Origin of the sequence: Nocardia sp. NPDC058658 (assembly GCF_042716665.1) — a bacterium.
In the GTDB taxonomy this organism is placed as follows: Bacteria; Actinomycetota; Actinomycetes; order Mycobacteriales; family Mycobacteriaceae; genus Nocardia.
This window is the reverse complement of record NZ_JBHXRR010000026.1, coordinates 56259-97196: the sequence shown is the minus strand read 5'-3', so window position 1 is coordinate 97196 and position 40938 is coordinate 56259. Positions and strand designations below refer to the sequence as shown.

35 protein-coding genes and 1 pseudogene (1 of these 36 cut by a window edge) are annotated in these 40938 nt (G+C 67.8%); 15 read left to right on the top strand and 21 right to left on the bottom strand.

Annotation, left to right across the window (positions count from 1 at the left end; all coding sequences use genetic code 11):
• Positions 1–127: 127 nt before the first annotated feature.
• Positions 128–493, bottom strand: coding sequence for a hypothetical protein (locus ACFWUP_RS27230; RefSeq protein ID WP_379238814.1), 366 nt, complete (start codon positions 491–493; stop codon positions 128–130).
• A gap of 76 nt (positions 494–569) precedes the next feature.
• Here ACFWUP_RS27230 and ACFWUP_RS27225 point away from each other — a divergent pair, with 76 nt between their 5' ends.
• Positions 570–1535 (top strand): quinone oxidoreductase family protein, encoded by a 966-nt coding sequence (locus ACFWUP_RS27225; protein WP_379238813.1) that lies wholly within the window; start codon positions 570–572, stop codon positions 1533–1535.
• Positions 1536–1691: 156 nt separating this feature from the next.
• Here ACFWUP_RS27225 and ACFWUP_RS27220 read toward each other — a convergent pair whose 3' ends face one another.
• Positions 1692–2684: a heme o synthase gene (locus tag ACFWUP_RS27220; RefSeq protein WP_379238812.1), complete on the bottom strand. Its 993-nt coding sequence runs from the start codon at positions 2682–2684 to the stop codon at positions 1692–1694.
• A gap of 443 nt (positions 2685–3127) precedes the next feature.
• On the opposite strand from ACFWUP_RS27220, the gene tkt reads away from it, so the two are divergent.
• Genes tkt through pgl form a run of 5 tightly spaced genes read left to right on the top strand, consistent with a single transcriptional unit; the run spans position 3128 to position 9660 of the window.
• Complete coding sequence (gene tkt / locus ACFWUP_RS27215) at positions 3128–5269, top strand: transketolase (protein ID WP_379238811.1); 2142 nt, start codon at positions 3128–3130, stop codon at positions 5267–5269.
• Positions 5270–5273: 4 nt separating this feature from the next.
• On the top strand, positions 5274–6407 hold the full coding sequence (gene tal, locus ACFWUP_RS27210; RefSeq protein WP_379238810.1) for a transaldolase: 1134 nt from the start codon (positions 5274–5276) through the stop codon (positions 6405–6407).
• 4 nt (positions 6408–6411) lie between these two features.
• Entirely contained in the window at positions 6412–7980 is a 1569-nt protein-coding gene (gene zwf / locus ACFWUP_RS27205; RefSeq protein ID WP_379238809.1) for a glucose-6-phosphate dehydrogenase, read from the top strand.
• Positions 7977–8885, top strand: coding sequence for a glucose-6-phosphate dehydrogenase assembly protein OpcA (gene opcA, locus ACFWUP_RS27200; protein ID WP_379238821.1), 909 nt, complete (start codon positions 7977–7979; stop codon positions 8883–8885). Before zwf ends, opcA begins: the two co-directional genes overlap by 4 nt.
• Positions 8878–9660, top strand: coding sequence for a 6-phosphogluconolactonase (gene pgl / locus ACFWUP_RS27195; RefSeq protein ID WP_379238808.1), 783 nt, complete (start codon positions 8878–8880; stop codon positions 9658–9660). Before opcA ends, pgl begins: the two co-directional genes overlap by 8 nt.
• Before the next feature lie 48 nt (positions 9661–9708).
• On the opposite strand, the gene ACFWUP_RS27190 is transcribed toward pgl, so the two are convergent.
• From ACFWUP_RS27190 to ACFWUP_RS27180, 3 genes are read right to left on the bottom strand one after another with little or no spacing between them, the layout of a single operon-like run.
• Complete coding sequence (locus ACFWUP_RS27190) at positions 9709–11418, bottom strand: ABC transporter ATP-binding protein (protein ID WP_379238807.1); 1710 nt, start codon at positions 11416–11418, stop codon at positions 9709–9711.
• Positions 11415–13181, bottom strand: coding sequence for an ABC transporter ATP-binding protein (locus ACFWUP_RS27185; protein WP_379238806.1), 1767 nt, complete (start codon positions 13179–13181; stop codon positions 11415–11417). The genes ACFWUP_RS27190 and ACFWUP_RS27185 overlap by 4 nt, the downstream gene beginning before the upstream one ends.
• Positions 13178–14143 carry an alpha/beta hydrolase fold domain-containing protein gene (locus ACFWUP_RS27180; RefSeq protein ID WP_379238805.1) on the bottom strand — a complete coding sequence of 322 codons (966 nt, stop codon included), beginning with the start codon at positions 14141–14143 and terminating at the stop codon, positions 13178–13180. Before ACFWUP_RS27180 ends, ACFWUP_RS27185 begins: the two co-directional genes overlap by 4 nt.
• Positions 14144–14491: 348 nt before the next feature.
• On the opposite strand from ACFWUP_RS27180, the gene ACFWUP_RS27175 reads away from it, so the two are divergent.
• Complete coding sequence (locus tag ACFWUP_RS27175) at positions 14492–15577, top strand: hypothetical protein (RefSeq protein ID WP_379238804.1); 1086 nt, start codon at positions 14492–14494, stop codon at positions 15575–15577.
• 89 nt (positions 15578–15666) lie between these two features.
• Here the strand turns inward: ACFWUP_RS27175 and ACFWUP_RS27170 are convergent, their stop codons facing one another.
• Entirely contained in the window at positions 15667–16623 is a 957-nt protein-coding gene (locus ACFWUP_RS27170; protein WP_379238803.1) for a hypothetical protein, read from the bottom strand.
• Positions 16624–17097: 474 nt separating this feature from the next.
• On the opposite strand from ACFWUP_RS27170, the gene ACFWUP_RS27165 reads away from it, so the two are divergent.
• Complete coding sequence (locus tag ACFWUP_RS27165) at positions 17098–19293, top strand: dehydrogenase E1 component subunit alpha/beta (RefSeq protein ID WP_379238820.1); 2196 nt, start codon at positions 17098–17100, stop codon at positions 19291–19293.
• A gap of 35 nt (positions 19294–19328) precedes the next feature.
• Here ACFWUP_RS27165 and secG read toward each other — a convergent pair whose 3' ends face one another.
• Complete coding sequence (gene secG, locus ACFWUP_RS27160) at positions 19329–19562, bottom strand: preprotein translocase subunit SecG (protein ID WP_101468684.1); 234 nt, start codon at positions 19560–19562, stop codon at positions 19329–19331.
• A gap of 296 nt (positions 19563–19858) precedes the next feature.
• Here secG and ACFWUP_RS27155 point away from each other — a divergent pair.
• Positions 19859–20605: pseudogene (locus ACFWUP_RS27155) on the top strand (RNA-guided endonuclease InsQ/TnpB family protein); the annotation flags it as partial.
• A gap of 277 nt (positions 20606–20882) precedes the next feature.
• On the opposite strand, the gene ACFWUP_RS27150 reads toward ACFWUP_RS27155, so the two are convergent.
• Positions 20883–22478: an MFS transporter gene (locus tag ACFWUP_RS27150; RefSeq protein WP_379238802.1), complete on the bottom strand. Its 1596-nt coding sequence runs from the start codon at positions 22476–22478 to the stop codon at positions 20883–20885.
• 231 nt (positions 22479–22709) lie between these two features.
• Here ACFWUP_RS27150 and ACFWUP_RS27145 point away from each other — a divergent pair, with 231 nt between their 5' ends.
• On the top strand, positions 22710–23237 hold the full coding sequence (locus tag ACFWUP_RS27145; protein ID WP_379238801.1) for a hypothetical protein: 528 nt from the start codon (positions 22710–22712) through the stop codon (positions 23235–23237).
• A 65-nt stretch (positions 23238–23302) separates the two neighbouring features.
• A complete protein-coding gene (locus tag ACFWUP_RS27140) occupies positions 23303–24085 on the top strand; it encodes an META domain-containing protein (protein WP_379238800.1) in 783 nt (260 codons plus the stop codon).
• 63 nt (positions 24086–24148) lie between these two features.
• Here the strand turns inward: ACFWUP_RS27140 and tpiA are convergent, their stop codons facing one another.
• From tpiA to uvrC, 7 genes are all read right to left on the bottom strand, one after another.
• Positions 24149–24937 (bottom strand): triose-phosphate isomerase, encoded by a 789-nt coding sequence (gene tpiA, locus ACFWUP_RS27135; protein WP_379238799.1) that lies wholly within the window; start codon positions 24935–24937, stop codon positions 24149–24151.
• A gap of 3 nt (positions 24938–24940) precedes the next feature.
• Positions 24941–26155: a phosphoglycerate kinase gene (locus ACFWUP_RS27130; protein WP_379238798.1), complete on the bottom strand. Its 1215-nt coding sequence runs from the start codon at positions 26153–26155 to the stop codon at positions 24941–24943.
• A 5-nt stretch (positions 26156–26160) separates the two neighbouring features.
• Positions 26161–27177: a type I glyceraldehyde-3-phosphate dehydrogenase gene (gene gap, locus ACFWUP_RS27125; RefSeq protein ID WP_379238797.1), complete on the bottom strand. Its 1017-nt coding sequence runs from the start codon at positions 27175–27177 to the stop codon at positions 26161–26163.
• A gap of 205 nt (positions 27178–27382) precedes the next feature.
• Positions 27383–28366 carry a DNA-binding protein WhiA gene (gene whiA, locus ACFWUP_RS27120; RefSeq protein WP_056810477.1) on the bottom strand — a complete coding sequence of 328 codons (984 nt, stop codon included), beginning with the start codon at positions 28364–28366 and terminating at the stop codon, positions 27383–27385.
• The gene (gene yvcK, locus ACFWUP_RS27115; protein ID WP_379238796.1) at positions 28357–29421 is read right to left on the bottom strand and encodes a uridine diphosphate-N-acetylglucosamine-binding protein YvcK; all 1065 of its coding nucleotides are present in this window, start codon (positions 29419–29421) and stop codon (positions 28357–28359) included. Before yvcK ends, whiA begins: the two co-directional genes overlap by 10 nt.
• The gene (gene rapZ / locus ACFWUP_RS27110; protein WP_379238795.1) at positions 29418–30374 is read right to left on the bottom strand and encodes an RNase adapter RapZ; all 957 of its coding nucleotides are present in this window, start codon (positions 30372–30374) and stop codon (positions 29418–29420) included. The genes yvcK and rapZ overlap by 4 nt, the downstream gene beginning before the upstream one ends.
• Positions 30375–30493: 119 nt before the next feature.
• Complete coding sequence (uvrC, locus tag ACFWUP_RS27105; RefSeq protein WP_379238794.1) at positions 30494–32479, bottom strand: excinuclease ABC subunit UvrC; 1986 nt, start codon at positions 32477–32479, stop codon at positions 30494–30496.
• A 166-nt stretch (positions 32480–32645) separates the two neighbouring features.
• Between uvrC and ACFWUP_RS27100 the strand changes: the two genes are divergently transcribed.
• Positions 32646–33299 carry a hypothetical protein gene (locus ACFWUP_RS27100; protein WP_379238793.1) on the top strand — a complete coding sequence of 218 codons (654 nt, stop codon included), beginning with the start codon at positions 32646–32648 and terminating at the stop codon, positions 33297–33299.
• Between the two features lie 86 nt (positions 33300–33385).
• Complete coding sequence (locus ACFWUP_RS27095) at positions 33386–33793, top strand: hypothetical protein (RefSeq protein WP_379238792.1); 408 nt, start codon at positions 33386–33388, stop codon at positions 33791–33793.
• Between the two features lie 60 nt (positions 33794–33853).
• On the opposite strand, the gene ACFWUP_RS27090 is transcribed toward ACFWUP_RS27095, so the two are convergent.
• Positions 33854–34546 (bottom strand): HAD family hydrolase, encoded by a 693-nt coding sequence (locus ACFWUP_RS27090; RefSeq protein WP_379238791.1) that lies wholly within the window; start codon positions 34544–34546, stop codon positions 33854–33856.
• 159 nt (positions 34547–34705) lie between these two features.
• On the opposite strand from ACFWUP_RS27090, the gene ggt reads away from it, so the two are divergent.
• A complete protein-coding gene (gene ggt / locus ACFWUP_RS27085) occupies positions 34706–36658 on the top strand; it encodes a gamma-glutamyltransferase (protein WP_379238790.1) in 1953 nt (650 codons plus the stop codon).
• Between the two features lie 169 nt (positions 36659–36827).
• Here the strand turns inward: ggt and ACFWUP_RS27080 are convergent, their stop codons facing one another.
• The 5 genes from ACFWUP_RS27080 to ACFWUP_RS27060 all read right to left on the bottom strand — a co-directional run bounded on the left by ACFWUP_RS27080 (position 36828) and on the right by ACFWUP_RS27060 (position 40135).
• Positions 36828–37310 (bottom strand): PH domain-containing protein, encoded by a 483-nt coding sequence (locus ACFWUP_RS27080; RefSeq protein WP_379238789.1) that lies wholly within the window; start codon positions 37308–37310, stop codon positions 36828–36830.
• A 2-nt stretch (positions 37311–37312) separates the two neighbouring features.
• On the bottom strand, positions 37313–37789 hold the full coding sequence (gene ribH, locus ACFWUP_RS27075; protein ID WP_379238788.1) for a 6,7-dimethyl-8-ribityllumazine synthase: 477 nt from the start codon (positions 37787–37789) through the stop codon (positions 37313–37315).
• Positions 37790–37832: 43 nt separating this feature from the next.
• Positions 37833–39077 carry a bifunctional 3,4-dihydroxy-2-butanone-4-phosphate synthase/GTP cyclohydrolase II gene (locus tag ACFWUP_RS27070; protein WP_379238787.1) on the bottom strand — a complete coding sequence of 415 codons (1245 nt, stop codon included), beginning with the start codon at positions 39075–39077 and terminating at the stop codon, positions 37833–37835.
• A gap of 207 nt (positions 39078–39284) precedes the next feature.
• The gene (locus tag ACFWUP_RS27065) at positions 39285–39908 is read right to left on the bottom strand and encodes a riboflavin synthase (RefSeq protein WP_379238786.1); all 624 of its coding nucleotides are present in this window, start codon (positions 39906–39908) and stop codon (positions 39285–39287) included.
• Between the two features lie 77 nt (positions 39909–39985).
• A complete protein-coding gene (locus ACFWUP_RS27060; RefSeq protein WP_379238785.1) occupies positions 39986–40135 on the bottom strand; it encodes a hypothetical protein in 150 nt (49 codons plus the stop codon).
• Between the two features lie 342 nt (positions 40136–40477).
• Between ACFWUP_RS27060 and ACFWUP_RS27055 the strand changes: the two genes are divergently transcribed.
• A protein-coding gene (locus ACFWUP_RS27055) for a hypothetical protein (RefSeq protein ID WP_379238784.1) crosses the window boundary here: on the top strand, positions 40478–40938 show its 5' portion. The gene runs 10 nt beyond the window's last position; the window shows 461 of its 471 coding nt (coding positions 1–461); its start codon is at positions 40478–40480; its stop codon lies beyond the right edge, outside the window.

Genomic DNA, 40938 nt, shown 5'->3' with positions numbered 1-40938 from the left:
GCAAGACGCTCGGCTGGGATACCCCAGCCGAGCGTCTGCGTGATCTACTTACCGTCTAACACCAGTGGTGTTGCGACGACCCCTTGAAACCGCCAGCGCGATTCGCGGGCTTTACTCGTCAGCGCCGTTAGGCCCCTGCGAACAACTTCCAGTTACGCGCCTTCGGGAACTTGGTCTGATGCGCGACCCAAGCCGCCATCTTGTCCCAGTGCTTCGCGGTCGGGGTGACGATCGAGCCCAGCTCACGGCTCCACTCGTCGGTCTCGGCAAGCCCGTCGACCCGCTCGACGATGGCCTTCGCGGTCGCCATATCGCCGACCACCCGGTCGCCGAGGATGCCGTCGGCACCGACCAGGGTGATGCGCACACCCTGCTTGCCGATGTACTGCAGCACGGCCGTGCCCGAACCACCGTGCCGGGCGACGAATTTCACGATGGACTTCTCGACCTCGGCCGGCACCTTCACGGCCTCGGGGGCGGCGGTTGTACTCATGCGCCGTAGTTTACCGGCCGGTAGTTTCCAGTCCAGCCCCGAGTGGTCCGGAACACGGGGTGTAGAACAGAGACTCATGCGCGCGATTCAGGTTTCCGAGCACGGCGGTCCCGAGGTTCTGCAGTACGTGGAGGTGGCCGACCCGTCGGCCGGCCCCGGTCAACTGCTGGTCGAGACCCAGGGTGTGGGCGTCAACTACATCGATATCTATTTCCGCACCGGCCTCTATCCGCAGGCGACGCCCTATATCCCCGGCTCCGAGGGCACGGGCATCGTGGTGGCGATCGGCTCCGATGTCACCGAGTTCGCGATCGGCGACCGTGTCGCGTGGGCATCGGCGCCCGGCAGTTACGCCGAATTGGTTGCAGTGGACGAAGCCGTCGCGGTGAAGGTGCCCGGCGACGTCGACCCGACGGTCGCGGCCGCCGCGCTCCTGCAGGGCATGACCGCCCACTATCTGACCGAATCGGTGTTCTCCCCCGAGCCCGGCGATCCGGTCCTCATCCACGCGGGCGCGGGCGGCGTGGGCCTACTGCTCACCCAGATGGCCGTCGCGAAGGGCGCCAGGGTGATCACCACGGTCTCCACCGATGCCAAGGAGAAACTCTCCCGCGAAGCAGGCGCCACCGACGTCCTGCACTACGGTGACGACCTCGCCGCCCGAGTCCGCGAACTCACCGACGGCATCGGCGTCGCCGCGGTCTACGACGGCGTCGGCGCCAGCACCTTCGAAGCCAGCCTCGCCTCTCTGCGCGTCCGCGGCACCCTCGCACTCTTCGGCGCGGCCAGCGGAGCCGTCCCGCCCTTCGACCCCCAGCGTCTCAACCCCGCCGGTTCGCTGTGGCTCACCCGTCCGTCCTTGGGCGCCTACACCCGCGACCGCACCGAATTCCTCTGGCGCGCAACCGATGTCTTCGACTGGATCGCCGCAGGCACCCTGAACTTCCGCATCGGCGCCACCTACCCGCTGGCCGACGCCGCCGAGGCTCAGCGCGACCTGGGCGCCCGCAAGACCACCGGCTCGATCGTCCTGCTGCCGTAATCCACGCCGAGAAACCGCGCTCACCGTTCACCAGTCGTCGAATCCGTCGGATTTCCGACCGTTCGCGCGATCAGTGAACGATGAGCGCCGTTCCAGCGACCGGTCCAGAAATGACGATGGCCGGGCATCGCCGCCCGGCCACCATCACGAGAGTCTTTACAGCCCGACGAGGCTGCCGATCGTGTCCCAGCCGAGGACCGAGTCCACAGCCAGACCGCAGAACACCACGGCGAGGTAGTTGTTCGACTGCAGGAACAGCTTCAGCGGCTTCACCGACTCGCCGCGGCGCACCCCGGCGTAGAGCTGGTGGGCCATCAGCAGGAACCAGGCACCGGCCACCAGGGCGACGGCGGCGTAGATGACGCCGGTCGCGGGGACGAGGGCCATGGTCGCGAGCACCGTCAGCCAGGTGTAGATGACGATCTGCTTGGTGACGACCTGTTCGGTGGCGACCACCGGCAGCATCGGCACACCGGCCGCGCGGTAGTCCTCCTTGTAGCGCATGGCCAGCGCCCAGGTGTGCGGCGGCGTCCAGAAGAAGATCACCGCGAACAGCACCAGTGCGGGCCAGCCGACCGTGCCGGTCACCGCGGACCAGCCCACGAGGGCGGGCATGCACCCGGCCGCGCCGCCCCACACCACGTTCTGCGAGGTCCGGCGCTTGAGGCCCTTGGTGTAGACGAAGACGTAGAACAGGATCGTGGCGACCACGAGCGCGCCGCTGAGCAGGTTGGCCTGCCACCACAGCCAGGCGAAGGAGATCGCACCGAGGACGACACCGAAGATGAGAGCGTGCCTGGTGGGCACCGCGTCGCGAGCGAGCGGGCGGCGCGCGGTCCGCTTCATCACCTTGTCGATATCGGCGTCGGCCACACAGTTGAGGGTGTTGGCGCTCGCCGCGCCCATCCAGCCACCGAACAGGGTGACCAGGATCAACCGGATGTCCACATTGCCACGGTCGGCCAGGAGCATCGTCGGAATGGTCGCGACGAGCAACAGCTCGATGACGCGAGGCTTGGTGAGCGCGATGTAGGCAAGGGGCTTGCGGACGATTCGCGCGCCGAGACTGTCGCCCGCGAGGCGGTCGGCCAGCGCCGTCGACGAACTTCCGTGCGCACCGCTACTACCCGGCTCGTGACCGATCCGCACTGTTTCTCCTCGCACGCTGTGCTTCGCTTCGCATCCGGTAATGGAACGAGCAGCGCGCGGCTGCGGCGCGGCCACTACTACAGAGGATGGTAGACCCACTCACCTGCCGCTCCGCGCCAGACCCCCGCCACCGTGGGCGCGGTCACTACACCTCGCGACCGCCCCCTCGGACCGCACGAGGTGGTGAACCCGCATCGACGCGCAGGTGAACGGCACCGCGACCCCGCCCGCGTGCGTCGCGCCGATGCTTGACAGCGCACACCGCCGGATCCCCCCGATCCGAACTAGACTCACTGCCAGGGTTCGCGCCGATCCGGTCCAGCAGCACCACTAGGGTATTCATGAACATCGGTACGCATCCCGGCCGCGTGCGACCTGTTGAACATCATCGCCGCTGCCAAGCTATCGCCGTCGACGAAACCTAGGTCAGGAGAACCACGGTCGTGCCAGTCACCAGCGACATTCACGCCCTCACTCAGCGGAACTATCCCAGCGACTGGACGGACCTCGACACGAAGGCCGTCGACACGGCCCGCGTGCTGGCCGCCGACGCGGTCCAGAAGGCGGGCAACGGGCACCCCGGTACCGCGATGAGCCTCGCACCGGTCGCCTACACCCTGTTCCAGCGCACGATGCGCCAGAACCCGGCCGATCCGTGGTGGACCGGGCGCGACCGCTTCGTCCTCTCGTGTGGGCACTCCAGCCTCACCCTCTACATCCAGCTCTACTTCGCCGGTTTCGGCCTGGAGCTGTCGGATCTGGAATCGCTGCGCCAGTGGGGTTCGGCGTGCCCGGGCCACCCGGAGTACCGCCACACCGCGGGCGTCGAGATGACCACCGGCCCACTGGGTCAGGGTCTGGCGTCGGCGGTCGGCATGGCGATGGCGGCGCGGCGTGAGCGTGGTCTCTACGACCCGGCCGCGGCCGAGGGCGAGAGCCTGTTCGACCACTTCATCTACACCATCGCCTCCGACGGCGACCTCGAGGAAGGCGTCACCTCGGAAGCCTCGTCGATCGCGGGCACCCAGCAGCTGGGCAACCTCGTGGTGATCTACGACGACAACGAGATCTCCATCGAAGACGACACCAAGATCGCCTTCAACGAGAACGTCGGCGCGCGCTACGAGGCCTACGGCTGGCACGTGCAGACGGTCGAGGGCGGCGAGGACATCGTCGCGATCGAGGCGGCACTGGCCGCGGCGAAGGACGTCAAGGACAAGCCGTCACTGATCATCCTGCGCACCATCATCGGCTACCCCGCGCCGACCAAGATGAACACCGGTGCCGCGCACGGTGCCGCGCTCGGTGCCGACGAAGTGGCCGGGATCAAGAAGGCCCTCGGCTTCGACCCGGACGCTTCCTTCGAGGTGGCGCCGGAGGTCATCGAGCACACCCGCAAGGCGCTGGTCCGTGGCCTCGAGGAGCAGGCCAAGTGGGATATCCAGTTCGCCGAATGGGCGCTGAAGAACCCGGACAACCACGCCCTCTACAAGCGTCTGCAGGCGCGTCAGCTGCCCGAGGGCTGGGAGAAGTCGCTGCCCGAGTTCGAGCCGAGCGCGTCGGGTATGGCTACTCGCAAGGCGTCGGGTTCGGTGCTCTCGGCGCTGGCCGATGTGCTGCCCGAACTGTGGGGCGGCTCGGCCGACCTGGCCGAGTCCAACAACACCACGATGCCCGGCCAGCCGAGCTTCGGTCCGACCGACATCTCCACCAGCCACTGGAAGGCCGAGCCCTTCGGTCGCACGCTGCACTTCGGTGTGCGTGAGCACGCGATGGGCTCGATCCTCAACGGCATTGCCCTGCACGGCCCGACCCGGCCCTACGGCGGCACCTTCCTGGTCTTCAGCGACTACATGCGCCCGCCGGTGCGGCTGGCCGCGATGATGCGCACCACCGTCACCTACGTGTGGACCCACGACTCCATCGGTCTGGGCGAGGACGGCCCGACCCACCAGCCGATCGAGCACCTGGCGTCGCTGCGCGCGATCCCGGGCCTCAATGTGATCCGCCCGGCCGACGCCAACGAGACCTCGTACGTGTGGCGTTCGCTGCTCGAGCGGGGTTCCGACGAGCACCACTCGCACTACCCGGTGTTCGAGCCCGCCAAGACCGACGGCCCGTCGGCGCTGGCGCTGACCCGCCAGAACGTGCCCACGCTGGAAGGCACCAGCTACGAAGGCGCCTCGAAGGGCGGGTATGTGCTGGCCGAGGCCTCGAACGGCACCCCGCAGGTCGTGCTGATGGCCACCGGTTCCGAGGTCCACCTCGCGATCGAGGCCTGCACTACCCTGGAGTCGCAGGGTGTCGCGACCCGCGTGGTCTCGATGCCGTGTGTGGAGTGGTTCGACGCCCAGGACAAGTCCTACCGCGACGAGGTGCTGCCCCCGTCGGTGCGTGCCCGGGTGTCGGTGGAGGCCGGTATCGCGATGTCGTGGCACCGCTTCCTCGGTGACGCCGGTGAGCACGTCGGTATCGACCACTTCGGTGCGTCGGCGCCGTACCAGAAGCTGTACAACGAGTTCGGGATCACCGCCGATGCCGTCGTCGCCGCCGCACAGCGTTCGCTCGACAATGTGAAGGGGTAAAACCATGGCACAGAACGAGAATCTCGCCGCGCTCTCGGCCGCGGGCGTCTCGGTGTGGCTCGACGATCTCTCGCGTGACCGCATCCAGTCCGGCAATCTCGCCGACCTGGTCGCGACCCGCAGCGTCGTCGGTGTCACCACCAACCCGAGCATCTTTCAGGCCGCGCTGAGCGTGGGCCATGCCTACGAGTCGCAGCTGAAAGACCTTGCGTCCCAAGGGGCCGACGCCGACGCGGCGATCCGCACCATGACCACCGACGACGTGCGCGCCGCCTGCGACGTGCTCGCGCCGGTGTTCGAGGCGACCGGCGGCGTGGACGGGCGGGTGTCGATCGAGGTCGACCCGCGCTTCGCCTTCGACGCCGACAAGACCGTCGCCCAGGCGATCGAGCTGTGGAAGATCGTCGACCGCAAGAACCTGTTCATCAAGATCCCGGCCACCGAGGCGGGTCTGCCCGCGATCACCTCGGTGATCGCCGAGGGCATCAGCGTGAACGTGACGCTGATCTTCTCGGTGCCGCGCTACCGCGCGGTGATGGGCGCCTACCTCGACGGTCTGCGCAACGCCAAGATCGGCGGCCACGACCTGGCCAAGATCCACTCGGTCGCCTCGTTCTTCGTCTCCCGCGTTGACACCGAGATCGACAAGCGCCTCGAGGCGATCGGCACGCCCGAAGCCCTCGCCCTGCGCGGCAAGGCCGGTGTGGCGAACGCGCGTCTGGCCTACGCCGAGTACCAGGACGTGTTCGACGGTGGCGCGCACACCTCCACCTACAACCACCTGGCCGCACAGGGCGGCAACCGGCAGCGACCGCTGTGGGCGTCGACCGGAGTGAAGAACCCGGATTACCCCGACACCCTCTACGTCACCGAGCTCGTCGGCCCGAACACGGTCAACACCCTGCCGGAGAAGACGCTGCAGGCGTTCGCCGATCACGGTGAGGTGCTGGGCGACACGCTCAGCGGCCGTGGCGCCGAGGGTGCCGCGGTGTTCGCCGAGCTGTCAGCGGTCGGTATCGATCTCGACGATGTGTTCGCGCTGCTCGAGCGCGAAGGCGTCGACAAGTTCGAGAGCGCGTGGGGTGAGCTGATCGAGGCCACCACCGGCGCACTCGGCATCGCGGCGGAGGGCAACTGACACGATGGCCGGCACAGCATCGACGGACCAGGCGGGGCTGTGGCACAACCCGCTGCGCGACGAACGCGACAAACGGGTTCCCTTCATCGCGGGCCCGTGCTCCATGGTGATCTTCGGTGTCACCGGAGATCTTTCCCGCAAGAAGCTGATGCCGGCCATCTATGACCTGGCGAATCAGGGGCTGCTGCCCCCTGGTTTCGCCCTGGTCGGCTTCGCCCGGCGCAACTACGCCGACGAGGATTTCGCCTCGGTGGTACTCGAGGCCGTGAAGAAGCACGCGCGCACTCCCTTCCGCCAGGAGGTCTGGGATCACCTGGCCGAGGGGCTGCGGTTCGTGCAGGGCAGTTTCGACGACGACAAGGCCTTCGCCACCCTCGCCGAGACCCTGAAACACCTCGACGAAACCCGCGGTACCGGCGGCAATTACGCCTTCTACCTGTCGATTCCGCCGAACATGTTCCCCGTGGTGCTCGATCAGCTGAGCGAGCACAACCTGGCCAAGGCCGCACCGGAACCCGACGGGTATACCCCGTGGCGGCGCGTGGTGATCGAGAAGCCCTTCGGCCACGACCTGACCAGCGCCAAGGAACTCAACGCGCTGGTCAACCGGGTGTTCCCCGAGGAGCAGGTCTTCCGTATCGACCACTACCTGGGCAAGGAAACGGTCCAGAACATTCTGGCGTTGCGTTTCGCCAACGAGTTGTTCGAGCCGATCTGGAACGCCAACTATGTCGACAGCGTGCAGATCACCATGGCCGAGGACATCGGATTGGGCGGTCGCGCAGGCTATTACGACGGAATCGGCGCCGCCCGTGACGTCATCCAGAACCACCTGCTGCAGTTGCTCGCGCTGACCGCGATGGAGGAACCCACCTCCTTCGAGCCGATGCAGCTCACCACCGAGAAGATCAAGGCCCTATCGGCCACGAAACTCGTTGCGCCACTGGATGAAACCACTGCGCGCGGCCAGTACACCGAGGGCTGGCAGGGCAGCGAGCACGTGGTCGGCCTGCTCCAGGAGGAAGGCTTCGATCCGCAGTCGCGGACCGAGACCTACGCCGCCCTGACCCTGCACGTGGAGAACCGGCGCTGGGCGGGTGTGCCGTTCTACCTGCGCACCGGAAAACGCTTGGGCCGCAGGGTGACCGAGATCGCGGTGGTGTTCAAACGCGCACCACACCTGCCCTTCGATCAGACCATGACCGAGGAGCTCGGCCAGAACGCCCTGGTCATCCGGGTGCAGCCCGACGAGGGCATCACCTTGCGCTTCGGTTCCAAGGTCCCCGGCTCGGGCATGGAAGTGCGCGACGTGAACATGGACTTCAGTTACGGCGAAGCCTTCACCGAGTCGTCCCCCGAGGCCTACGAACGCCTCATCCTCGACGTGCTGCTGGGCGTGCCGTCGCTGTTCCCGGTCAACGCGGAGGTCGAATTGTCCTGGCGCATCCTCGATCCCGTGCTCGCGCACTGGGCCGCGGGCGGCAAACCCGAACCCTACGAGGCCGGGACGTGGGGCCCCACCTCGGCCGATGAGATGCTCGCGCGCAGCGGGCGGGAATGGCGGCGTCCGTGATCGTCGACATGCCCGACACCACCACCGTCGACGTCGGTAAGCGGATGGTGCAGTTGCGCGAGACCAACGGCGTGATCACCCAGGGCCGCGTGCTCACCCTGGTGGTGTGCACCCTCGACTCCTCCGAAGCCGAGGACGCGATCGATGCCGCCAACGACGCCAGCCGCGAACACCCTTGCCGGGTCATCGTTCTGGCCCGCGGTGATCGCGACGCCGAGACCCGCCTCGACGCCCAGATCCGGGTCGGCGGCGACGCCGGTGCCGCCGAGGTGATCGTGCTGCGCCTACAGGGTGCGCTGGTGAACCACGAGAGCAGCGTCGTGACCCCGTTCCTGCTGCCCGACACCCCGGTGGTGGCGTGGTGGCCGCGTGGCGCGCCTGAGTTCCCGTCGATGGACTCGGTGGGCAAGCTCGCCAAGCGCCGCATCACCGACGCCACCTACGCCCCCGACCCGCAGGCCGCGATCAAGAAACGCCGCTACTCCTACGCCACGGGTGACACCGATCTGGCGTGGAGCCGCATCACCTACTGGCGGGCCCTGCTGGCCGCCGCCCTGGACGAGCCGCCGTTCGAACCGGTCACGTCGGTGACCGTGTCGGGTCTGGCCAGCGAGCCCGCGCTGGATACCCTGGCCGGGTGGCTGGCTTCGCGTCTGCACTGCCCGGTGATCCGCAAGACCGGGGAGTTGAAGGTCGAAATCCAGCGCGCCACTGATTCGATCGCCATCGAACGCCCGCAACTAGGAAGGACGGCCACGCTGACCCGCACCGGCGAACCCGACCAGCGCATCGCGCTGGCGCGCCGGGAAACTCGCGACTGCCTCGCCGAGGAACTGCGCCGGCTCGACGCCGACGAGATCTACGCCGAAGCGCTCGCCGGAATCGAGAAGGTGACTTATGAGTGATCTCGACAGCCATGACGACCTCGGTGCCGAATTCCCCGCCAACACGATCGAGATCCACGACGACGCCGAGCTCCTCGCCGACGCGGCCGCCGAACGGTTCGTCGACGTGATCGTCGCCGCCCAGGCCGAACGCGGCAACGCCTCGGTCTCGCTCACCGGCGGCAGCGACGGCATCCGCCTGCTCGAACGCGTCCGCCAGTCCCCCGGCGACATCGACTGGTCCACCCTCTACGTCTACTGGGGCGATGAGCGTTTCGTCCCCGCCGACGACAAGGACCGCAACGAACTCCAAGCCCGCGAGGCACTACTGGACTTCGTCCCCCTCGACCCGGCCCACGTCTTCCCGATCGCCCCCTCCGACGGCCCCTACGGTTCCCCCGAGGAAGCCGCCGCCGCCTACGCCCAGATCGTGCACACCGAACTCGACGAACGCGGCGAATTCGACCTCACCGTCCTCGGCATGGGCCCCGAAGGCCACATCGACTCCCTCTTCCCGCACTCCCCCGCCGTGCAGGAAACCACGGAACTCTGTGTCGCCGTACACAATTGCCCCAAACCCCCACCGACCCGGGTCACCATGACCCTGCCCGCGGTCCACCGCTCCCGCCACGTGATGCTCGTGGTCAGCGGCGAAGGCAAAGCCGCCGCCGTAGCCGCCGCCGTCAACGGCGCCTCCCCCGACGACGTCCCCTCGGCCGGCGCGGTCGGCATCGAGTCGACCACCTGGGTCATCGACGAGGCGGCCGCAACAGGCCTGCTGCTCGACGACGAATAGCCACATCCGGCGGAGCCGGGCCCCACGATCGGGCCCGGCTTCGTCGTGTCAGGTGGCCGGAGTCAGGGAGCGTGCCCAGAAGTCGGCGTAGCGGCCTTCGCGGAGGAGGAGTTCTTCGTGGGTGCCGTCTTCGGCGAGGTGGGCGTTGTCGAGGAAGATGATGCGGTCGGCGCGGCGGACGGTGCGTAGGCGGTGGGCGACCATGACTACGGTTCGGCCGGACATCAGGCGTTCGATGCCGGCGTGGACGGCGGCTTCGTTGAGTGGGTCGAGGGCCGAGGTCACCTCGTCGAGTAGGACGATCGGGGCGTTTTTCAGGAGGGCTCTGGCGATCGAAACACGTTGGCGCTCACCGCCGGACAGTGCGGTGCCGCCTTCGCCGACGTTCGTTGTCCAGCCACCGGGGAGGCGATCGATCACCTCGTCGAGGCGGGCCGCGGTGGCGGCTGCCCGGACCTCGTCGTCGGTGGCGTCGGGGCGGCCGAGGCGGATGTTGTCCTCGATGGTGCCGTCGAAGAGGTAGACGTCCTGGAAGACGATGGCGAACTGGGCCATCAGGGTGTCGGTGCTGATGTCGCGCACATCGACGCCGCCGATTCGCACGGTGCCCGCGTCGACGTCGTAGAAGCGGGCGAGCAGTTGCAGGAGTGTGGTTTTGCCGGCTCCGGAGGGGCCGACCACGGCGAGCCGTTGTCCTTGGGGAATCGTCAGCGAGACCTCGTCCAGCACTGTGCGTGTGCCGTGCCGGAAGGTGACGGCGTCGAAGGCGAGATCGTGGGCGTTGGGGTGGATCGGAGTACTGGGTTCGGGCAAGGTTTCGGTGCGCAGGAGCGCTTCCAGGCGCTCCAGATCCGAACGGGCGCTGCGGAGTTGTCCGCCGATGTCGGACAGCGACAGCAGCGGGTCGGCGCAGCGGGCGGCGAGGATCAGGATCGCCAAAAGCTCTGCCGCCCCGATGTTTCCGCCGAGGGCGAGGTAGGCGCCGAGGGCCAGCAGTGCGGTGAACACCGCTTGGACCGCGAGCGAGAGGCCGAGGATCGCGGGGAGCGCCGTGCAGGCCCGGCGGCGGGACTCGCGGGCGACTTCCTGCAGCGAATCGTCGAGCAGGTCGAATCGTTGCGCGGTGCGCCCTCCGGCCCGCAGCACCGGCTGGGCCTGCAGGAATTCGATCGCCCGTTGCGCGGCGTCGTGGTCGCGTGCGTGGCGCTGCGCGTCACCGACCGCAATCGCCCGCCCCGACCAGACCTGGATCGCGGCCACGATCGGCACCGCGGCGGCCGCGGCCAACCCCAACTGCCAGTTGAACGCGAGCATCACGACGATGATCGTCAGCGGTGTGACGGCGGCGGAGATCAGCGGCGCCATCAGATGGGCGAGCACGCTCAACGCCTGCAGCACACCACGACTGGCGAGCACCGACACCTCCCCCACCCGTCCGGCGGTGTACCAGCCGATGGGCAGTCGGGCGAGGTGATCGCCGAGCCGGTAGTACACGCCGCGCAGCAGGGTGGTGCCGACGCGGAATCCGGACAGGTCGCTGCGGTAGCGCAGGACCGCGTAGCAGGCGACGGCGACGGTCAGCGCGATCAGCCAGGGTCGGGCGGCGGCGGGAGCGTCGCCGAACAGCGCCCGCAGCACGGGGACCAGGAGCGCGTAGGACAGCCCCTCGGCGACCGCGGTCACCGTCATCAGCGCGACCGTGCGCCGGACCGGTTTCGCGTACTCGGGTCCGAGCACGCGCAACAGCATGCGAATCATCGTGGGTCTCCCTGTAGTTCCGCGGTCACCGATCGGTGCGAGTGCCAGAAGTCGGCGAACTTTCCTTGTCGGGCAAGCAGTTCCGTGGGTGTGCCCTGTTCGACGATCGTGCCGTTGTCGAGCATGACGACGGTGTCGGCGTCGGCGATCGTTTCCGCGCGATGCGCGATCACCAGGATGGTGCGGTCGCCACCGAGAGCAGCCAGCGCTTGTCTCACCGCCTGTTCGGTGTGCGGGTCGGCGAAGGCGGTCGCTTCGTCCAAGACCAGCACGGGCGCGTCGGCGAGCAGGGCCCGCGCCAGCGAAATCCGTTGCGCCTCACCGCCGGACAGCGTCGCGTCGTCGCCGATCACGGTGTCGTAGCCGCGGGGCAACTCGAGGATGCGGTCATGGATATTCGCCAGGCGGGCGGCGCGAATCACGTTGTCGCGGTGGGTGTCCGGCACAGCGAGGGCGATATTGTCGGCCACCGACGCGCGCAGCAGTCGCACATCCTGGAAGACGAACGACACGGTCCGGTAGAGGTCGCGGCTGCCGAGTTCGCGCAGGTCGATGCCGCCGAGGGTCACCGCGCCGTGGGTTGGATCGAAGAACCGCGGCAGCAATTGGACCAGGGTGGATTTGCCGCTGCCCGACGGTCCGACGAGCGCTGTGACGGTGCCGGGCTCGAGCACCAGGTCGATGCCGCGCAGTACCTCGTGCTCGGCGTCGTAGGCGAACCGGACGCCGCGCAACTCCACCCGGTGCCCCTGCGGTGTTCTCGGCCGAGTCGGCTCGGGCAGCGGCGCCTCGTCGAGGACATCGCGGATCCGGCCCGCCGCGCGACCGGCGGCCTGCAGGTCGTCGAAGCCGTGCCCGAGGGCCGCCACGGGAGCGGTGAGTCCGATACCGAGCAGCAGGAACGGCAGCAGATCGGCCGGCGCCATCCCACCGTTGGTGATCAGCACCGCGCCGCCGATCAGCACGACCAGCAGCACGAACGGTGGCGACAGCGCCACCTGCATGCCCGCCGCCGGTCCCGCCAGCCCACGCACCATCCGCAAGAAGATGTCCGCGAAATCGTCGGTGGCCGTGCGGAATCGGCGATGGGATCGCTCGGACCCACCGAAGGCCTTCACCACCGCGATGCCTTGCACGAACTCGACGACCGAGCTCGCGATGCCACCCATGGCCGTGTCGAAGTCCTGCTGTTCGCGCAGCCGGGTGGGCGTCATCATCAACGGGACGAGCGCGATGGCCAGCACCACCGGGATCAGGGTGATGAGGGTGAGCCGCCAGTCGACGGTGAACAGGTAGACCAGCGAGACAAGTGGCACCACGAACGCGGACACGAGTTCGCCGGGCGCGTGGGCGATGAACGGATGCACGGCGCTCACGTCGTCGCCCACGATCTTGGCCAGTTCGCCGGTGCGACGGCGGGCGAACCAGCCGATGGGCACCCGCCCCAGCTGGTCGGCCAACTGCCGCCGGAACGACAGCTGGACTCGATCATCGAGGAGGTGCCCGATCGCCGAAGCTGCTGCGGTGCACAGCAATCGGATGAGCAGACCCACTGCGCCGACCAGCACGGTCAGCCACACGTGCGCCCGATCGATCTCGCCGGGCGTCAACACGGTGCGACCCAGTTCGACCACAGCCAGCAAGGGCGCCAGCCCCGCGACGGCGCCGATCACCTGCAGGATCACCACCGCGCTGAAGTTACCCAGATACGGTCGCAGCAAGTGCGTGAGACTCGTTGCCCGAGTGGGTTGTTCGGTGGTCATCGCCGCACATCCGAAGGTGCCGACAGCCGGTTTCGCAGATGGTCGAGGATCTCCGCGCGGGCCGGACCGGCAGCCGGGATCAGGCCCGACATGCTCAGAAAGCCGTGTGTCGCTTCGGGATAGCGAGTCAGCGTCACAGTGACACCTGCTTGCCGCAAGCGGTCGGCGTAGGCGGGTGATTGATCTTCCAGTGGATCCAGTCCCGCCGACTGGATGAGCGTGGGCGCGGACCCTGCGAGGTCTTCGCGGAACATGGGTGAAATCGCTCGCGCGTCGAAGCCTGCGGGCAGCGCGATGCGTTGCACCGCACGGCAATTAGCGGGCGTCGCGGTGGGGCTGTCGGCGTTGTCGGTGAACGACGGGTAGGCGAATACGCCGTCGGTCCAGTCGAGTTGGGGGTTGATCAGTACCTGCGTTCGCAGGTCAGGAGTGTCGAAGGCGGTCAGCACCGCGAGTGTGGCGCCCGCGCTGCTGCCGAGCAGCGCGAGTCGAGAGCCGTCCGCACCCCACTGTCCTGCCTGCGCGACGAGGGCCGGGACCGCATCGCGGGCGTCCTCGACAGCCGCGGGAATCGGATGTTCCGGCGCGAGCCGATAGTCGACCGAGGCGACCACCGCCGGGCACTCGGCGGACAGGTGGCTCAGCAGCCAATCGTCCTGCTCGGGCACTCCGCTGATGAATCCGCCGCCGTGAAACGCGACGATCAACGGCAACCCGGGCCCCGCGTGCACGGGCCGATGAACGCGGACATTCAGTGTGCGACCGGGAAGTTCGAGCGTGTGCGTGGTGCTGCGCGCACCCCGATGGGGTTTGCCGGTGATGAAGGCGCCGAGCGCGGAGCGACGCAACCGCTCCTGCGGCGCACGCGCCTGAACAACCTGATCCGGGGTGATCGAATCCCAGTCCGGCCCACCTTTGAGTGCGGCCAACACCCGCATCCGAACGGGAACTCTGCCTCGCATGACTGCCTCCTGGCGCTCGCTCACCGCCTGCTTCTCGGCGGCGTAGAACTACCCTGACAGCGGCGACCACCCCTGCGCTTTCGGAAATATGCGGTCGCGTCTAAACATATTTCGGTCAGTTCATGATCAATCGCACAGCACGTCGTCGTTTTCCCTGTCCGGCCCTCTCGGCCGGTCCTGGACCGGGGTCCAGCGGGTAAAATGTCGGGCGATCGGTGTGGCGGGGGACGCGAGTTTGCCAACCGGGACATCACGGGTTGCCGACCTGTGGTGCTGTCGTGCCCCGTGCGCCGAATGTGCGCTCGAGCCGGGTGCGAGGCGCCGGCATGGGAAGGGAAAGGGTGATGGGTGGGTTCCACAGGACCATGGGAGGACGAGAGTTCCGGGTCACCATTCGGTCCGCCGCTGGACGCACTCGGGCCTGATCCGGCCGCCGTGGCGGGTCTGCACGAGCAGGCGCCGACTTCGTGGCGACCGGCCGATCCGGAGCCGATGATCCCGGCGCCGCCTCCTCAGTTCCGGGCGCCCGCGGGGAACGAGCCGATGCGCACCATCGGCGCCGATGGGCTGCCGGACTGGTCGGCGCCCGCACGGCCGGTTCAGCAGGATCCTGCACCCCCGATGCAGCATCAGCCCGCTGTTCAGCGCCAGCCCCCGATGCAGCGTGATCCGCTACCGCCCGTTCAGCAGGAACCGGCACCGAACGGTCGGGAGGACCGCCTTCGCGAACCGCCGCCGTCGTGGGACGACGACCCGATGGCGGCGATCTTCAAGCCGGGCAAGGCATCTGGCCGACAGCAGTCCACTTGGGACGAAGACGACCTGTTCGACGATCTCTACAGCGAAAGCACGCCCGCCGAGCCGTCGTCGAAAGCGGGCCGCAAGATCGGCGTCATCCTGCTGGGTTCGGTGGCCACCATCGCGGTCGGCGTGGCGGCGGCGATGACCTATGTCGTCCTGACCGGGCAGGACAGCGGGCCCGAGGAGACGGTGGTCGTCGCCGCCACCAGCCCGCCGACGACCACGACGAAAAGGACGGCAGGGCCGCTGGCCTGCGCCGATGAAGTGCGCGGCAACCTGACCATCGGCCGAGGTCCCGGCGACACCAACTCCGGCCCCGGCGTGATCCTCGGCTTCGAGCACGCCTTCTACACCGACCGGAGCGGCGAAAAGGCACGGTCGTTCGTGGCGCCCGAAGCCGACACCGTGGGCACGGCCCCGATCATCCAGGACGGGATCGACAAGTACATCCCGCTGGGCACGACCTACTGCGCTCAGATCACCCAGATCGGCCCGGACAGTTACGAACTCGACCTGACCGAACGGCGGCCCGGCGGCATGCCTGCCGATGACCTGCTCTACACCCAGCTCATCACCACCACGGTCCGCGACGGGCGAACGATGATCGCGTCGATTGCCGAACGGGGACAGTGATATTCGGCTCGTAGCCACTGAATGACGTTGCCCTCCAGCCGAATCAGGCTGGAGGGCAACATTTTTGGTTCGTGGTGTGCGGTGCGGCGTTACAGCACGCTTCCTGCCGCGGCACCAGCCACACCGCCGACAACGGCGGCCGGAACTCCGCACACGACAGCGCCGACCGCGGACCCGGCGGCAACCGCTGCGGCGAATCCAGCGGCGCCCGCAGCCGGCGCAACAGGGAGGGCCGCCGCCGCGGCGGCACCACCGGCAGCGAACGCAGCACCGGAGGCAACGGTCAACACGCCCCCGGCAACACCACAGACGACGGCCGCGGGCACACCTGCCACTGCCGCACCCGCCAACGCACCGGCGGCGATCTTGTCCGACCGACTCGGATCGATGCCGACCGACTTGCCACCCGTCGAGATGGCGGCCTCGGCGTTCGCGGCTGCCGAGTTCACGCCGTCGAGAAGGTCTTCCGGCACCTCGTCGGGCACCGGGGAGGTGAAATCACCAAGTCGCAACGTCCGGTCCGGCGGCGCGATGGGCGCGACCGGCTCCACGGCTTGCGGTGCGTGCAGCGCGCCGAGGTTCACCGGTGGCGCACCCTCGTTGCTCGGCACGGTCCGATGCCCCGGCGGGACAGCGTAATCCCCGAACGGACCCGGCTTGGCCTCGCGCGGCACCGTGACACCCGGCTGACGCGGCGTCGTGCGAGGCCCGAACGCAGCGTTCGGATCGTCGCCCGGCGCGGTGACACCTGGCTGCACGGTGGTGGTGCGCCCCGGCCCGACCACCGGTGTGGCGCCACCTCGATCACCGGGCGGCGGCGGGGTCGCGGTTCCCGGCTCCGGTTGCGGAGTAGCCGGAGCCGGTGTTGCCGTAGTGGGTTTCGGTGCCTGCGTATCACTCGGCGCCAGGCTCGTCGACGTCGAACTCGCGACATCGGTGCCGGTGTCGGTGCAAGCCACGGCGAACATCACGGGAAGGACCCCCAATGCCGGTGCCGCACGCCTCGCGATCACGCCTGCTTTAACTCTTCGGTGCTTGCCGGCCATCTAGAACTCCCCGCTTCTGATCATGTCGACATCCGGCACCCTCACGGTGCCGAACGCGCCACTGTAAACATGACCACTGCGACGCCGTCAAAATCTGGGTGCCGGTTGACAATCCGCGAGCGATGCCTCTGTCCGATTCCACAACCCCCTCCCACCAGCGAAATCACCCCACCCCCGCCAGGGCAACTGTGTCGTCACTCACCCCAGCGCCGAGCATTCAGCACATTGCCCTGTTGGTGACCTGGATGAGGGAACCGGCGTTCCAGCCACACGCGCTGCTGATACTCGGGGTCTGACATGGCTTCGAGTGCGGACAAACCATGGCGCGCATCTGCGGGTATTGCACCGTGTTCATGGACGTTCACAGTAGCTTTCTTGGCAGGCCGATGGTTCGGACGTCGGCTCTCCGTCGGACGAGGAGTGGTCGCGGTGGCACTGGGTTCTGTGGATCTGGACGGGGCGTTTCGGGGCGCGATGGACGGGCTCCGGGTGTCCGGTCGGGTTGATCCGCTCGATGCGATCGATGGCGCGTTCGGGCTCGAGGTGTTCGAATCTCAGGTTGCCAGTCGGCATCTCGATCTCGCCGCGCGGAGGCTCGGTGCGGCCCGGCAGGGGTTCTACAGCATCGGGTCGTCGGGGCACGAGGGTAATGCGGCGGTGGCGGCGGCGTTGCGGGTGGATGATCCGGCGTTGTTGCACTATCGGTCGGCGGCGTTCTTCGTGCAGCGGTGCAAGCAGGTTCCGGGGCTGGATCCGATTCGGGATGTGCTGTTGGGGGTGGTCGCGGCGGTCGCTGATCCGATATCCGGTGGGCGGCACAAAGTGATCGGGAGTGCGGCGGCGTCGATCATTCCGCAGACGTCGACTATCGCTTCGCATCTGCCGCGGGCGGTGGGGTTGGCGTTCGCGTTGGATCGGGCTGCGAAGCAAGGGGTTTCGTGTCCTTGGCCTGCGGATGCGGTGGTGGTGTGCAGTTTCGGAGACGCGTCGGCCAATCATTCGACGGCGGTCGGGGCGGTCAATGCTGCGGTGCACGCGTCCCATCAGGGGGTGCCGATGCCGCTGGTGTTCGTCTGTGAGGACAACGGGCTCGGCATCAGTGTGCCCACCGCGCCGGACTGGATCGAACGCGCCTACGGACCGCGGCCCGGACTCACCTATATCGCCGCCGATGGCTGCGATCTGCCCGATGTACTCGGCGCCGCCGAAGACGCGGTGCATCTGGCCCGGACCTGGAAGGTGCCGGTTTTCCTGCACCTGCGGACGGTCCGGTTGGGTGGACATGCCGGGTCCGATGTCGAGTCGGCCTATCGGGGCCCGGCCGACATCGCCGCCGATCTGGCCCGCGACCCGCTGCTCGGCACCGCCCGCTACCTGATTTCAGCGGGGGTCGCCGATGCTGCCGAGCTCCTCGATCGCTACGAACGCATCGGTGCACGCGTTCGCGAGACCGCCGATGAGGTGGTGCGAGAAGCCCGGCTCGACTCCGCGTCCGCCGTGATCGCGCCGCTCGCACCCACGCATCCGGATGCTGTCCGCGACGACGTGGTCCGGACTGCGCAGCGCGCCCACACCTACACCGGCACCCGGGAAACTCACGAATCATCATCCACCGCAACAGGATTGAGTTTCGATGACGGCTCCCCCGATCCGTCGAACACACTTCCCCGGATGACGCTGGCGCAAGCGATCAACCACACCCTCGGCGAACTCCTCGCCCGAGATCGCGACGTGCTGATCTTCGGTGAGGACGTCGGCCGTAAGGGCGGCGTGTACGGCGTCACCAAAGGCCTCAGAAAACGCTTCGGTGCCCGCCGCGTCTTCGACACCCTGCTCGACGAACAGTCCATCCTCGGCACCGCCCTTGGCACCGGATTGGCCGGCTTCATCCCGATCCCCGAGGTCCAGTACCTCGCCTACGTCCACAACGCGGCCGACCAGATCCGCGGCGAAGCAGCGACTCTGCAGTTCTTCTCGAACGGTCGATACCGCAACCCGATGGTCATCAGGATCGCCGGCCTCGCCTACCAAAAGGGCTTCGGCGGCCACTTCCACAACGACAATTCCCTTGCGGCACTGCGCGATATCCCCGGTGTCGTGGTGGCGGTGCCCGCCCGCGCCGACGACGCCGCCGCCATGCTTCGGACGTGTGTTTCAGCGGCGAGGGTCGACGGTCGCGTGTGCCTTTTCGTCGAACCGATCGCGCTCTACCACACCAGAGATCTCCACCCCGGTGACGAATCATGGCTGGCTGCACCGACTTCCGACCACGTTCCGATCGGCAGTGCCCGCGTCTATGGCGAGGGCGAGGATCTCACCATCGTCACCTTCGGCAACGGCGTACCGATGAGCTTGCGCACCGCGGATCGGCTGGCCGCGCGAGGAATTCACGCGCGTGTCCTCGACCTGCGCTGGCTGAACCCGCTACCGGTCGACGACCTCGCCCACCACGCCGCAGCCACCGGTCGAGTTCTCGTCGCCGATGAGACCCGGAGCAGCGGCGGAGTTTCCGAATCCGTCTACGCGGCCCTGATCGACGGCGGCTACCGCGGCACACTCGCCCGCGTCACCAGCGAAGACAGTTTCATCCCCCTCGGCCCCGCCGCGGATGCCGTGCTGCTGAGCGAGTCAGCGATCGAGACCGCCGCACGACGCCTGATGCTGAGCTAGCGCCTACGTGCGGCACCCACAGGAGTGGGGTGAGATCAGGCGAACTTGATCTCGAGGCCGATGCCGAGGATCGCGATGAACCAGACGATGCCGACGAAGATGGTGATGCGGTCGAGGTTCTTCTCGACGACGGTGGAGCCGGACAGGCTCGACTGCACGCCGCCACCGAAGAGGCTGGACAGGCCGCCACCCTTGGCGCGGTGCAACAGCACCAGCAGCACCAACAGCAAGCTGGTGATCACAAGGAGGATATCGAGGAACAGCGACATGAGGTTCATCCTAGGTGGTGGAGGATCGACTGGTCTAATGGGGCACCGACGGGACGGCGTTCGGTATCGATCCCGCCCCAACGGCTCACCTGTCGACCACCCGGAGACTGCAGAGGACGGGAGCTCTCGAACTATTGCTGTCGGTGGCCTGTGTCACACTCGTCGATGATGAGCCGCCACACGCAAAACCTGCCCCGAACACCAGGTGCCATGGACCAGATTCGACCTGATCAACACGTTCAACACCTGGAAGAAAACCGAAGCCGCAGGACGAATCTTCGCCGTCGACACCGACGGTGGCGCCGAGGTGCAGGTCACCGGATTGGCCTGGCGAACCCAGGTATGCCAGCAGGTTTTCGAGGAAGCCGCCGTCGACTGCGGTCGAGCGCTTGCCGCGTTCTCGGACTCACGGACCGGTAAACGTGCGGGCAGGCGCGTCGGGTTTCCCCGATTCAAGAAGAAGGACAAAACGGTTCCGTCGTTCCGGGTCCGCAACAAGAGCGCGAAAACCGGGCGGGCGGGGATCCGGGTCGGTGACACCGAGATTGTGCGGTCGGTGGCGTTGCCCGGGATCGGTCGCGGTCGCCGCGACCAGCGACGGAACCGAGGTCGCCCGCGTCGATACCGCACCGCGACCGTTGATCACCGGTTTGGATCGGCAACGTCGTCTGGCGAAGTCGGTGTCACGCAAACAGAAGGGCTCACACAACCGTCAGCGGGTGGCCGCCAAGTTGGGCCGTCATCATCACCGAGTCGCCAATATTCGCCGTCATTTCGCTCATCAGGTCGCTAACCAGCTGGTCAAAACCCACGACCGGCTCGTTATCGAAGATCTGAACGTGACCGGAATGCTCGGTAACCGCCGTTTGGCTCGTGCGATCGGTGATGCCGGATGGGCCGACTTCGCTCGCCTGTTGGCCTACAAACAGGGTTGGCGTGGTGGCATGGTCACTGTCGCGGATCGCTGGTATCCGTCGAGTAAACGCTGCTCGGCCTGCGGGACAATCAACGCCGACTTGTCGTTGGCGGATCGAGTGTTCGTCTGTGGGTGCGGGTTTCGTGCTGACCGTGACCACAACGCGGCGATCAATCTCGCGCAGTGGCCGACGACGCAGCAGGACTTCTCGCGATCCCCGGACCCCCGAGCAGGAGGCCGGGTTACCAAAGTCCGCCGACGGGAAGGCGCTGACCGACACCTTACGGGTGCCGGTGAAACCGTCCCGGTTGACGCGGGAACCGAGGTCCACGCCACACTGGTGGCGTGGACCGACGACGCCCGAGAAGGGTGGTGTGTGAAACCAGACGGCTTTCAGACACGCTTTAACCAGGTTCTACGGCGACCAGGTGTGAGACGGTGTCGGGGCCTGCTGAGTACTGGGCGACGGTCTGTTCTATCTCGCGGTCGCGGGCGGTCAGGCGCACCTGGTGCTGGTGCATGTGCTCGGCCCAGGACCGCACGACGAAGGCTTCGACGAACCGGTCGACAGTACCGACGTCGCGGTAGAGCCGCCATTCCATCGCGCCCGTGCGCTGCCGCGAGCGCCCGACCAGCGCCATCGACTCGGTGAAGGCGGCGACGTCGGCGGGCGGCACGTCGTAGCCGCGCATCACCAGGACGGGGCCGTCGGCGGGTTCGGGCTCGACGACGAGTTGGGGTTCGGGCCAGTAGGCCGCCGGGGAGAGATCGATCTCCTCGACGTTGTGCCGGATCGGCCACCACAGGGTGCTCACGGCGCAGCCTGCCAGCAGCGACGCCGCGATCAGCAGCGCCGTCACCGCACCGTAGGCGCCGGCGACCAGGCCCCAGAGCAGGGAACCGATCGCCTGACCGCCCATGAACACCAGCATGTACACCGACAGCCCGCGGGCGCGCACCCAGGCGGGCAGCAGCAACTGCATGGTCGAGTTCAGTGTCGACATCGCCAGCAACCACGCGAGCCCTGCCCCTACCAGCAGCACGAGAACTACCGCCACGTTGTGGACCAGTGCGGTCGCGACCGCACCCAGGCCGAACAAGATCGCGGCCAGCGAGAGCCGCTGGGTGGGGGTGAACAGGATTCGAATCCGCGACAACCCGAGCGCGCCACACACCGCGCCGAGCCCGAGCGCGCCGAGCAGCAGACCGTAACCGGACGACGACAGTCCGAGCCGGTCGTGCGCGATCACCGGCAGCAGCGACCACACGGCGCTGGCGGGGGCGATGAACAGGATCGCGCGGAACAGCACCCGCCTGATCGCGGGTGCCGCGCGGATGAACCGGGTGCCCGCCTGCAACGCGGCGAGGGGCCGTTCGCTGGGCAGTGGGCTCGTGCGCGTCGGCCATTTCGTCACCAGCAGCACCGCGACGATGCCGATGAACGACACCGTGTTGAACCCGAACACCACGGTCGGCCCGGCCAGCGACACGATCACCCCCGCCACCGCGGGCCCGACGGCGCGACCGATGTTCACGCTCATGCTGCCCAGCGCCGCCGCCGAGGTGATCTGGTCGCGCGGCACCAGTTCGGGCTGGATCGCCTGCCAGGCGGGGGCGGTGAGGGCCTGTCCGCAACCGAGCAGGAACAGCAGACTCAGCAGGACCGAGGGGGTGGTATGGCCGGTGGCCGTGGATACGGTGAGGGTGAGCGAGACCAGCGCCATGCCGGTCTGCGCGCCGAGCAACAGCCTGCGGCGATCCACCAGGTCGGCGAGCACGCCGGACGGGATCGACAGCAACATCACCGGCAACGTCAGCGCGGTTTGCACGAACGCCACCAGCGCGGCCGCGTTCGGTTGGTCGACCACCAGCCATTGCGCGCCGACTGTCTGCATCCAGGTGCCGAGGTTCGATACCAACTGTGCGATCCACAGCGCCCGGAACAGCGGCGACCGCAACGGCGCCCAGGTCGAGATCCGTTCCGCCGCGACGATGCCCACCCGACGAGCTTATCCCCGGCGTCCGTCGTCCCGCGCGCTGTGACCCCTGCTCACCACCGGTGCCCGCCCGTTGTGCGGGATCCCGGCGAACTGCCAGATACCTTGCGGCCCACGATAATAAAAAGGGCGATCGACCGATGCGGTGTTATCTTCTGAGCGCTTTCGAGCGATCAGACTACAGCTCCCGTTTCGTTCGGGCGGAGCTCGTACGACACGGAGGAAAATACACGCATGAATGCCCCGCAGCCGCCGTATGGCCAGCAACCGTACGGTCAGCAGCCCTACGGTCAGCAACCGCCGTACGGCCAGCAGCCCCCCGGTGGTGGCTACCCGCCGCAGGGTGGCTACCCGCAGCCGCCGCGCAAGAAGAAGGTGTGGCCGTGGGTGCTCGGTGGGGTCCTCGTCGTGGTGCTCCTGATCGTCGGTGGTTGTGTGGCGCTCGTCGGCACCGTCGCCAATGAGATCGAGAACGAGGTGGGCCGCGAGGTGACCGTCTCCTACCAGGCCGGTGGTTCGGGCACCGGCACGGTGATCTACTCCAACGGGACCACGGACGTGCAGACCGAATCCGACGTGCCGCTGCCGTGGTCGAAGGATGTGGCGATCACCGGCCTGGTGAAGTACTCCGCGCTGAGCGTCATGTCGAGCATCGACGGCGGAACGGTTTCCTGCAAGATCGTCGTCGACGGCAAGGTGATCGCACAGGACGAGGCCAGCGGTTCCCTCGCCACCGCCGACTGCACGGGCGACGCGGGCTAGTAGTTCCCGTGGCCCGCCCCGAACACCGCCCGACGGTGTCCGGGGCGGGCCGTACCATCGGCGTTATGCGGACAACCCTTCGAGCACTCGCCGCCCTCGCGATAATCGCCACGGTGGTGGCCGGGTGCGGATCAGCCGAGGAGGATCCGGTGGACGACACCGCCACGCCGATGGGGCACACCTACATCTCCACCGAGGTCGTCGGCGACAAGATCCCGGGCGGCGGTCCGATGACGCTCACCTTCACCGACGGCCGGATCTCGGCGAGTTCCGGCTGCAACTCCGCCGGCGGCACCGTCGACCTGAGCAACCACGTCCTGCACACCTCGCCGCTGGCGGGGACTCTGATGGCCTGCCCCGGCGACCGCGCGAACGCCGACGCCTGGCAGAGCACCTTCCTGGAGTCCGATCCCACCTGGCGCCTCGACGGTGATCGGCTGACGCTGACGGGCAAGTCTGTCACCATCCATCTCACCGACAAGAAGATCGTGAGCCCCGACAAACCGCTGATCGGCACCGAATGGGTGGTCACCTCCTTGCTCACACCGGACGCGCAGGTTCGCTCGACCGCGCTCGACCAGGCGAGTCCGACCCTCACCATCGGCGAGGGCGGCACCGTCAGCGGGACCGCGGGCTGCAATCGGATGACCGGAACCTCGGGCGTCGGTCCCGGCGAATCGGTGACCTTCGCCATCGCCACCACCGAGATGATGTGCCCGCCGGAGGTGATGGAGGTCGAACAGGACGTCTTGCGCGCCCTGGACGGGAAAACCACCGCCACCGTCGACGCGGACACACTCACCCTGCGCAACGACAACGGCTACGGCCTGGTCCTGCGCGCGCGATAGCCACGAAACGCGAAGGGTCGGAAACCCGTTCGGTTTCCGACCCTTCTGCGTTGAAGTACCCGATCAGGGCAGCGGACCGCCCGCGGCGATCGCCGACAGGGTGGCGAACTCGTCACCCTTGAGCGAGGCACCGCCGACCAGCGCGCCGTCGATATCGGTCTGCCGGATCAGCTCGCCGATGTTCTTGGCGTTCACCGAGCCGCCGTAGAGCACGCGCACACCGGCGGCGACCTCCGGGGAGGCCAGCTTCTCGAGCTCGCCGCGGATCGCACCGCACACTTCCTGCGCGTCGGCCGCCGAGGCGACCTTGCCGGTGCCGATGGCCCAGACGGGCTCGTAGGCGATGACGACCTGCGAAATCTGTTCGGCCGTCAGACCTTTGAGCGAACCACGCAGCTGCTCGAGGTTGAACTCGACGTGCGTGCCCGCCTCGCGGACGCCGAGACCCTCACCGATGCAGACGATCGGGGTGATCTCGTTCTTCAGCGCCTGCTTGGCCTTGGCCAGCACGGTCGCGTCGTCTTCGTGGTGGTACTGACGACGCTCCGAGTGCCCGACCACCACGAAGGTGCAGCCGAGCTTGGCCAGCATCGACCCGCTGATCTCACCGGTGTAGGCACCGGAGTCGTGCGCCGAGACATCCTGGGCACCGTAGGTGAGCAGGAGCTTGTCGCCGTCGACGATCGACTGCACGCTGCGCAGGTCGGTGAACGGCGGGATCACCGTCACGTCGACCTTCGCGAAGTACTTCTCGGGCAGCGCGAACGCCACCTTCTGCACCAGCGAGATGGCCTCGAGGTGGTTGAGGTTCATCTTCCAGTTGCCCGCGATGAGCGGTTTACGTGCTGCCATCGCTCAGCCCTCCAGCACCGAAATACCGGGCAGCTCTTTGCCTTCCAGGTATTCCAGGGATGCGCCGCCACCGGTGGAGATGTGCGAGAAGCCGTCGTCGGGCAGGCCGAGCGCGCGCACGGCCGCGGCCGAGTCGCCGCCGCCGACGACCGTGAACGCACCCTTGGAGGTGGCGGTCACGATGGCTTCGGCGACACCGCGGGTACCGTTGGCGAACTTCTCGAACTCGAACACGCCCATCGGGCCGTTCCAGAACACGGTCTTGGCCTCGGTGAGCAGTGCGGAGAACCGGGCCACCGACTCGGGGCCGATGTCCAGGCCCAGCCAGCCGTCGGGGATCTCGGTCGAGGACACGGTCTTCGTGTCGGCGTCGGCCGCGAACTTGTCGGCCACCACGATGTCGACCGGCAGGTGCAGCACGTCGCCGAAGCGCTCGAGCAGGTCCTTGCAGGTGTCGATCATCTCGGCCTGCAGCAGCGAGCCGCCGACCGGAAGTCCTTGCGCGGCAAGGAAGGTGAAGCACATGCCGCCGCCGATCACCAGGGTGTCGACCTTGGGGGCCAGCGCCTCGATCACGGCGAGCTTGTCCGAGACCTTCGAGCCGCCGAGCACGACCGCGTACGGGCGAGCCGGGTCCTTGGTGAGCTTCTGCAGCACCTCGACCTCGGCGGCGACCAGCGTGCCCGCGTAGTGCGGGAGCTGCTGGGCGACGTCGTAGACCGAGGCCTGCTTGCGGTGCACCACGCCGAAGCCGTCGGAGACGAACGCGCCGTCGTCGCCGACCAGTTCGACGAACGCCGCGGCCAGCTTGGCCCGCTCCGATTCGTCCTTGCTGGTCTCGCGCGGGTCGAAGCGCACGTTTTCCAGGAGCAGCACGTCGCCGTCGGTGAGGCCTTCCGAGCGCGAGAGCGCGTCGTAGCCAACCACGTCACCGGCCAGCTGGACATTGCGACCCAGCAGTTCGGCCAGCTTCGCCGCCACGGGGGCCAGCGAGAACTTGGCGTCGGGTTCGCCCTTGGGGCGGCCCAGGTGTGCCATCACGACCACCTTGGCGCCGGCTTCGACCAGCGCCTGAATGGTCGGGACCGAGGCGATGATGCGGCCCGGGTCGGTGATCTGACCGTTGTCGTCGAGGGGGACGTTCAGGTCGGAGCGCACGAGCACGCCCCGACCCTCGACACCCTCGGCCAGGAGATCCTGCAGTGTCTGAACAGTCATCGCGGTCAGAGCGACTTGCCGACGAGATCGACCAGGTTGGCCAGGCGGTTGGAGTAGCCCCACTCGTTGTCGTACCAGGAGACGACCTTGACCTGGTTGTCGATGACCTTGGTCAGCGGCGCGTCGTAGATCGACGAGTGCGGGTCGGTGACGATGTCACTGGAGACGATCGGGTCCTCGTTGTACTTGAGGATGCCCTTCATCGGGCCCTCGGCGGCGGCCTTCATCGCGGCGTTGATCTCTTCGATGGTGGCCGGCTTGGCCAGGGTCGCGGTGAGGTCGGTGACCGAGCCGGTCGGGACCGGAACGCGCAGCGCGTAGCCGTCGAGCTTGCCCTGCAGTTCGGGCAGCACCAGGCCGATGGCCTTGGCCGCACCGGTGCCGGTGGGCACGATGTTCAGGGCCGCGGCGCGGGCGCGACGCAGGTCCTTGTGCGGCGCATCCTGGAGGTTCTGGTCCTGGGTGTAGGCGTGAATGGTGGTCATCAGACCGTTCACGATGCCGAACGAGTCGTTGAGGACCTTGGCGATCGGGCCGAGGCAGTTCGTGGTGCACGACGCGTTGGAGATGATGTTCTGGCTGCCGTCGTACTTGTCGTCGTTGACGCCCATCACGATGGTGATGTCGTCGCCGGTGGCAGGCGCGGAGATGATGACCTTCTTGGCACCCGCGGACAGGTGACCCTTGGCCTTCTCGGCGGCGGTGAAGATGCCGGTCGACTCGACGACCACGTCGACGTTCAGCTCGGCCCACGGCAGTGCCGAGGGGCCTTCCTTGATCGCGAGCGCCTTGATGCGCTGCTCGCCGACCACGATCGTGTCGCCCTCGACCGAGACGTTCTGCGGCAGCCGACCCAGGATCGAGTCGTACTTCAGCAGGGTGGCGAGAGTGTTGATGTCGGTGAGGTCGTTGACCGCGACGATCTCGATATCGGTCTCGCCGACGGCCTTCAAGGCCTCCACCGCACGGAAGAAATTACGTCCGATACGACCGAAGCCGTTGATACCTACCCGGACAGTCACGTTATCGCTCCTCAGCTTTCAAGCGGATTCATTCCGACGGTAACCACAGTAGTAGCCGCGTCAGCGTTCACGACAGCCACCTGTGAGTTGTGAGCTCCCCGGCCTCAGGCCTGCGGAGCCCCCAGAATAAAGGGCAGAGCGGTCATACATGACCGCTCTGCCCTAATCGTCGGATTCGCCACACCTTCGGCGCGACTCCTCTCGACTATGCGTCGTCGAGCAGTTCCGCGGTCACCGCGGACTCGGTATCGGGGATGCCGAGGTCCTTGGCGCGCCGGTCGGCCATCGACAGCAGGCGCCGGATCCGGCCCGCGACAGCGTCTTTGGTCATGGGCGGCTCGGCCAGCTGACCGAGTTCCTCCAGGGAGGCCTGCCGGTGCTGCACCCGCAGCCTGCCCGCCGCGGCGAGATGTTCGGGCACGTCGTCGGCGAGGATCTCGAGTGCGCGTTCCACCCGAGCGGCCGCCGCGACGGCCGCGCGCGCCGAACGACGCAGGTTCGCGTCGTCGAAATTGGCGAGCCGGTTGGCGGTGGCCCGCACCTCGCGGCGCATCCGCCGTTCCTCCCAGGTGAGCCTGGTGTCCTGCGCGCCCATCCGGGTGAGCAGGGCGCCGATCGCCTCACCGTCGCGCACCACGACGCGGTCGGTGCCACGCACCTCGCGGGCCTTGGCGGTGATGCCGAGCCTGCGCGCCGCGCCGACCAGCGCCAATGCCGCTTCCGGACCGGGGCAGCTCACTTCCAGGGCCGAGGAACGACCCGGCTCGGTGAGCGAGCCGTGGGCGAGAAACGCGCCACGCCATGCCGCTTCGGCGTCACCGATGCTGCCGCCGACCACCTGCGCGGGCAGCCCGCGCACCGGACGTCCGCGCACATCGAGCAGGCCGGTCTGGCGCGCCAGCGCCTCGCCTTCCTTCGACACCCGCACGACGTAACGGGAGGTCTTGCGTAGCCCGCCCGCGCCGAGCACGTGCACGTCGGAGCCGTAGCCGTACAGCTCGAAAATCTCTCTGCGCAGGCGGCGGGCGATGGACCCCATGTCCACCTCGGCTTCCACGATCACCCGGCCCCCCACGATGTGCAGACCGCCCGCAAACCGCAGCAATGCCGACAGCTCCGCTTTCCGCGAACTGACCTGCGACACCACGAGCCTGCTCAGCTCGTCCTTCACCTCGGCTGTCATCGCCACGAGACGCGCTCCTTTCCCACCGACCCCGAACGCTCTTCTGCAACACTGCGCACATCCGACGCGCTGTGTCGTCCCTCGACTCGAAGCCCAGCCAGTTGCGACCGCGGCGACCTGATCAGTTGATCCAGTGCGGCGGCAAGTTTTCCGGGATGATGCCGATCCGTTCCCGGCTCGGCCACATCGCAGAACGTTACCCGTGCGCGCAACTGTTCGGCGGCTCTTGCCACATGTTCCCGCTGCCGCCCCTCCGGCACCGAGGCCGAGTCGACGAGCACGTCGTCGACCGCGAAATCCGGTGCGTGCTGGGACAATACATGCAGATGGCGCTCCGCGGAAAAGCCGGCGGTCTCGCCGGGCTCCGCGGCCAGATTCAGAACGAGTACTTTGCGTGCCCCGGTACGCACGAGTGCGTCGTGCAATTGCGGCACGAGAACATGCGGAATGACACTGGTGAACCACGAACCCGGTCCCAGCACAACAACATCCGCGTCTTCGATGGCCGAAGTCGCCTCGGGGCTGGCGGGCGGATCGGACGGAATCAGCCGCACCCGCCGGACCTTACCCGGCGTGGTCGCCACCGCAACCTGACCGCGTACGCAGCGTCCGACGCGCGGATCCGATTCCAGGCCCGACACTTCGGCCTCGATGTCGAGCGGGATCGGCGACATCGGCAGCACCCGGCCGGTGATGCGCAGCAGTCTGCCCACCTCGTCGATCGCGGCGACCGGGTCGCCGAGGATGTCGGTGAGTCCGGCCAGGATCAGATTGCCCACCGAGTGCCCGGCCAGCGCGCCGGTGCCGCCGAAGCGGTGCTGCACCGTGGTGGTCCACACGCCGTCGGCGTCCTCGGACAGTGCGGCCAGCGCCATCCGCAGGTCGCCCGGCGGGAGCATGCCCAGTTCGGCGCGCAGGCGTCCGGAGGACCCGCCGTCGTCGGCGACGGTGACGACGGCGGTGATCCGCCGCGTCAGCCGTCGTACCGCTGTCAATGTCGCGTACAGCCCGTGTCCACCGCCCAGCGCGACGATGGCTGGGTCGGCTTCGGTTCCACTCATTCGCGCCCCAGATCCCGGTGCACGACGCGGACGACGTCCACCGCCGCGTGCCCGGCATCGGCACCGATGCGCTCGCCCAGTGCCTCGGCGATGGCGACGCTGCGATGTTTACCGCCGGTGCACCCCACTGCCACGGTCATGTATCGCTTCCCCTCTTGGCGGTATCCGGTCGTCGTCAGGTCGACCAGGTGTTTGCCGGTCTGCAGGTAATCCTGCGCACCGGGCCTGGACAGCACATAGTCGCTGACCACCGACTCCTGTCCGGTGTGTTCCCGCAATTCCGGAATCCAATGCGGGTTGGGCAGAAATCGCACGTCCAACACCATGTCGGCGTCGAGGGGAACACCGTACTTGAAGCCGAACGACTGCAGGGTCAGCTGCAGTGCGGCTGGCGCGCCCGCACCGTATGCCTCCTCCAGTTTGCGGTGCAGCTGGTGGATGGACAGCTCGGTGGTGTCGATGACGAGGTCGGCGGCGCCCTTGACCGCGGCGAGCCTGGCTCGTTCGGCGGTCAGACCCGCTGACAGTGTCCCGTCGGGGCTGTCGCTCTGCAGCGGGTGACGGCGTCGGGCGAAGCCGAACCGCCGGATCAGCACATCGTCGGAGGCCTCGAGGAACAGCACTCTGGTCCGGATGCCCGCGCCGCGCAACTCCTCGGTGACGCCCGAGAGCTCGCCGGTGAAGAAGCGGCTGCGCACGTCCATGACCAGCGCCAACCGCCGGATCGGCGGGTCGGCAGCGGCGCCTAGTTCGATCATCCGCCCGATCAGTTCGGGCGGTAGGTTGTCGGTCACGTACCAGCCGAGATCTTCCAGCACGCGCGCGGCAGTGCCGCGGCCCGCGCCGGACAAGCCGGTCACGATGACCACTTCTACTGGTTGCTGTGTGTCGGTGGCCGACCCGGACTGCCCGGGTGCCGCCCCCGCCTTGTTATTCGATTCGACGCGTGTCATGTCCTACCGGATCCGTTTCTGGGTGCCTTTCGATCATCCCGCACCGGTTCGGGTATCGGGCGCAGACACACAACGTACGGCACACGCAATCTTGCGTCCTGCGATACCGGCCGTCGCGGCTAGGGGCTGTTGAGTGCCGCGAGCACCGCTTTCGCTGTCGAGACCCCGATTCCGGGCACCGAAGTGATTTCTTCGACCGTCGCGTCCTTGATCCTGGCGACCGAGCCGAAATGGGTGACCAAGGCGGTGCGCCTTGTCTCGCCGAGCCCGGGCACCGAGTCCAGTGCCGAGGCCGTCATCCGGCGGGAGCGTTTGCTGCGATGGAAGGTGATGGCGAAGCGGTGGGCCTCGTCGCGGACACGTTGCAGCAGGAACAGGGCCTCGCTGTTGCGCGGCATGATCACCGGGTCGGCTTCGCCGGGCACCCAGACCTCTTCGAGGCGTTTGGCAAGGCCGATCACCGCGACATCGGTGATGCCGAGGTCGTCGAGGACCTCGGCGGCGGCGGCCACCTGGGGGGCACCGCCGTCGACAACGTAGAGATTCGGTGGGTAGGCGAAGCGGCGGGGGCGGCCGGTGGTGGGATCGATGCCGGGGCGTGAAGCGGGTTCGTCGACTTCGTCGGGTTCGATTTCGACGGGTTGCTCGCGGTCGCGGGCCAAGCGGGCGAAGCGGCGGCGGGTCACCTCGGCGATGCTGCCGACGTCGTCGGAGCGGCCGTCGCCCGCGGCTTCCTTGATCGCGTAGTGGCGGTAGTCGGACTTGCGGGCCAGGCCGTCTTCGAAGACCACCAGCGAGGCGACGACGTCGGTGCCCTGCACGTGGCTGATGTCGACGCATTCGATCCGCAGCGGCGCGCTGTCGAGTTCGAGCGCTTCCTGAATGTCTTGCAGCGCTTGCGATCTCGAGGTGAGGTCACCGGCGCGGCGGAGCTTGTGCTGGGCCAGCGCTTCGGCGGCATTGCGCTGGACCGTTTCGGCGAGCGCCTTCTTGTCGCCGCGTTGCGGGATGCGTAGCGAGACCGCGGAGCCGCGCATTTCGCTGAGCCACTCGCCGATCTCCTCGGCGTCGGCAGGGAGTTCGGGGACCAGCACTTCCCGGGGGACGACGATGGCCGCGTCACCGTTCTGGTCGGCCATGGCGGCTTGTTCGCCGTAGAACTGGGTGAGGAACTGTTCGACCAGGGCGGCCAGTTCGGTGCCCGATTCCGCGACGTCGAGCGCGTCGCCGGATTTGTCGACGACCCAGCCGCGCTGACCGCGCACGCGGCCGTCGCGGACGTGGAAGATCTGGACGGCGGCTTCGAGTTCGTCGGTGGCGAAGGCGATCACGTCGGCGTCGGTACCGGTGCCGAGCACGACGGCCTGCTTCTCGAGTGCGCGGCGCAGCGCCTGCACGTCGTCACGCAGGCGCGCGGCGTTCTCGAAGTCGAGGTCTTCGGCGGCCTCGTGCATCCGGCGTTCGAGGGCGCGCACCATCTTGTCGGTCTTGCCGGACAGAAAGTCGCAGAAGTCCTCGACGATCTGACGGTGCTCGTCGGCGCTGACCCGACCCACGCACGGTGCGGAACATTTGTCGATGTAGCCGAGCAGGCAGGGGCGCCCGATCTGGTTGTGCCGCTTGAAGACTCCGTTGGAGCAGGTGCGCGCGGGGAACACCCGCAGCAGCAGATCGAGGGTCTCGCGGATCGCCCAGGCGTGGGCGTAGGGGCCGAAGTAGCGCACGCCCTTCTTGCGGGCGCCCCGGTAGACGAACAGCCGCGGATATTCCTCGTTGAGGGTCACCGCGAGTACCGGGTAGGTCTTGTCGTCGCGGTAGCGCACATTGAACCGCGGATCGAATTCCTTGATCCAGTTGTACTCGAGCTGCAGTGCCTCCACCTCGGTGGACACCACCGTCCACTCGACCGAGGACGCGGTGGTCACCATCTGCTTGGTGCGCGGATGCAGGGAGAACACATCGGCGAAGTAGGAATTCAGCCGACTCCGCAGGCTCTTGGCCTTCCCGACATAGATGACCCGCCCGTGCACGTCCCGGAACTTGTACACACCGGGTTCGACGGGAATCGTGCCCGGCGCCGGCCGGTAGGTTGCGGGATCTGCCACCTATCCAGCCTAGCTAGGGGCTCCGACAGGTTCGGTCGCTGTCCGTTTGGTGGGACTTCGGGTGGCGCGAACATGCCCCGTGATCTTGAATATCGTCCGGGGGATTCATCGTCACTTGTCTCGGCGCTGCCGTCCGCCCGTTGATCCATCTCGGAAAGGACAGCCGTTGACCGGCCCCGAAAACCAGCCCGGCACACCGCATTACGCGGCCGATGACGCCGCACGGGCGCAGACCTACCCGCAGGCTTACGGCGATCCTGCGGCGCAGTACACCACCCCCAGGACAACGCATGACAGCAGCTACATCACCGACGCCGGTGAGCTCGGGTACCCCGCTTACGAGCCATACCCCGGCGGTCCCCACGGCGGTCCCGGCGTCGCGCATTACCCCGGCGGACCCGGATACCAGCCCGGCTACGCGCCCTTCCCCGGCGGCCCGGGATACGGCAGCTATCCACCGGCGCCGGTACGGATGCCCGGCAGCGTCCGCGCGGCGCAGATTCTGTCCTTCGTCGCGGCGGCGCTCGGACTGGTGTTGATCGTGCTGATCGGCGCGATGGGCGGCCCGGAGGCACTCGGTCGAGCCACGGCGGGCTTTTCGTTGTTTCTCGTGCTCGGTGGGCTCGCGTGCGCGTTCCAGAACGGCAGCGATGGGGTCAGGATCGGCGGCATAGTGGTCGGCAGCATGACTGCGCTGTGCGGACTCGGCTCGATGGCGGGTCAGGCACCGCCCAGCCTGCTCGGGATGCTGATCGGTGGAGCCGTCGCGATCCTGCTCGCGCAGAAGTCGGCGCGCGATTGGTTCCACCGGCCGCGCTGATCCGCGCCTGCGTGGTCGGGTGAGCGGGGCTCCGCGGGCGCCTGTGTACCGTGGGTGCTCGGATTCTGTGCCCGAAAGGACCTCCGATGACCAACGCCGCCGCCCACCTGGGTGACGACCTGTACGACGACGAGGCGACCCCGCACGGAGTCATGCCCGGCACGGTGCGTGGCGCACGGCTGATCGCGGCGGTCGCGGCCGCTGTCGGGGTCGTGTTGACCGTGATCACGGTGGCGCTGGGCGGGTCGCTCGGCATGTTGCTCGCCGGGTATCTGCCGTCCTTCGCGCTGGTTCCGCTGGTGCTGATGTTCCGGCAGGGCGGCGATCTGGTGCGCAGGGCGACGGTTGGCGTTGCGGTGAGCGCGCTGGTGGTGTCGTCGACGGGCATTCTCACCGGGCTACCGCCGGGGGCAGTCGGCATTGTCGCCAATGGGGCGGTGGCGGGAATGCTGCTGCGGCCGTCGGCGAAAGCCTGGTTCACCCGCGAGCGCTGATACCCGGCGGCTCCGGTGAGTTGTTGAAGCGCCGGGGCCGGTTCGGGTGGAGCCCATGAGTCAGCGAGCAGTCTGAATCCCGTACTCGGCGAGTGCGTCGATGAGGGCGCGGGGGCGGTCAGCGGTCGGGAGGGCGTCGACGAGGGCGAAGTGGGCACCGAGGGTGGTTGCGCCGCCGTCGGCTTCGGTGCTGTCGCCGATCATGAGGACTCGTTCGGGGGCTACGCCGAGTCGGTCGGTGGCGTCGCGGAAGATGTGCGGGTTCGGTTTGATGGCGCCTACTTCGTAGGACAGGGTCATCGCGCCGATCAGGTCGGTCCAGCCGTGTTTGTCGAAGGCCGGGCGGATGTCGAAGGCGATATTGCTGACGATGCCGATCGGAATACCCTGGGCGGCAAGGGATTCCAGGACAGTGCCGGTGTCGGGGTACGGGGTCCAGGTGAGTGGGTCGATGAGGCGTTCGTAGAGACGCGCGGCCTGGGCGTCGGGGACGCCGGAGCCGCGCAGCACGTCGAGGTAGGCGTGGCGGTGCAGGGCGGGGTCGAGATCGCGGTTGTCCCAGGCGTGTTGACCGGCCACGTCGAAGGTCATGAACTGCTCGACCGGGGCCGTCATCCGCCGCAGCACTTCGGCTTTCGCCGCCACGTCGAACGGGGTGCCGTCGTCGCCGACGAGTTCGTCGGCCCAGATCCGGTCGTCCTCCAGACGGAAGACCGTGCCGGAGAAGTCGAAGAGCACCGCGTCGATATCCATGTCAGCCAGGGTAACCACGCGGACTGCGCGGGTCCGGCGGAAATCGGCCGGCGGAACCGACATTCGCGTGCACGTCATCCCGGCGCTGCCAGTGACCGTTCCCGGTGACCGGACCGAAAATCATCGAATCGTGTCGTACCCGCGGGTTACGCTGCCTTCATGACGCCAAGGCGACGGACGTGGATCGGGGCCACGACGGCCGCAGTGCTCGCGGTGGGGGTACTGGCCGGATGTTCGACAGATGACACCAAGGCAGCGGAGTGCACCAGCACGCCCAACGGCACCCCGGTGTCCGCGGCGCCCGCAACGGGCGGGGGCGCGCCGACCTCGCAGAACCTCAGCACCAACCCCGAGATCGCGTCGGGGTACCGCTCGGATATGACAGCCGTGCGCACCGGTACCTACGCGGTGTCGACGGCCAATCCGATCGCCACCGAGGCCGCGTGCCGGGTGTTGCGGGCGGGCGGCACCGCCACCGATGCGCTGGTCACCGCGCAGGCGGTGCTCGGGCTGGTGGAACCGCAGGCGTCCGGTATCGGGGGTGGTGCGTTCCTGGTGCACTACGACGCGAAGTCGCGCACCGTGGACACCTATGACGGCCGCGAGACCGCGCCTGCCGCCGCGACCGAGAACTATCTGCGCTGGGTCAGCGATACCGACCGCACCGAACCCGCGCCGAACACCCGCGCCAGCGGTCGCTCGATCGGCGTGCCCGGCGCGCTGAAGATGCTCGAACTCGCCCATTCCGAACACGGGATGAGCGCGTGGAAGGAACTGTTCGATCCCGCGATCAGCCTGTCCGACAGCGGTTTCGAGATCAGTCCCCGGCTGGCCGGGCAGATCGCCGAATCCGCGACGGACCTCGCCGGCGACGAGGCCGCGCGCGGCTACTTCCTCGAACCCGACGGGTCGCCCAAGAAGGCGGGCACGGTCCTCACCAATCCGGCGCTGGCCAAAACACTGTCGGCCGTCGCGACCGACGGCGCGAAAGCTTTCTACAGCGGCGCCATCGCGCAGGACATCGTCGAGGCGGCGGCCAGTACCGCGGGCGGACGCACCCCGAGCCTGCTGACCACCACCGACCTGGCGAATTACGAAGCCAAGAAGCGTTCAGCGCTGTGTACCGGGTATCGCAAGTTCGAACTGTGTGGCATGCCCGCGCCGTCCTCGGGCGGTAGCACCGTCGCCGCGACGCTGGGCATCCTCGCCAATTTCGACCTTCCCGCGCTGCGCCCACAGGAACTCGACGCGAACGGCGGGCGCCCCGACGCGCAAGCGGTGCACCTGATCGCCGAGGCGGAGCGGCTGGCTTACGCCGATCGCAACAAGTACGTCGCCGATCCGGATTTCGTTCCGCTGCCCGGCAATTCGGCCCTGTCGCTGGTCCACCCGCAGTATCTGAAGGAGCGATCGACCCTGATCGACCCCCAGCGCAGCATGGGTACCGCGAAGCCGGGCAACCTCGGTCCCGTACCCCTCGGCACCGGCCCGCAGCCGCCCGAGCACGGCACCAGCCACATCTCCGTCGTCGACAAATACGGCAACGCGGCCGCGATGACCACCACGGTCGAATCGGCGTTCGGGTCGTTCCATCTCGTCGACGGGTTCCTGCTCAACAATCAGCTCACCGACTTCGCCGCCGATCCCGTCGACCCGGACGGCACCCCCGTGGCCAATCGCCTCCAGCCCAACAAGCGCCCACGCAGTTCGATGGCACCCACCCTGGTCTTCGACCGCGACGACAAGGGTGATCGTGGCGAACTGAAGCTCGTCACGGGTTCACCCGGCGGGTCGGTGATCATCCAGTTCGTCGTGAAAACCCTTGTCAATGTGCTGGATTGGGGCCTCGACCCGCAGCAGGCGGTGTCCGGGGTGTCGTTCGGCGCGGGGAATACGCCCGTCACCGGCGTCGGCGGTGAGCATCCGGACATCAATGCCACCGATAACGGCGACCACGACCCGCTGGTGCAGAAGCTCCGGGAAATGGGCCATCAGGTCTCCGTGGCGCCGCAGTCCAGCGGGCTCAGCGCACTGCAGCACAACGGAAAAGACGGCTGGATCGGCGGTGCGGATCCCCGCCGTGAGGGAGCGGTGCTCGGCGATACCCGCTGAGCATTCGCTGTTCGTCGTCCGAACGGCCTACTGCTGACCGGGCGACGACGAACGGGTCGCCTCTGCCCGAACGCCTGACGGCCGGTGGAGAACGGGCCCGCCGGTAGTCCGTGAGCAGATCACCGGCGGACTGGACGCTCGACGACGACGATCAGCGCGCTACTCAGTCCTATGGGGCGTAGCGGGCGCCGAGTTCGCGGACGCGCTCGATGGCGTCGGCGGCGTGGGCCTTGTCGTTGGAGCGGATCGCCAGCATCGGGACGTAATCGTCGTCGGCGAGTTCGAGGCGGGCCCACGACTTGCGGTCGGGAAAGGATGCGCCGCGGATGTAGGCCCACGGGTACACCTGTTCGCCCAGGATGTTGCGCACCGCGACGCCCTGACTGCCCGCGCGCACGCGTGGACGGGTCAGCATCAGCACCGCGCCCGCACCGACCACCCCGATCAGAATCATCGCAACCTGATCGGCGACCCGGAAGTTCACCCCGGTCGACCCGGTCCGCAGCAGCAGCCCGCCCGCGGTGAACGCGATCACGATGACAACGGCGACCACGATGGCGGTGCGGGTGGCGCGGCGCGGCCGCACCTCGAACTCCCAGCCCGCGTCGTGCTCGGGCGAACTACCGCGCCGCCATGTTCGCACCACCGGCACGGTTACGCCGATCGCAGTGCGCGCAAGGTGAGCGCGGCGTCGAGGGCGGCGGCACAGGCCTGCTCACCCTTGTCCTCCGCCGAACCGGGCAGTCCGGCCCGATCGCGCGCCTGCTCTTCGTCGTTCGTGGTGAGCACACCGTTGGTGACGGGGGTCGCCGCATCGAGCGAAACCCGGGTCAGACCAGCGGTCACCGCATCGCACACATACTCGAAATGCGGTGTGCCACCACGGATCACGACACCGAGCGCGACAACAGCATCGTGTGTGCGAGCGAGTTCCTGCGCGACGACCGGCAACTCCATCGCCCCGGCACAACGCACCACGGTCACGTGCTCGACGCCGGCTTCCTTGGCCACCCGCTCGGCATTCGCCACGAGCGTGTCGCAGATCTCGGTGTGCCAGCGCGAGGCGACGATGCCGAGTTTGACGTCTTTGGCCTGCGCCAAGGCGAAGGTCGGAACACCCGTGCCGCTCATCGTTACTGCCTTTCGAAAGTAGTGATCACTGCGCGGTTTCGGATCACTGCGCGGTTTCGCCCAGGTCGAGATCGTCGAGGCCGACCAGATCGTGGCCCATCCGATCCCGCTTGGTGCGCAGGTAGTGCAGGTTCTCGGCATTGGCGCGCAACGGCATCGGAACCCGCTCGGTGATCGCGAGGCCGTAACCGTCGAGGCCGACCCGCTTGGCCGGGTTGTTCGTGAGCAGCCGCATGGAGCGGATGCCGAGGTCGACCAGGATCTGCGCGCCGGTGCCGTAATCGCGGGCGTCGGCGGGCAGGCCGAGGTCGAGATTCGCGTCGACGGTGTCGCGGCCGGAGTCCTGCAGTTGGTAGGCCTGCAGCTTGTGCATCAGGCCGATGCCGCGACCCTCGTGCCCACGCATGTAGAGCACGACACCACGGCCCTCGAGGTCGACCATCTCCAGCGCCGCGTCCAGTTGCGGGCCGCAGTCACAGCGCAGCGAACCGAAGACGTCACCGGTCAAGCACTCCGAGTGCACGCGCACCAGCACGTCCTCGCCGTCGCCGATGTCGCCGCGCACCAGCGCGACATGCTCGGGCTCGTCGAAGATGCTCTGGTATCCCACGGCCTTGAAGTCGCCGTGCGCGGTCGGGATCCGGGCCTCGGCCACGCGCACTACGTGCTTCTCGTGCTTGCGCCGCCAGGCGATCATGTCGGCGATCGAGATCATCGCCAGGTTGTGCTCGTCGGCGAACACGCGCAGCTCGTCGGTGCGGGCCATGTGCCCGTCGTCCTTCTGGCTGACGATCTCGCAGATCACGCCCGCCGGACGCAACCCGGCCATCCGGGCCAGATCGACCGCGGCCTCGGTGTGACCGGGCCTGCGCAGCACGCCGCCGTCCTTGGCGCGCAGCGGCACCACGTGGCCGGGGCGGGTGAACTCGTCGGCCTTGGCCTCCGCACTGGCCAGCAGGCGCATGGTGACGGCTCGGTCGGCGCCGGAGATGCCGGTGGTGATGCCCTCGCGCGCGTCCACCGACACGGTGTAGGCGGTGCCGTGCTTGTCCTGGTTCATCGCGTACGCGGGCGGCAGACCGAGCCGGTCGCAGTCGTCGGCAGTCAACGGCACGCAGATGTAGCCGGAGGTGTAGCGGATCATGAACGCGACCAGCTCCGGGGTGGCCTTCTCGGCCGCGAAGATGAGGTCGCCTTCGTTCTCCCGGTCCTCGTCGTCGATGACGACAACAGCCTTGCCGGCCGCGATATCGGCGACCGCGCGCTCGATGCTGTCCAACCTGGTCACGTCTGCTTGCTCCGTAATATCGGCGGCCGGGGCCGCGTGTTTCTCGGCCCTGGGGGCCTCGATCTTCCCTCCCGGCGGGCACTCCTTCGTCGCGCCCTCTGGTCAGTCCAGATCGAGGCGGCCGAGAAACTGCCTATGGGATGGCATTGACTTCCTACATTACGGCGTGGTCCTCGGTCGTTCCGTGAGGCCCGGCGCCGTTTGTCCTCAACCTCGCTGAGCGAGGCGTTCCACGTACTTCGCGATGACGTCTACCTCGAGGTTGACGGTGGCGCCGACGGGGGCGGTGCCGAGGACGGTCAGGGCGAGGGTGGTGGGGATCAGGGAAACCTCGAACCAATCACGAGATCCGTCGGTGTTCGGTTCATCGTCGATGCCGAGCGCCGAGACGGTAAGGGAGACGCCGTCGACGGTGATGGAGCCCTTCTCCACGACATAGCGGGCGATGGCGTCGGGCAGGGAGATGCGGACGATCTCCCAGTTCTCCGACGGGGTGCGGCGCAGCACGGTGCCGGTGCCGTCGACGTGGCCCTGCACGAGGTGGCCGCCGAGGCGGCTGTTGAGGGCGGCCGCGCGTTCGAGGTTGACCGGGGATCCCGGGGCCAGGCCGCCGATGCTCGAGCGCTTCAACGTCTCGTCCATGACATCGACGGTGAAGCTGTCGCCGTCGACCACGTCCACGACGGTGAGGCACACGCCGTTGACCGCGATCGAATCGCCGTGTCCGGCATCGGAAGTCACCAGCTTGCCGCGGATCGTCAACCGGGCGGCGTCGGTCAGCGCCTCGGTGGCCACGACCTCGCCGAGCTCCTCGACGATCCCTGTGAACATGCCTGACTCCCTTGTCGCGTCATCCGTACCTGTTCGGCCCAACAGCGGGTGAGTGGCCGCTATTCCCGCGCGGCCACTCAGCTCGTCGCACAGCCGCCCGGCTCGTCGCACAGCCTAGTGGCGTGGTCGGTGAGCCCGAGGCGGGGGCCGAAGCCGACCGCGCGCAGCACTCGGTCACCGAAAGCGATCAGCAAGGCATCGATTCGGCGGCAAAGGGGTATCGACATGACGCAACGCCGCCGTTAATCAAAGCGGCGGTTGTCGTTCAATCCAATTTTCGGCGAACCGGTCCATGCATTCATCCGGCCGTCTTAACCTGGTATTACCCGCCATTACGAACTGGAAACACGGTGAGCGGAATGCTTGCTTCCGCCGCACCACTGACGCAATATTGTTACGTCAACGATTCCTGCTGTTCAACCAGATGTCGGGGCCTGGAACTGCGGATATCGCCTGACATCATCGCCCGGAGCATTGCGGCTACCGGGAGTTCGCCCCAGGGATAGTCCACCACTCCAGGAAGACAACACTGTGGGTTACAACAGGTTCGCAATATGTGGGGGTGCCGCGTGAGCACATTGATCGATTCGACGCTGGAAATGCGCTGCGTGCGTTATCGGCGCGAGTTGCACCTACCGGCCAAGATCGATTTCCAATCCCGGCGCATCCTGCTCCAGATCGGCGCGCACTACGGTGCGGTGACCATGCCCGGCGACCTGGGCGAGCGGGTGCTCGCCCGGTTGCGCGAGGCGGGGATCGCGGGCCCGGTCGTCGATCACCCGCGCGCACGGCGCTGGACGTTCCTCACCGGGCCGTGCCGACCCGAGTCCGTCACCGCGACCGCGTCGGCGGAGCTGTTCCGCCTGTACGCGACTGTCGCCTGCGCGGGCAGCCAGATCGTGCTGCCCTCCCCCGACGACGAGCGCACCGGCTACCGCACCTGGGTGCAGGCGCCCGAACCCGGCGACCAGCGGCCGCCGGTACAGGCCGTCATCGACGCGGCGCGGGCGCTGGGCGCCCGCAAACTCCG

What these genes read in the sequence shown, in the direction of transcription:
- ACFWUP_RS27065 (WP_379238786.1), bottom strand. Translation starts at nt 39,908, where the DNA reads ATGTTCACAGGGATCGTCGAGGAGCTCGGCGAGGTCGTGGCCACCGAG.
- zwf (WP_379238809.1), top strand. Translation starts at nt 6,412, where the DNA reads ATGGCCGGCACAGCATCGACGGACCAGGCGGGGCTGTGGCACAACCCG.
- ACFWUP_RS27140 (WP_379238800.1), top strand. Translation starts at nt 23,303, where the DNA reads ATGCGGACAACCCTTCGAGCACTCGCCGCCCTCGCGATAATCGCCACG.
- ACFWUP_RS27090 (WP_379238791.1), bottom strand. Translation starts at nt 34,546, where the DNA reads ATGGATATCGACGCGGTGCTCTTCGACTTCTCCGGCACGGTCTTCCGT.
- ACFWUP_RS27145 (WP_379238801.1), top strand. Translation starts at nt 22,710, where the DNA reads ATGAATGCCCCGCAGCCGCCGTATGGCCAGCAACCGTACGGTCAGCAG.
- yvcK (WP_379238796.1), bottom strand. Translation starts at nt 29,421, where the DNA reads ATGAGTGGAACCGAAGCCGACCCAGCCATCGTCGCGCTGGGCGGTGGA.
- ACFWUP_RS27170 (WP_379238803.1), bottom strand. Translation starts at nt 16,623, where the DNA reads ATGGCCGGCAAGCACCGAAGAGTTAAAGCAGGCGTGATCGCGAGGCGT.
- ACFWUP_RS27185 (WP_379238806.1), bottom strand. Translation starts at nt 13,181, where the DNA reads ATGACCACCGAACAACCCACTCGGGCAACGAGTCTCACGCACTTGCTG.
- secG (WP_101468684.1), bottom strand. Translation starts at nt 19,562, where the DNA reads ATGTCGCTGTTCCTCGATATCCTCCTTGTGATCACCAGCTTGCTGTTG.
- pgl (WP_379238808.1), top strand. Translation starts at nt 8,878, where the DNA reads ATGAGTGATCTCGACAGCCATGACGACCTCGGTGCCGAATTCCCCGCC.
- ribH (WP_379238788.1), bottom strand. Translation starts at nt 37,789, where the DNA reads ATGAGCGGCACGGGTGTTCCGACCTTCGCCTTGGCGCAGGCCAAAGAC.
- tal (WP_379238810.1), top strand. Translation starts at nt 5,274, where the DNA reads ATGGCACAGAACGAGAATCTCGCCGCGCTCTCGGCCGCGGGCGTCTCG.
- ACFWUP_RS27180 (WP_379238805.1), bottom strand. Translation starts at nt 14,143, where the DNA reads ATGCGAGGCAGAGTTCCCGTTCGGATGCGGGTGTTGGCCGCACTCAAA.
- ACFWUP_RS27095 (WP_379238792.1), top strand. Translation starts at nt 33,386, where the DNA reads ATGACCAACGCCGCCGCCCACCTGGGTGACGACCTGTACGACGACGAG.
- rapZ (WP_379238795.1), bottom strand. Translation starts at nt 30,374, where the DNA reads ATGACACGCGTCGAATCGAATAACAAGGCGGGGGCGGCACCCGGGCAG.
- tpiA (WP_379238799.1), bottom strand. Translation starts at nt 24,937, where the DNA reads ATGGCAGCACGTAAACCGCTCATCGCGGGCAACTGGAAGATGAACCTC.
- ACFWUP_RS27230 (WP_379238814.1), bottom strand. Translation starts at nt 493, where the DNA reads ATGAGTACAACCGCCGCCCCCGAGGCCGTGAAGGTGCCGGCCGAGGTC.
- ggt (WP_379238790.1), top strand. Translation starts at nt 34,706, where the DNA reads ATGACGCCAAGGCGACGGACGTGGATCGGGGCCACGACGGCCGCAGTG.
- ACFWUP_RS27190 (WP_379238807.1), bottom strand. Translation starts at nt 11,418, where the DNA reads ATGATTCGCATGCTGTTGCGCGTGCTCGGACCCGAGTACGCGAAACCG.
- ACFWUP_RS27060 (WP_379238785.1), bottom strand. Translation starts at nt 40,135, where the DNA reads ATGTCGATACCCCTTTGCCGCCGAATCGATGCCTTGCTGATCGCTTTC.
- ACFWUP_RS27165 (WP_379238820.1), top strand. Translation starts at nt 17,098, where the DNA reads ATGGACGGGCTCCGGGTGTCCGGTCGGGTTGATCCGCTCGATGCGATC.
- ACFWUP_RS27130 (WP_379238798.1), bottom strand. Translation starts at nt 26,155, where the DNA reads ATGACTGTTCAGACACTGCAGGATCTCCTGGCCGAGGGTGTCGAGGGT.
- ACFWUP_RS27225 (WP_379238813.1), top strand. Translation starts at nt 570, where the DNA reads ATGCGCGCGATTCAGGTTTCCGAGCACGGCGGTCCCGAGGTTCTGCAG.